This is a genomic window from Saccharicrinis carchari (genome assembly GCF_900182605.1).
In the GTDB taxonomy this organism is placed as follows: domain Bacteria; phylum Bacteroidota; class Bacteroidia; order Bacteroidales; family Marinilabiliaceae; genus Saccharicrinis; species Saccharicrinis carchari.
In genome coordinates, this window is the sequence record NZ_FXTB01000009.1 from 115,344 (window position 1) to 160,822 (window position 45,479).

Sequence of the window (45,479 nt, forward strand, 5' to 3'; positions counted from 1 at the left end):
GGATTTCATTTTTTTGGGCAGCCATTTGTGCTTCTTTTAAAGCTTGTTGCATGAAGTACTGGTCGGAGAAATTGATTTTGGTCATCTTTTTACTTTATATGGGTCAATAACTGTACTTTTATTTATTTTCTTTCTATTTTCGCAGGTCAATACATTAAGCTATGCAACTAACTGTGTTAAATATTGTTTTAAAACCTATTTAACAGCTTTAAATGGTAACGAAAATAGTAAAATATCAGTACAGCACATAAAACCTTTGGTTATTTAATTTATCAGACAATGTACAGATCACATACTTGTGGTGAGCTACGGCTTGCAGATACAGACAAAAATGTAAAATTGAGCGGATGGGTGCAAAAAATCCGCAATTTGGGGGGGATGACTTTTATCGACCTGCGCGATCGTTATGGGATTACCCAATTGGTTCTCGACGTGGAATCGAGGAAGGATTTGAGTGCACAAGCACGCCAGCTGGGTCGCGAATATGTGATTCAGGTAAGGGGTAATGTGGCCGAAAGGAGCAACAAAAATGCAAAGATGCCTACCGGCGACGTGGAAATACTGGTAGATGAAATTGTGTTGCTGAACCCCTCGGAGCTGCCCCCCTTTACCATTGAGGACGAAACCGACGGTGGCGACGAGCTGAGAATGAAATACCGTTACCTGGACTTGCGTCGCAACCCGGTACGCCGTAACCTGGAGCTACGCCACAAGCTGGGTTTTGAAGTGCGTAACTACCTGAATCAGCAAAATTTTATTGAAACTGAAACACCGGTACTGATAAAGTCGACACCAGAGGGCGCACGTGATTTTATAGTGCCCTCACGTATGAATGTGGGCGAGTTTTATGCGCTTCCTCAATCGCCACAGGTGTTTAAACAATTACTGATGGTAGCCGGTTTCGACAGGTATTTTCAAATTGTAAAATGTTTTCGCGACGAGGATTTGCGCGCCGATCGTCAGCCTGAGTTTACACAGATAGACTGCGAGATGGCTTTTGTAGAGCAGCAGGATGTCCTCTCCACTTTTGAGGGTATGACCAAGCACTTGTTTAAGGTGATTAAAAACGTTGAATTTGATTTCGACTTTCCGCAGATGCCCTTTGATGAGGCATTAAAATATTATGGTTCGGACAAGCCGGACATCCGTTTCGATATGAAGTTTGTTGAGATGAAAGAGATGTTGGGCGATACAGGATTTGTGGTGTTTGACAATGCCGAATATGTAGCCGGAATATGTGCCGATGGTTGTGCAGGATATACGCGCAAGCAACTGGATAAATTAACTGACTTTGTTCGGCGTCCGCAGATTGGTGCACAAGGTTTGGTGTACGTGAAATACAATTCCGACGGTACATTTAAATCTTCGGTTGATAAATTTTTTGATACGGCAACATTGGCGCAATGGGCCGAGAAATTTAAAGCTAAGCCGGGCGACCTGTTGTTGATATTGGCAGGCCCCCAGGCCAAAACGCAGAGTGCACTTTGCCAACTTCGCCTGGAAATGGGCGAGCGGCTGGGGTATAGAGATAAAAACAAGTTTGCACCCTTATGGGTAGTTGATTTTCCGTTATTGGAATGGGATGAGGAAACGGGACGTTACCACGCCATGCATCATCCTTTTACCTCACCCAAAAAAGAAGATGTGGCTTTGCTAAAAACCGACCCTGCCAAAGTAAGGGCCAACGCCTATGACCTGGTGATAAACGGTGTAGAAATAGGCGGTGGCTCCATCAGGATACACAACGACGAGTTACAAAATAAAATGTTTAAGTTGTTGGGCTTTACCGAACAGGAAGCAGAAAGCCAGTTTGGCTTTTTAATGAATGCTTTTAAGTATGGTGCTCCTCCGCATGGTGGGGTGGCATTAGGTTTTGACAGACTTACTTCACTGTTTGCCGGTATCGACTCCATACGCGATGTAATCGCATTTCCGAAAAACAATGCCGGCCGCGATGTAATGATTGATTCGCCATCGCCCGTAGCCGAAGAGCAACTGGACGAACTTTATTTAAAGTTAAAAAACAATAATAAATAATCTGCTTATCTGTTGGAAGGGCCCGTGTTGTGCGCGAAGATAGAATAGTACGGATGTTGAAATCCGAGTCAACAGGAATAAAAAAAGAGCTGTCTAATATAACCGGACAGCTCTTTTTATTTAATTAATATGAAGAGATTCCAAAAAGTGGAATGGTAGACTATTCATCGTAAACCAGGTGGAATACCGTAATTTACTCCTTGTAAAAATTCTTTACCGGGTTGGCGTACATCTTCATTAATATCGAAGTAAGAAGTGTTTTATCGGCATCCACGCGTGCAATGTGATCATTTATGTATTTATTAAACTGATTTACATCTGCATCGGTGTATTTATGGGCAAATTTGGTGTTCTGGTTTACATTATCGGCGGCAATAAAGTTACCCGGCCAGAGCTTATAATTATTGTGAATTTGCTCATCTATTATTTCGGCCAGCTTGGTCAATTGCTCGTTTCTATCCAAGTCCTTTAGTTCATCTAATTGCGCGTTGATCGGACTCCCTGCGCTAAAATGAACCCTGCCCTTGCGCCCTTTAATTCCTAATGCCATGTGCTTAAGGTCGTCGGCAGGTGTTTTTTTATATTCAGGATTTTCCTTTTTCAATAAGGACTCATGCGCTTTCAGGTAATCACAGGGATCGTACTCGTACGAAATAGAAAGCGGTACGATGCACATCTCTTTAAAACTATCCACAAAATTGCCATTGCCGCTCATATTAATCATTTTTAAAAGGCTGGTTTGTGTTCTGTCGTCGCCATCCTTGGAGCGTCCTTCGCGCTGTGCTATCCAAACACTTTGTTTTCGCTCGGTAATATTGTGCCGCATATATTTCGACATCAACATGGAGCTTTGCAGCAATTGGCGCGCCGGCAGGTTTCGTCGTACTACAAACGACTTATTTAGCTTTACCAACTGGGTTATCCAAGGATATATTAACAAGTTATCGCCAATAGCAATTTCGGAGGTGTCGTGACCGTTCTCGTGCAGCAAAATATTTAAAAAGGCCGAGTCCAATACAATATCCCTATGGTTGGAAATAAAAAGATAGCTCTTGGCAGGATCTAACTTGTCGAGCCCTTCGCAGCTGACTCCCTGCGTTGTATTTTTAATTATATCCTTTATGTAAGGATAAATTAAACCAATCTGAAATTCTTTTACCGAGCGGATAGAAAGCAACTTTTGAGCATATTCGTTGACGGGGGTATGTGGAAAAAGAAATTGAAGCAACTCGATAAATGATTCCTCTTTTATCAGCTTTTTAATTACTTCATGTATCTCATTATCTCGATACGGTCGTATTTCATTATATTCTTGATCAGTAGGCATATTGATATTATATAGATTTTGTGCAAAAGTACCACAATCCATTTATAAACGAAATACTTTATTTCATTTTGGATAAAATCATCTAAAATCACTTCCAAAATATGGAACAGATTCCATTTTTTGGCATTTTTTGTTTTGTTGTAATCTGTAATGCTCACACAATCAGCAGTAATCGATTTTTGGCATGTCAATTGGATTGCGGTAAACGAATACAAACACAAACACACAAGTTATGATTAAAATTAAAACACTCCGTAATATCGTTTTGATTTCCTTCACCAAAAACGATCGCTGTAGCAGCGAAGATATATCTAATTTTAAAAACGAACTCATTTACAAACTGACCACACCCTTCACAAATGTATTAATAGACCTGGAGGGGGTAGATATGATTAATAAGGAAATTGTGGATGCTCTTGTAGCAACGCAACGATTGTCGGAGATGAATGAATGCCAGATAAGTTTATTCAATCTTCACGTACAAGTATATAAAGCATTAAGGCTCGCAAAGGCAGACCACATGTTCTTCTTTTGTGATGAGCCCAAGCCATTTTCGCAAGATATTTTAATGGCTTCATGATAGTGTTGTGTTGATTCAATACCGGAAGTTGCTAATTCTTGTCCCCACTTGAACAACTTTCGGTATTTTTTTCAACAACATCGTTTTGTGTATTGCTATTTTTGCAATAAACATTACCTTAGCAACCAGTAATTACGTGTTGTGTTGATTGATGCCGGGGGTTGTATATTTTGTCCCCAAAATTATAACTCTCGGTGTTATTCAGGTTAGATATATGCTTGGTGCAACTAGTAAAGTTGCATATGACCCAAGCTAAAGATGTGTTGTGTTGATTGATACCGAGATTGTTTTTTGTCAAATTTTTGACTGGAGCAATTCTCGGTATTTTTTTGCGCCGGATCACAATGCGACACACCATCTACCACGGATTGCTTATTCAGAAGGCGAGGCGGTTAATTAAAACCGCTTTATGCCAATGATTTCTCTTATATCACGAATGGTTTTTTCGGCACTTGCCTGGGCTTTCTCACGCCCCATGTTAACTACTTTATTCAAGTAATTGGCATTGGCCTTTATATCCTCAATTTTTTCTCTTATCGGTGTATTAAACAAGATGATGTCTTCGGCCAATTGTTTTTTTAAGTCGCCATATCGAATTTCGCAACTGGCATATTTGTCCTTAAAATACTGGAGCGTATCGGGTGAAGAGACCACTTCCATCAGGGTAAATAAGTTTTGCACCGGCTCCGATACGGGGGAGTTGGGTTCGCTTGGACCGCTATCGGTAACAGCGCTCATTACTTTTTTACGTAAAGCCTTTGGCTCATCTGCTAAATAAATACCGTTTCCTTCCGATTTCCCCATCTTACCTGAACCATCCAGGCCGGGTATTTTTATTAACGCATCACCGTAATTAAACGGCTGAGGTATTTTAAAATATTCCTGCTTATACATGTGGTTAAAGCGGTTGGCAAACTTACGTGTCATCTCCAGATTTTGCTCCTGATCTTTACCTACAGGCACTTTATCGGCATCATGAATTAATATATCACATGCCATCAGTACCGGGTAGTTGAGTAGTCCTGCATTTACGTTGTCGGGCTGTTGTCGGGCTTTGTCCTTGAACGAAGTGGTGCGTTCCAACTCGCCCAGGTATGCATTCATGCTCAACAATAGAGTCATCTCGGCAACGGCAGGCACATCGCTTTGTATGTAGAGTGTTGCCTGTTCGGGATCCAGTCCGCAGGCTAAGTATTCGGCCAACACTTGTTTAACATTATTGTGCAGGTTTTCGGGTGTTGGATGGGTGGTCAATGAATGGTAATCGGCAATAAAAAAATAGCAATTGTATTCATTCTGCATACGCAAAAAGTTTTTTACCGCTCCAAAATAATTTCCCAAATGTAAGTTTCCGGTGGGCCGGATACCGCTCACTACCGTTTGCATTTTATCGTGTTTTAATTAATTCTTGTTTTACTAATTGAACGGACAAAAATCGCATTTTTTTCTTAAAACGTGGCTAACAAAGTTGAATATTTATTTCTTGAGCTCAAGAAATAAGGTGAGCTCTTGCATTATGCATTAGGGTGCCGGCTGGAGATTGTAAGGAATTTGAACATTCCTAATTAAAAGGTCGCGCTATAAATGGATAATTTTATATTTGCTATAAATTATTTTATTCATTTAAAGTAGAAATATGTTAGCACAAAAAGTTTATCCGGGTATTGGGCAGAGTTGGGGTATAATGGGAGTAGCCATTGTGTCCATGCTGGTTTTTTCGCCCTTGCAATTAGTTCTACAAGATATTATTGGAAAAGAACCTGCCTTGTTACTGTACTATCTGCTATCTATGGGTGCTGCCTTTGCCTTTGCCCATTTTATGCGTAAAAAAGAGATGGGCACCAGTGCCTACAGTATTCCAGGGAGTACGCCTAAAGTTATTATACTGGTATCCGTTGGAGCACTTGGTTTGCAACTGGGTGCCCTGTCGCCATTGACAAGCTTAATTCCCATGCCCGACATTTTTAAGCAGATGTTTCTGGAGATAGGAAGCATGACCGGTGTGTTTGGTTTTATGACCCTGGTAATTGCTGCCCCTATATTCGAGGAACTTATATTTAGGGGGGTAATACTCGATGGGCTGTTAAAACGATACTCCCCGGCAAAATCAATATTTATATCCAGTCTTTTATTTGGTATCGTACACTTAAATCCATGGCAATTTATTACAGCTATGGGGGTGGGTAGCTTTATGGGTTGGGTTTATTACAAAACCCATAACCTTTCTCTTTGCATCCTCATTCACTTTGTAAACAACCTGTTTGCGTTTATTACCATGCAATTTGTTAATTTGGAAGAAGAACTTGAAAAATCATTTGTGGAATCGTATGGAGGGACGTTGAATGCTGTATTGATCATAATGGGCGGAACAACAGTCTTTATATTTTGCATGTACTTGCTCCAAAGGTATTTTTCTAAAACAGTAGTGACAGAAATGAGGGAATAATTGATACGTATAAACAAAGGCGCGTTAACTATGCCCCATAGCATAAAAAGAATTTGGTTTGCACGTATGTTTATTAGGTGGAGGATATGTATATTTGCCCTTATTCTTATTCAAACTAAATAAGAATCACAATTCGGTTTTCACACATAAGGTAGGTGTAATTACATGGTCTTAAAAAAATATTTGTTGTTTAATTAAAACTTTAGGCAGTGAAAAAATATTTCTTGATTGTATTATGCGTTTCCATTTCATCTATTTTGATGGCGCAAGAAACGCAAAAGCAAAAAGAAGTTGGACTTATTTTTAGTAATCTCGATAACTTTGGGTTGACGTACAAAACAGGCAACAACAAAGCTTTATGGCGATTTACCACCCTGTTTTTGAATGGGGAAAACGATGAGAGTAAAAAGGATGCATTCAAAAGAACGCAGAATTATTTTGGTTTTGGCGTTAAGGTGGGCAGAGAATACCGAATACCCCTTGCAGAAAATATGGAATTAAAGTACGGAACTGATTTGTCATTCCAATATTCCCGATCAAAGTATGAACTTGATTATACTGACCCCGACCATTCTGACCAACTGGATGAACGAACAATCTATCAACCGGGACTGAATTTGGTATTCGGCTTTAACTATTGGTTAAGTGATAACATTGTATTGGGAGTAGAGTTGCTCCCGGAATTTAGTTATAAAACAGGAGAAATCATTGAAAAAGGCAATTATTATGGTAATGGCGATAACGATTTAAAAAGTGATGTTTCCGGATTCAACTACGGATTATCCAATAATTCTGCCTTGTTATCCGTAGCCTATAAATTTTAATAAAAAAAACAGCAACATGAGTTATTATCCCCAACTTGTATTAGATGCCTTAAAGCACGTGCGCCATCCCGGAAAGGGAAAGGATATTGTTTCGCTCGAAATGGTGGCCGACGACATTAAAATCGACGGAAAAAAAATTAGTTTCAGCCTTTTGTTCGATAGGCCCAACGATCCCATGATTCCGGCTTTGAAAAAAGCATGCGTTCAGGCTATCGAAACCTACGTAGGCGAAGATGCTGAAATTAGAGGTAATATATATGTAAAAATAAAGCCCCGCCCCAAAGCCGAGCCCCAAAAGCTACTTCCCGAAGTAAAAAATATTGTGGCCGTAGCCTCAGGTAAAGGAGGCGTGGGAAAATCTACCGTCACCTCAAACCTGGCCGTGGCATTGGCTAAGGCAGGGTATTCGGTGGGTTTGTTGGATGCAGATATTTTTGGCCCCTCGGTGCCTAAAATGTTTAAAACAGAAGAGGATCGTCCCCTGTTAGATAAAATAGATGGACGGGATCGTATCATTCCCGTTGAAAAATACGGAGTAAAAATGTTGTCCATAGGCTATTTTGTAAACCCTAAAGATGCTACTATTTGGCGCGGCGCCATGGCCACTAATGCCATTAAGCAATTGATTACTGAAGGTAACTGGGGTGCTTTGGACTACTTGTTAATTGATCTGCCGCCGGGTACGAGCGATATACACCTCACCATGGTTCAAACTCTGGCCATAAGCGGAGCCATTATCGTTACCACACCGCAGGATGTGGCTTTGGCCGATGCAATAAAAGGGGTGAGTATGTTTAAAAGTAAAAACATCAATGTGCCTATTTTGGGCTTGGTGGAAAATATGGCTTGGTTTACTCCTGCCGAACTACCGGACAACAAATACTATATTTTTGGTAAGGATGGTGGTAAAAATTTGGCCGAAGAGCTGGAGGTACCATTGTTGGGACAAATACCTATTGTGCAAAGCATCAGGGAAGGAGGCGACCACGGTGAGCCAGCTGCTCTGAATCAGGATAGTGTTACGGGCAATGCTTTTGCGGATATGGCCACCAGGGTAGTAGCGGCCATAGAGGAGAGGAACAGCCATCTCCCGCCCACCCAAATTGTTGAAATAAAAACTTGATAATCATGCAAAAAAATAGTCACATTCAAACGATAGAGGCCGCACTGGAGGAAATTAGACCTTACCTTAAGGCGGATGGGGGAGATATAGCGTTAATTGACGTGTCCGATGATTTAGTGGTGAAGGTGGAATTTATGGGGGCGTGCGTAGATTGTCCAATGAACTATCAGACCTTGAGGAACGGTGTTGAAAAAGTGATAAAGACAGCTCTTCCCCAAGTTAAAAAAGTAGTGGCCATAAAAGAATGATTGCAATGCAATATGTTATATAGTTTTTAATAATTTTAGCTAAAGCCGATATTTATGTCGGCTTTGGTTTTTATCATATGTTGGTTCCCGGCAGCTAAAAAAGGCTCATATAAATACGTTATGAATAAAAAATATAAATGGATTGGCTTTGATGCCGACGACACAATTTGGGAAAACGAAACTTTTTTTAGGGAAACGGAATATCAATTTGCAAAACTGTTATCGGAGTTTTGCGATGAGCAAACAATAATGCAAGAACTTTATAAAACCGAGTTGGACAACCTTAAAGATTACGGATTTGGTATTAAGGGTTTTATGCTTAGTATGATAGAAACGGCCATTCGCTTAAGCAAGGGCAAGGTAGGCATTGATAAAATAAGTTGTATGATAGAGCTGGGTAAGTGCATGCTAAACAAACCGGTGAAATTTATCGACGGCAGCAAAGAAGTGATAGAAAGTTTAAGCAAAAAAGGGTATAAGCTGGTGGTGCTGACCAAAGGAGATTTGTTAGATCAGGAGCGGAAGCTAAGCAAGGCCAATATCAAGCAATATTTTCACCACATCGAAATAATGAGCGATAAACAAGAGGCCAACTACAATAAAATACTGGAGCATTTAAACATAGAAGCCAGGGATTTTTTGATGATAGGGAATTCTTTAAAATCGGATATTCTGCCCGTACTCAATCTGGGAGGTTCTGCTGTGCATATCCCGTTTCACACCACCTGGGTGCATGAGGAAGTGGAGAACAACAAAAAGCTGGAAAACTTTTGGGAGTTGGAACAAATGGCACAGCTCGAAGAGGTACTTGGTTTGTAAGCTTACAAAACTACACTGGACATTCTCGTTTAAAACAGCTAACTTGCCTTGCGTTCAATTGCTTAAGAGTAGCTGTATATTGTAAAAATAAAACATTATGAAAGCAAATAATCCAGTAGTTTGGTTCGAGATTTATGTGGATGACCTAAAAAGGGCACAGCAGTTTTATGAAAAGGTATTTAAAATTGAAATAAGCGAACTCCCCATGCCTGAAACCGAAAGTGGTGATATGAAAATGTTATTCTTCCCCATGGAAATGAACGGAGAAGGGGCAGCCGGTGCATTGGTAAAAATGGAAGGCGTGAAGGCAGGCGGGAATTCTACCCTGGTTTATTTTGGTAGCCAGGACTGTGCCATAGAGGAAAGTAGGGTGGTAGACGCTGGAGGCACGATTGTGCAATCGAAGCATTCGATCGGCGAATATGGTTTTATGGTTTTAGCTCATGATACTGAAGGGAATAAGTTTGGAATACATTCTCAGGCATGAGGCAGTATTTTATGGGATAGTTTTGTCAACTCAACCAGGAGTTGAGCCTTGTTTTGCATCAACATGATCATTCAAATTCCAATGTAAACTCCAGAATCTCCGGTCTGTTTCCCACCCTAACCGGAGGTCCCCATGTGCCAAACCCCGTGCTCACATAAAAATGACTGTCGCCTTTTTGTTTATAGCCACGGCTCACTTCAAAAATTCGTTGGGTAATATAGCCAAAAGGCCAAAGCTGCCCATGGTGGGTGTGGCCACTAATCTGAAAATCTACACCTGCTTTCTGCGCCACATGGAGATTATAGGGTTGGTGATCCAGCATCACTATGGGTTTTTGTTTATCCAGCGATGCGATTAATTTATGAACAGTTTTGCGTGGTTTTTGTGTAAAGGCGGTTCTTTGCTTGTCTTCACGGCCTACAAGGTAAAAGCTGTTGTCAATAAGCAGGGAGGTGTCTCTTAAAACACGTATGCCGTGATTTTCGAGGTACGCAACGGCATCTTCGGCACCACCTATATACTCATGGTTTCCTGTGGAAGCATATACACCTAAAGGGGCTTTGAGTTTTAAAAGATCTTTACCCAGATTTTGGTCGATAACGGGTTTCAGGTCTTCGTCTACTACATCTCCCGCCAGCAATATGATATCAGGATGCAAACCGTTGATGGCATTTACCAGTTTGTTCGTTTTCCGTGGTCCTATGATGGTGCCCAAATGTATATCCGAAGCAGCCACTATTTTTACCGACTTTCTATCTCCACCGGGTTTGTTTATTTTAATGTTTTGTTTAACAATTTTGGGAGTCCATGCATTGATGTGTCCTGCTATAACGGTGAGCACAACTATTGCAGTAAGGGTATAGGTGGTTATTAATTTTATCTGGGCATAATTTCCGCTTAGTTTGTTGGGTAAAAAATGAAACAGCATATTGCTCCATCTAATTATATCTACTGCAAATAGTAGCAATACGAAATACAGCATGCCCGCAAACCAAAACGCGCCAGCCCAATGAATAAATGACGAAAAGGGCGAATACCAAATCTTCTCTAAAAAACGTGCTGCAGGATAGGATACGACCAAAAATAACATAAGTCCCCGAAACCACGGAATCAAATGGGGCATAGATTCCAGCCCCTGTACCCCACGTTTGTAAATGTAAAAATTAACCAGAAAATGAATGCTCAAAACGATTGAGACAAAAAAGAAGATACGCATATATTTCATTATGGATTAGTAAGTTGTTGATGTGTAAGGTGAGCCTTACAACGATAGTTGTCGTTCCTAAACAGCAGAGAAAAACAAATGTTTTGTGTGTTCCGTATTTTATTTCGTCGTATTTGGGCTCATTATAATGCGTCTATTGCTTCAGGTGCTCGTCTAACCATCTAAAAAATTCCCTATGCCAAAGTATCCCATTCTGGGGTGATAGCACCCAATGGTTTTCTTCCGGAAAAAACAGGAAGCGAGCCGGAATTCCTCTCATCTTGGCCGAGTTATACGCAGCCATTCCTTGTGTGTATGGAATTCTAAAGTCCTTTTGTCCGTGAATAACCAGTATAGGGGTGTCCCAATTGCCTACAAATTTATGGGGTGAGTTGGCATAACTGCGCTGGGCCAATGGATTGTCTTTTTCCCAATAGGCTCCTTTCAAGTCCCAGTTTACAAAAAACATTTCTTCGGTGGTGGAATACATTTGTTCAAAATTAAAGATGCCACAATGGGATACAAAAGCTTTAAAGCGCTTGTTGTGGTTTCCGGCCAGCCAGTACACGGAAAAGCCGCCGTAACTTGCGCCTATAGCACCCAATTTATCTTCGTCAACAAAAGGTTCTTTGGCCAGGGCATCTATGGCGCTCAAATAGTCTTTCATGTTTTGTCCACCGTAATCGCCGCTGATTTGCTCGTTCCATTCCTGGCCAAAACCGGGCAATCCCCTGCGGTTAGGGGCAACTACGATGTAACCGTTGGCCGCCATCAGCTGAAAATTCCAGCGCAGGCTCCAAAATTGGCTTACCGTGCTTTGTGGTCCACCCTGACAATACAAAAGGGTAGGGTATTTTTTATTCGGGTCGAAGTTGGGTGGATAAATCACCCAGGTTTGCATTTGTTTATTGTCGGTAGTAGCAATCCAGCGGCTCTCTACCTTACCCAATTTTAATTGTGCCAATATATCTTTGTTGGCAAACGAAAGTTCTTTGTCCTGACCTGTTTCAATGTCCACCGCAAAAATTTCAGCAGGATGGTTCATGGTGGTCTTGGTGGCTATAAGTTGCTCTCCGGCGGGATAAACAGACCTATAGTTTTGCTGGCCGGTGCTTATCTGATTAATAGTTCCGGAGGCAATACTCACATTATAAATTTGTTCTGGTCCCTGGTGGTTGCTGGTAAACCATATTTTATCGTTTTGAGTGCTCCAGGCCAATGCGCCCACATTTTGATCGAAACCGATAGATAGGTCTTTTTTTTCTCCGCTTGCTAAATCCATCAAAAACAGTCTGTTTTTGTCCGCTTCGTAGCCATCACGGGCCATGCTTTCCCAGGCCATGTATTTGCCATCAGACGAAAATAAAGGATTAATATCATATCCGGGCATACCCTCTGTTAAGTTTCTGGTGGTTTGGTCTGCTATGTTGTACAAATAAATATCGGAGTTGGTGGAAAAAGCGTAATCCTTGCCTGAGAGTTTTTTACACGTATAGGCAATATTTTTGGAGTCGGCAGTCCAATTTATTTGTTCCATCCCACCAAAAGGAGCCATGGGCGAATCAAATTTTTCGCCTTCCATTATATCGGTATAATTATCCCTGATTAAGTTAGTATTCGTTTCTGCAACAAAAATATGGCTGTAGTAGCCGTCGGCCCAGCTGTCCCAATGCCGATACATCAGGTCATCTTCTATACGGGCGTTGGCATGTGGCAAGTCGGGGTATAAATCATGGATATCGTCATCCAGTTTAACTTTTGCTACAAATGCCAATTGTTGCATATTGGGCGAATAGGCATAGCCCTTGATGCCACCTTCAATAGCTGTAATTTGTTTTTTACCTGATCCATCTGTGTTCATTGTCCACAGTTGGGTCGATCCGGATTCTGCCGATAAAAAGGTGATTTTATTGCCATCGGGCGACCAATTCACACTTGTTTCGTTGAGTTTTGATGAGGTTATTTGATGCCTTTCTGCCGTCTCTATATCTATGGTGTAAATATCTGAGTAGGATTTATCCGCTTTAATATCGGTGTACGAAATGGTGTAAAGCACCGTTTTTTGGTTCGGTGATACGGATACGTTGCCTACCCTTCCAAGTTGCCAAATAATTTCAGGACTTAGTCTGTTATCCTGGAGTGTTATGTTTTTGTTGCTGAAGCCTTGTTCTGTATTTGTACTTAACGAGCACGAAACCAGCAGGAGCATAAATAAGGACACGTGATATAATTTCATGGGATGTGTTATTTGTTAAAACTAAAGACGGCAATTTATAATCCGTTTTGCACAGTTGCAAATTTTATTACTTATAAGCCAGGGTATATCTTGTTTCTAAATTTTCCAAGAAGTAAATGATTTATTATTGCTATTGTTGATAAAAAATTCTTTTCGGATAACTTTTAGTGTTTTGAAAAATGCTAAAATGCTAAAAATCAGACTTTGGTGCTTTTAAAATGGATAACTTTGTTAATTGTTAAAAACTATTTCTTGACTTAATTGTAAAGCTTACCTATCTTTACAAAACAAAATTGAAGTGTTTGAGGCATTAATTATTTGGTGCTACTCCAAACCGAATCTATTTACCTTAATTAATTAAAAACATCATGGAAGTCACGCAAATTGACCAAAAAGCGGAGAAATCAAAAAAGACCTACACCAACGACGAGGCTTACGAGTCGGCCTTGGCCTATTTTAAGGGTGACGAACTTGCAGCGCGGGTTTGGGTTAATAAATATGCACTAAAAGATTCGGAGGGGGTTATTTATGAGCTGAACCCCGATGAGATGCACCGTCGTCTGGCCCGAGAGGTTGCCCGTGTTGAAAAAAAATATCCCAACCCGATGAGCGAGGACGAACTGTATGCGCTTTTTAAGGATTTTAAATACATCGTACCCCAGGGAGGTCCCATGGCTGGCATCGGCAATCCATTTCAAATCGCCTCTTTGTCTAACTGTTTTGTAATAGGTAATGAGGGCAATTCTGACTCATATGGTGGCATAATGAAGATAGACCAGGAGCAGGTGCAGTTGATGAAACGACGCGGAGGTGTAGGCCACGACTTGTCCCACATAAGGCCCAAAGGCTCCCCTGTTAAAAACTCCGCACTAACTTCTACCGGCATTGTACCTTTTATGGAGCGTTATTCCAACTCTACACGCGAGGTAGCCCAGGATGGACGCAGAGGTGCTTTAATGTTAAGTGTTTCCATTCAACACCCCGATTCAGAATCGTTTATTGATGCCAAGTTGCAACAGGGCAAAATTACAGGCGCCAATGTTTCTGTTAAAATAGACGATGATTTTATGCGATCAATTGTGGATGGCAAACCATACAAACAGCAATATCCTATTAATTCCAATAATCCCTCGCATGTTAAGCAGATAGATGCTTCGGGGCTTTGGGGAAAGATAGTGCACAATGCATGGAAATCCGCTGAACCCGGGATACTTTTTTGGGATACCATTATACGCGAATCGGTACCCGATTCGTATGCCGACCAGGGCTATCGTACGGTTTCGACTAACCCTTGTGGCGAAATTCCTTTGTGCCCTTACGATAGCTGCCGACTGATTGCCATTAACTTATATTCGTACGTTGAGAATCCATTTACACCCGAGGCGAAGTTTAATTTCGACCTGTTTAAAAAGCATGTGGCGTATGCACAGCGTATAATGGACGATATCATTGACTTGGAGCTGGAGCAGATTGACGGTATCTTAAATAAAATTAAGGAAGATCCCGAAGCAGACGAAGTAAAAAGAGTTGAACGCAACCTTTGGACCAATATTCGTAATAAAGCAGTTGAAGGACGCAGAACAGGTGTAGGTATTACCGCCGAAGGTGATATGTTGGCCGCTTTAAATATACGTTACGGAACCGCTAACGCCACCGATTTTTCTATCGAGGTACACAAAGCGCTTGCATTGTCGGCATACCGTTCATCGGTTGATTTAGCCCGAGACAGGGGACCCTTCCCGATTTATGATTATAACAAAGAAGCAAAAAATCCTTTTATCAAGCGCTTGTTTAAGTCCGATCCTAAACTAGCTGAGGACATGAAAGCCTTTGGACGTAGAAATATAGCCTTGCTCACCATTGCGCCTACGGGAACCACCAGCTTGATGACCCAAACATCCTCCGGTATCGAACCGGTTTTTATGCCCGTGTACCGCCGCCGTCGTAAAGTAAACCCCAACGATCCTGAAATCCGAGTGGATTTTGTAGATGAGGTGGGCGACAGTTGGGAGGAGTATACTGTTTTTCATCATAAGTTTGTTACCTGGATGGAGGCCAATGGGCATCCTACTACAAAAAATTACAGTAAACAAGAACTTGACCAGCTTATAGAGGCATCGCCCTACTACAAAGCCACATCAAACGATGTAGATTGGCTTAACAAAGTACGAATGCAGGGGGGTGTGCAAAAATGGGTGGATCATTCCATCAGTGTGACCATAAACCTGCCTGCTGATGCCACTGAGGAGCTGGTTGCCGAACTGTATGTTGAGGCATGGAAAAGTGGTTGTAAAGGCGTAACTGTTTACCGGGATGGATCACGTGCCGGAGTTTTGATATCCGACGATAAGAAGAAGGAAGAGGAGCAGGAAAAGGCTACATTTTCGAAAAAGCGTCCCGAAGTACTGGAAGCGGATGTAGTACGTTTTCAGAACAACAAAGAAAAATGGATAGCCTTTGTGGGACTAATGGACGGGCGTCCTTACGAAATTTTTACCGGTTTGGCCGACGATGAAGACGGCATTCTTTTGCCCAAGTCGGTGCAAAAAGGACTCATTATTAAAAATCGCGACGATAAGGGCAACTCGCGTTACGATTTTTGCTTCGAGAATAAGCGGGGGTATAAAACCACCATCGAGGGTCTGAGTCATAAGTTTGATAAAGAATATTGGAACTATGCCAAACTCATTTCAGGTGTACTCCGTCACGGTATGGAGATTGGCGATGCCGTTCACCTGGTGGCCGGTCTGCAGCTCGACAGCGAATCTATTAATACATGGAAAAATGGCGTTGAAAGGGCACTTAAAAAGTACATTCCTAATGGCACCAAAGCCAACCGGGGTCGCTGCGAATCGTGTAATTCCGAAAATCTTACCTACCAGGAGGGCTGCTTAATCTGCACGGATTGTGGCTCTTCAAAATGCGGTTAAACATCTGCCAAAGTATAACTGTTTTTTTATAAAGCGAGATGGTCATTCGACTATCTCGCTTTTTAATTTTCTTTTGAGTAATTTTGTGCTTAAAACAATTGTAAAGGACTTTGGTTATCCTATTGGCATAACAAATAAATACAGTATGAACCTAACAAAATTGACCCTAACTATTCTATTGCCTATCCTTTACTTAGGATGCGCACAACCATACAAGGCAAAGAACTATGAGGTGAATAACATCAGTATTGATGATAACATCACGGCCGATAGTGCCATGCAATCCCACATAAAACCTTACCGTAAGGAAATAGATGCAAAAATGGACAAGGCAATTGGCAAAAGCGAAAAGCAAATGCTGGTTTACAAACCCGAAAGCCCGCTCTCTAATTTTATATCGGATATTATCCAAAACAGGGTAGATCAATACTTACGCGATACCCATGCCGACACCTTACAATTGCTGACCCTGATGAATATTAAAGGGATACGTTCGCCCATACCCCAAGGGGAGGTTACCGTGCGTAATATATTTGAGTTGATGCCTTTTGAAAATGAAATAGTGGTTTTAACACTTCCCGGCGACAGTATACTCTCGCTGTTCAGCTTTTTGGGCCGTACAAAAGGTGATGGCATAGCGGGTGCCACGGTTAAATTCCAAGACAGCACCGTAGTGGAGGTGTTTATTAACAACAAAGCGCTGGACGTTTCAAAAAAATACATGCTGGCTACTTCTGATTATCTGGCCGATGGTGGCGACCATTATCAAATGATAACCCGGCCTTTGCATAGAGAAAATACCAATTTAAAATTACGTGAGGTTATAATGCATAGTATCCAGGAAAAAAACCGAGCCGGTGAGGTGTTGAAAGCAGCTACAGACGGACGCATTGTTTTTAATTAAATTGGGAGATATGAACAAGGATAGAAGAAGATTTTTAAAAACCATGGCTTTAAGCTCGGTCGCCGGTTTACTGGGCTTACCCGCCTGTCGGGTGGGAAATGAAAAGCAGGCTGTGCTTACTGTGTTGCATACCAACGATTTGCATAGTCACATTGATCCCTTCCCTGATAATAAAGGTAAATATGCCGGAAAAGGAGGTTTTGCACGTAGGTTTGCACTAATCAAACAAGTGCGCCGAGCAAACCCTAACGTTCTTTTGTTAGATTCGGGGGATATCTTTCAGGGTACGCCCTACTTTAATTTTTATGGGGGCGAGCTGGAAATTAAGCTGATGAGCGACATGCAATACGATGCCTCTACCCTTGGAAATCACGAGTTTGACAATGGTAGCGCTCATCTGGCCGAACAAATTAAAAAAGCAAAATTCCCGTTTATCAACAGCAACTACAATTTTAAAAATTCACCCTTGAATGGGTTGATCAGTCCGTATAAGATATTTAAAAAAGGCCCCTTAAAAATAGGGGTAATAGGTTTGGGTATTGAGCTGGATGGTCTGGTTACCCCACAAAATTTTCTGGGAACGGAGTATTTAGATGCGATAAGCACGGGAGATAAAACAGCCGAGCTACTTAAAAAGGCCGAAAAATGTCACTTAATCATTGCTTTATCGCATTTGGGCTACCGGTACAAAAATGACAAAATAAGCGATGTTGTTGTTGCAAAAAACACAAAGTATATAGATGTTATTTTGGGAGGACACACCCATACCTTTATGGATGAGCCGGTGATTATTGCCAACAAAAAAAATAAAGAAGTAATCATTAACCAAACCGGTTGGGGGGGAATTAACCTGGGGCGTATGGATTTTGTTTTTGACCAACAAAAGCAAGATGCTAAACTGCTTTCACATGCCCTTTTGTAAGCCCTTAAACGATACAAAAACAGCTATTTATGAAAATTCCAATTGAACCATTAACGCTCGATACGCTCCGTAACCTGAAAGAACATAATGACTGGAACGATCATTTTAGGCTGGTGGTTTATCCCCGGATTTTGTTTTGGTTAGGCCTAAAAAAGCAGTTCGAGGAGTATGCATCGTTGGACTGGAAAATACACTTTACGCCTGATAACATGTTCAATAACTTTGTTTCGATGCACGTAAAGGATCCCCGGCATGTTTTTAATTTCCATTTTCAGATTCCTCTGGTCGAAAAGCTGTCCTTCAATTTATTTCTGGGCGACAGTACGTACAACTTTTTTGAGATTCACCCTTTATTAATTAAGATGGGCTTGATTCAAAAGGATGAATACCAGATTAAAGCCACTTCTGCAACTATACCCCGGCTTGTTTTATCTACTCAAAATAGTAAATACGATAAAAGTACCCTGTGGAAGATTGACGAAAAAAACTATGCAGATATAGTAAGGCACGACCCACTTATCAATCTCCTTACATCAAGCTTTAAAAAGTTTGTCCCTCCACTAGTAAAGATAATTGAAGGAGACTTGAAGCTATAAAAAACTCCGATTACCATAGGTAATCGGAGTTTTTTATAAGGGGGTGTAAAATTTATTCAATGGGCAATTGCCTTTTAAAAGTTTCTTCTAACGAAATTATTGTTTCTGTTGAAGAGATACCGGTGATAGATTGCAGATTGTCGTGCAACATGCTTTTAAGGTGTTCGTTGTTACGGGCATAAATCTTAATGAATATGGCATACTGGCCCGTTGTATAATGGCACTCTACAATCTGAGGTATTTCCTCCAGCATCTCAACTACCTTATTAAACAAACTGGCCTTTTTTAAAAAAATACCCATAAAAGCGCAGGTGTGGTAGCCTATTTTGCCCGGATTGATGATGAACTCTGATCCTTTTATCACCTCTAAGTTAATAAGCCGTTGAATACGTTGATGTATGGCAGCTCCGGAAACATTGCATTCGCGTGCTACTTCCAAAAACGGTATCCGTGCATTTTTAGTAATAAGTGATAAAATTTTTTTATCTAAACTATCAATTGGTGATTTATCCATGATATATAAGCAGTATGGTTGTGATTTGTTAAAATAATTGCGAAATAACTAACAATTTGCTATAAAAATAGCCAACTGTTCAATGATAACCAATAGTTTTTATCATGTTTATAAAAGTTATGACAATAATTTTTTTTGAAAAACCTCAGAATGCTGATTTTCAACTCTCCAGGTGACCTGCATCGGTGGAGAGTTCCGTAGGAAACTGAAATACTTTTAACCCAAACTCTGGCAACACCGCCAATATATGGTCAAAAATATCGGCTTGTATTCCCTCGTAAATAGCCCATCGCGTGTCGTCGCTAAATACATATATTTCGATAGGTATTCCTTTTTCGTTGGGTTGCAAATGTCTGATCAGGAAAGTCATATCCTTACTAATATGGGGATGATGTTTCAGATAGCTTTCCATATATTTTCTAAACACGCCTAAATTAGTCAGTCTGCGCCCATTGATAAGGGACGATTCGTCAATATCAAATTGCTGGTTGTACTCCTTTAGCTCTTCCAATTTCTCATCAATATAGCTCCGTAAAAACCTTACTTTCTTAAATTTATCAATCATCTCCGGGGTACAAAAATGCACGGATTTCATGTCGATACTGATCGAACGTTTTATGCGCCTTCCACCGGACTCCTTCATGCCCCGCCAGTTAATAAAGCTTTCACTGATGAGCGCATAGGTGGGTACAGTAGAAATAGTTTTATCAAAGTTTTGAATTTTTACGGTATTCAAGGTCATCTCAATCACGTCGCCATCCGCATTGTGCGATGGCATGGACACCCAATCGCCCAGTCTTACCATATCGTTTACCGACAGCTGAATACTAGCCACAAAACCCAAAATAGTGTCTTTAAAAACCAAAAGTAATACAGCCGCTATGGCACCCAAGCCCGTGAATACAGCAAGGAGTTCTACATTAGAGAGAATGGATATAGAAGTTAAAATACCTATTAAAATGAATACAAGATTAGCACCTTGCAAATAGCCTTTTATTGGGCGCTCCTTGGCATAAGGTTTTGTTGCATATATATCCTGAACAACCTTGAGTGTTGAGTCGATCATTAAAAGAATAATAACAATAAAATATACGGAGACCAAATTGTGTAAAAATAGGTTCAAATCCTCCATATCCTTAAATATCCAGTCAATAAACGGCTTGATAACCATGGCCGGAATCAGGTAGGATGTCCGGGAAAGTAGTTTTCGATTAACAATGTAATCGTCGTACTTTGATTTTGTACGTTTAACAGCACGTTCCGCAGTACGAACAAGAATTTTTTTGGCAACATGATGAGCAATTCGCGCTATAACAAAAGCAAGTACAGTGAGCGTTGATATTTTTAAAAACAGGATTATATTTTCGCTGAAACCCAGGTTAAGGAGCATTTCGTTTATCCATTTATCGATAAAATTAGAATCGATTTTAGTTTCATTGATGATTTCTGACATTGAACAGTTTTTTTTAGATGTAATATATTGTACATTGTTATTTTTACAAATGTACAAGTTAATTTATCTATCATGAAACGCTTTGCATCTATATTACTCTTTTCTACTTGCATACCCCTTCTGTGTTTTTCGCAATATGCATCCTTCTTTAGCGAAGGTAGTCTGCGTTTTGATCTTTTGTTAAGCGGTAATGCTACAGAAACACGTGCTGCTGTATTCGAGTTGAAAAAGGAATCTTATTATGGGGGGACCGTGCATAAAACAATAGACCCGTTTAATTATGGTGAGTTTAAAGTTACGGTTACGGATCCTGTCAGCAACAAAAGAATTTACACCCGCGGTTTTTGCACGCTGTTTGAGGAGTGGCAAACCACTGATGAGGCCTATGAAATGGAAAGGGGCTTTTTTCAAACGCTTACCATTCCCTTTCCTAAAAACGAAGTACGTGTATTGTTTGAACGTAGAAATAAAGGTGGTGAATTTTATACGCTCGTAGAGATGGATGTAAATCCAATGGAGTATGGTATTGTGCAATCGTCGATAAAAAATACAAAAACACACAAAATTATTGATAATGGCACAAAAGATGAGTGTGTTGATATTGTGATAATTGGAGATGGATATACGCAAGAAGAAATGGTTAAATTCCATGAGGATGTAAGGCGCATGAGCGACTATATGTTTAGCCAGGAGCCCTTCGCTACTTATAAAAGAAAGTTTAACATTTGGGCAGTGGATGCTATTTCGGAAGAATCCGGCGTAAGTGATCCCAGAAAAGGTATTTGGAAACACACCGCCTTAAAATCGAGTTTCAACACCCTAAACTCCGACAGGTACCTAACCAGCACCCATAATTTTTTAATACGCGATTATGCAGCATTGGTTCCTTACGACCAAATTTATGTTATTGCCAACACCGATAAGTATGGAGGTGGAGGAATATACAATCATTTTTCGCTCACCTCCATCGACAACCCACGTTCCTTACCGGTTTTTATACATGAGTTTGGGCATGCATTTGCCGGGTTGGGGGATGAGTACTACACTTCGGATGTAAGTTACAGTGATTTTTTTAACCTGGCCATAGAGCCCTGGCAACCCAACCTTACTACGCTAAAAGATTTTGACAGCAAATGGAAGGATATGTTGGCTAAATCCATTCCGGTACCCACCCCGGCCCAAGAAAAATATTTTAAGGAAGTAGGCGTATTTGAAGGAGGCGGTTATGTGTCCAAAGGTATTTACCGGCCTTGGTACGATTGCCGCATGAAATCGAATGAAGCCACCGCTTTTTGTCCGGTGTGCCAACGGGCAATTAAAAATATGATATTATTTTTAACAGATAATTAGTGTAATATTTTAAATAAGAGATAGCTTATCGCACAATCCTTGGCATGTAATTATATATGTTAATGTTATCTGCTTGTAGCTGGTGCATTAAATTGTACAAGCCAAAAAATGTACGGTTAACATAGATAAAATGCCGCGATCCACGGTTGCCGTTCATATTTCGCAGTTGGGTATTTTGGGAGTACTGTTCGCCTAAGTCACTCAGTTTTTCAAAAAAAGTGTGGTTCGAGAAGTCAAAGGTTTCATTTTGGAATGGCTCTGTGAAGAGCGAAAGCAAATCGTGAAACATGGCTACAAAAAACTCAATTTCCTGAGGACTATCATCAGCCCGTAAAATCTCTAATTGATACAGGTTGGTTGTAAACTTGTCTTTATCTTCCAGATTCTCTCTGCGTGCAAGTTCAAAATAGGGTATATAAAACTCATCGGGAATATTTTTTATACAACCAAAATCCAACACGGTTAACTTATTGTTTTGCGACACTAAAAAATTTCCGGGATGGGGGTCGGCATGAAATTTTTTAAGGTGATGAATCTGGAACATGTAAAAATCCCATAAAGCCTGCCCCAATTTATTAGCGATGGCTTTATCTTTATTTTTGAGTGCAAACTCTGACAGGTGCTGCCCTTCCATCCAATCCATGGTTATGATACGGTCAGTTGAAAGTGCTTCGTAATAATCAGGGAACTGTATATTTTCTATTTTGTTGCATGCTCTGGCCATTTCAATACTTTCGCGCACCTCTAAAATATAGTTCGTTTCGTCCAGCAATTTATCTTCCACTTCTTTAAAATAAATATCCGAGCCTTTCCCTTGTATGTTAAACATTTTTATTGCCAAAGGCTTAATCATGGTCAAATCGCTGCTTATACTCTCCGAAACACCGGGGTATTGAATCTTCACGGCCAGCTTTTTACCGTCTTTTTCGGCTAAATGCACCTGCCCAATGCTTGCCGCTGCTATGGATGTTGAATTAAATGAATCGAAAATTTGGCTGGGTGGCTTACCAAAATAGGTCTTAAAAGTTTTAATCACCAATGCAGGCGATAGCGGAGGTACAGAAAATTGCGACAACGAAAATTTATCGATATAGGCCTTGGGCAATATGTTTTTCTCCATACTTAGCATTTGTGCTACTTTAAGTGCACTGCCTTTCAGGTTTTTTAGTCCATCGTAAATATCACTTGCATTGGCCTTGTTTAGTTTCTCCCGTGCTTCTCCTTCCGCTGCTGAAAGCTTGGTACCATAATATTTGAGGTAATTAACACCTACTTTTGCACCCGTTTGAATTATTTTGGAGGCTCGTTGTATTTTGGATGTGGGAATACGATCTATTGTTTCCATTATTTGGTCATTATTTTTTCTTTGAAAAGGAACTTTCCCAGATCAATCACACTTTCAAGGGTAGATGCATCCAGAAATGCCATACCTGTTTTCATGGATTTTTCTATAAAAATATCGGTCGTACTAAATCCGGTAGAGTCATCATCGAGCCAAAAGCGAAGCGTAAAAAGGAGTTGCGCCCAAAAAATATTGGTCAACCCCTGATTTTTTGCTTTTTCCATTTTTGCTTCTTTAAAACGCATGGTATGTATATCAAGTTGACCCACAAACTCGATAAATGCTTTTTTTAGTTCAATTAGTGCAGGATGGAACATCAATTTATTTTTTTCCTTTTCGAGCGTAAGAACCACATAACTGCGGTTGGCCTTTAAAACTTCGAAAAAAGTAAAATAAAAACTGATTAATTTGTTTTGTGCATCAAACGAATGGAACGCACTGTCTTCTTCCAACAATGATATGGTATTATCAAAAAAAGCCTTAAAAATGGACTTCTCAATCTTATCGAACGATGCAAATTGATTGTAGAATTGTGTTTCATTTATACCTAAGTGCCGGGCAAATAGATATATGCTTTTGGGGCGAGTTCCATTTTCGAGCACATATTTCATATAGGCACTCAATATGTCGGTTGCTGAATTTACTGTTTCTTTCTCCATATGTAATAAACACGGAAAAAGAAATAATGTTTAACTAATTTTAAAAATAACTAAACAATTATTGGCAATGAATTAATGCATGAATCATTTAGGGAAAAACAGATGCATTATTTTAAATATTTGTTTTTTACAGTGCTGCTTCGTTTCACCATATCGGCCGATTGTAATAATTTAAGGCGCAAATCATCCGGATAATTTGGGTGCTTCTTTAAAAAGTGTTCTATTATTTTCATAGATTCTAAGGAGCCATAGCCTCTAAGTGAATTATTGAGCCAGCCGATAGGAAAAAATATATCACCGGTTTCTTTAATTGATTCAGATAAAGCCAATGCTTGGGGCAAATATTTCATCGATTGCTCTTGTAGAAAGGGATGGTGCAGGTAAGCGATGGCTGTCAGTACCCAATTTTCTTTGCGCCTGTTTTCTATTTTGCCAAGGTCGGCTACAAAACTGTCCTTAGCTGCTTGATCCTGCGAAAATACCCGACTCATAAAGTAGATTTTATCCCGTAACTCAGTATCCTTTAAAGTGTCGGCAAAGGAAATAAGGAAACTGCTGTTCAAGGTTGGATCCTTGAGTGCCAGATTGAATACTGCATCGCTCAAATCCGATTCCGACAAGGAGACTTCCTCTACTTTACCTTCGGTTATTATTTGGTGTAGTTTTTTAATACCTGGAGCGGATGTAACTACATTGGACCAGATTTCAAAAAGCATTTTTTTCGTTCCCGGCGATTCTTCCTTTCTTATGCGGCTTAGTAAGGCGTCTTCGAGTGTTTTACTGTGGTGCATGCGCAACCGGGCAGTGGTAAAACGCCAAAAAACCTGAGTTAACTGCCCACATGCCAATGCCAGTACCTGCTCATTATCCTCGTTTAAAACAAGGACTTGTAACATATCTAAATAGGTAGACGGATGAATTTTGGCGTACAAGAAATTTTCGTATAGCTGCACGAGTAGAGCTGCTCGCATCAATTCATCCGGCAGCAGATACAGCTTGTTAATGGCATATTTAAGGGATGCATCGTCCATCAAAAACAAACCGTATCCCGATTCGTCGATTGTAGGTAAAATAAAATCGGGTTTTTTGTTAATCTGATGTAAGCTTGTTTTTGCAGATAGGATTTCTACCTCTTCTGTAATCCGTTTGGCACCGGAGATATAGGCAAAATTGATTTGTTGTGCCCAAACCTTGCTCGAATCAAGGTATTCGGGTTGTTGATGTACTACCATATGGTCTTTTTCGAAACCATATTCAATAAGGGGTCTGCCTGCTTCGTTTACCCAGGTGTTGCTCCATAGCGCTAAATCGTATTCCGATAAATCATTTAAAATATCTATAAGGTCGGCCCAAGTGGCATTTGCGTAGGCATATTTTTTCAAATACATGCCTAAACCTTTGCGCAATGTTGCGGCACCCGACAGATTCTCCAATTGGTTCATCATGATAGGTGCTTTATGATAGATTATATTCCCGTACATAGAACCGGCATCGTTCAGGTTATCGAGGTTTTGCTGGATGGGATTGGCTCCAATTGTGCGATCTACTGCATAGGACGCAGGGAAATGGTTAGACAAAAAGGTGAGTTTATGGTTTAACTCAGGAAACTGCTCTTCCACAATCTTATCGGCCATAAAATTAGCGAACACTTCCTTTTGCCATACGCCACCAAACCATTTCATCGTTACCAAATCGCCAAACCATATGTGAGCTGTTTCGTGTGCCAGTAATTGCGCTCTGCGCAGTAGTTGTTTTTGCGTGGGCTTATCGCTTAAAAAAAGTAGCTCCGACCTGTAATAAATAGCACCCGGATGCTCCATGCCTGCAAACTGGAAGGATGGGATACAAAGCAAATCGTATTTGGCAAAAGGGAAATCAACTCCGGTATAATCCTCCATCCATTTAATGGAATGAAAAACCTGCTCAAAAATAGCGGGTATATTTGTCGCCACTTTTGCTGAATCCTGTTCTAAATGATAAATAGAAATCTCGCGCCCGTTCCGCTTTGCACTTGTCTTTTTAAATTCGCCCACGGCAAAAGCCCAAAGGTAGGTGCTAATGGGTTGGGTACTTTCAAAACGAACCCGTTTTCGATTGCTGCCTAAATCTTCGTAATAGTAGGGGAGGCCATTGGTTACCGCAGTTAGGCTTTTGGGCATGCTGATGGTATAGGAAACGGAAGCCTTTAGATCGGGTTGGTCAAAACAAGGGATAGCTGTGCGGGCACGTGCAGGAACAAATAGCGAATAAAAATAATTCGGGTTGCGGTTGAGTGCACTGTTTCCCAGTATAAAACTAATCTCAACTTTATTGGTATTGGGAGTAAAGAACCGGGACGGGATGATTAGGTGCTCATTCTCCAAGCTGAAAAATGCTTTTTTATTATTTACCAAAACCTCGCTTACCTTATCAAGCGTGCTCACAAAATCCAGTATTAGCGGTGTTTTGCTATTTTTTTTTACCAACGATATAGTAGCCTTGCCTAATATATCGTTTTGCAGGCTATCGGCTATAGTGAGTTTCAAGTGGTAGGTAAGCTCCGAAATATCTTTGAAACGTTCCTGTGCCAGTGTATGCGAAACGCCGGAATCAATTATTACCGGTTTGGGTTGTTTACACGATAAAAGCGTGATGAAAAGAGTGGAAATTAACAAGAAGGAGCTTTTCATTACCAAGGGATTAAAGTAAATAGTTCTTAAATGTAATGTAATAAAATATCTCTGCCTACTGTTGAGGGCAGCTTTTACGCTTCAACAACTACATACTACACTTTTTTTGCGAACCGCTGCCTTGGGGAGTCGGTACAGCATATTTTGTTTACCTGACCGGAGGGTGAGCTGCATAGCGCTAACCGATTAGTTCTTTTATTATTGTCTGTGTGGCGCCACGCATATTGTTTACATAATCAACAGAGGCTCTAGATGCGGTAGCTAATTGTTCGGTATTTTTTAAAAGATTGTCGGCTCTTTGGTTAAATTCGGAGCTGTTGTGTATGCAAAATCCACCACCGAGTTGTATGAGGTCGCATGCTTCCTGATATTTCTGGTAATTGGGGCCTATAATAACGGGCAGGCCGAAAGTAGCAGCTTCCAGGGTGTTGTGAATTCCGCTGCCAAAACCACCGCCAATATACGCCACATCTCCGTAACGGTACATCGATGACAGCATGCCCATGGTGTCTACAATCAAAACTCTAAGCTGCTCTGGGTCTACGTCTTGCAGTGCCGTGTAGCGGGCGCATCCAAATGGTTTCATCGCGGTTTCAATCTGTGCCATATGTTCTTCATGAATTTCGTGAGGTGCCAGCAGTAATTTGCAATCGGGATTGTGTTTTAAATAGGCAGATAATAGTTTCTCTCCTGTCGGCCAGGTGCTGCCACCTACAATAACTTTATGTCCCTTGGCAAAAAGAGCCAGTTGCGGGTATTCCCTGGCATTTTGAGCAATTTGATATACGCGGTCAAAACGGGTGTCGCCCGATACTTGACAGTTTGTGATGCCTATATTGGCAAGTAGTTGCGCAGATTCTTCGTCCTGAACATACAATTTGGTAAAGCAACGCAGCATTTTTTTGTACCATCCGCCATACCATCTAAAAAAAGCATGTTGTGGCCTAAAGATGGCAGAAACAATATAGGTGTCAATTCCGGAGCGATGAAGTTGGTTTAAATAATGAAACCAAAACTCGTACTTAACAAAAATAACTTGCTTGGGCTTGATGGCACGTATAAGTTTTTTGGCATTAGCGGGTCTGTCGGCGGGTAAGTAAAACACCTCGTCGGCCAGTGCATAGTTCTTTTGCACTTCGTACCCCGACGGAGAAAAAAAGGTGAGTACTATTTTTTGGGATGGTTTTTTTCTTTTGATGGCTTCTATAATGGGTCTGCCTTGTTCAAACTCGCCCAACGATGCACAGTGTATCCATATGGAAGAATGCTTAATGTGGAGCTCAGAAATTCGACGCATGGTATCGGCTCTTCCCCGGTGAAGTTTTTTCGCTTTGTGATTGAACGGGCTCAGCAGCCAAAGCAAAGCGCTGTATAAAAATATTCCGAGATTGTAAACTATCGACATGATGATGCTAAAAAATAAGTGATATGTTGGTTTTTTACCCGCTGCAAAAGTACGATTTAAAACAAAACGATAGAAATTTAAGCAAGCTTACATGCTGATAAAAATCACCTTGAAAAGCCTCACACGGTGTTTTTATAATTTTGGCATTATACTATCTTTAAAGCCACCTTACAAAACTTAGGTGTAAGCTTTTTATACCCCGTTAACGAGTAATAAAATATACGAATATGGCTACAGATAAATTTGTTGCACGACATATAGGTCCGCGCAAGCACGAGATTAACCAAATGTTAGATGCCATTGGAGCAGAATCGATGGAAGCCCTGATGAATGAGGCAGTTCCATCCAATATCCGATTAAAAGAACCATTACGTCTGGCTCGTGGAATTACCGAGCGGCAGTATTTCAGGAAGATAAAAGATATAGCCGCAAAAAACAAGGTATATAATACCTATATCGGGATGGGATATTACGATACAATAACCCCGGCCGTAATCCATCGTAACGTATTGGAAAACCCGGTTTGGTACACTTCTTACACGCCCTATCAGGCCGAAATATCCCAGGGGCGCCTGGAGGCCTTGCTTAACTTTCAAACGGTAGTGGTTGAGCTTACCGGTATGGAAATTACTAACGCTTCCTTGTTAGACGAGGCCACTGCTGCTGCCGAAGCCATGATGGTGATGTACGATTGCAGACCCCGTCAAATGGCTAAAGACGGAGCCAATATTGTTTTTGTAGATGAAAAGATATGGCCACAGACACGTGCCGTATTGGAAACTCGGGCCAGGCCGCTCGGTATAGAATTGCAGTTTGGTAACTGGCAAAATTATAAGCCGGCTGACAAACATTTTGGGGTGATAATTCAATACCCCAACTCCGATGGTAAGGTGGAGGATTACCGTGCTTTAGTTGAAAAAGCACATGAAAAAGAGTGTCAAGTAGCTGTGGGAGCCGATTTGCTTAGCCTCTCCATGCTTACCCCACCGGGTGAGTGGGGTGCCGATATTGTTTTTGGTTCTACGCAACGCTTTGGGGTGCCTATGGGTTATGGCGGTCCGCATGCCGCTTTTTTTGCAGCCCGTGAGTCGGCCAAGCGCTATATGCCTGGCAGAATCATTGGTATAACCAAAGATGCCAATGGCAAACGCGCCTTGCGCATGGCTTTGCAAACCCGCGAGCAGCATATCAAACGCGAAAAGGCCACATCCAATATATGTACGGCTCAGGCATTGCTTGCCACTATGGCAGGTTTTTATGCCGTATACCACGGCCCGGAGGGAATTACCACTATAGCCAAACAAATTCACGGTATTGCCTCACTACTCGCCGCTGAAATTGAGAAATTGGGCTATAAACAACTAAATGATAACTTTTTCGATACCATCCGTTTTTCTATGGCGCCCCATGCTTCCGTAGAACTTATAGAGCAGTATTCGTTGGAATTGGAGATGAACTTCCGTTATTTTGATAACGACGAGGTGGCCTTAAGTATTGACGAAACCACTAACCTGGAAGATGTAAACTGGATTCTTGAAGTGTTTGCCCGTGCTGCATGCACCAATGAACCTGAAATAAAAGAACTACCAATTACATGCACCATCGACAAGGCATATCTGCGGGTTGGTAAGTTTATGCAACAGGAGGTGTTCAGGCTGTATCGTTCCGAAACAGAGATGTTGCGTTACATCAAGAAGTTGGAACGCAGGGATATTTCGCTGACACATTCCATGATTTCGCTGGGATCCTGCACCATGAAGCTGAATGCTGCCACAGAGATGTTGCCGCTGAGCTGGATAGAGTTTGGTGGTATCCATCCTTTTGTGCCGGTGGATCAGGCTGCAGGTTACCATTTGCTTTTTGCCGAGCTTAAGCGCGATCTGGCTGAAATAACAGGCTTTGCTGATGTGAGCCTACAGCCCAACTCGGGTGCGGCCGGAGAATATGCCGGACTGATGGTTATCCGTGCCTACCACCATAGCCGCGGCGAGCAACAACGGAATGTGGCTATCATTCCATCCTCGGCACACGGAACGAATCCGGCCAGCGCAGTGATGGCGGGTATGCAGGTAGTAGTGGTAAAATGCGACGAGCGTGGTAATATAGACGTTGATGACCTCCGTGCCAAAGCTGAGAAATACAAAGATACGCTTGCCTGCCTTATGATTACCTATCCAAGTACACACGGCGTTTTTGAGGCATCGGTAGTAGAAATTTGTGCTATCATACACCAAAACGGTGGACAGGTTTATATGGACGGCGCTAATATGAATGCACAGGTAGGTCTTACCAACCCGGGGCTTATAGGTGCCGATGTGTGTCATCTTAATTTGCATAAAACATTCGCTATTCCGCATGGTGGGGGTGGGCCTGGTGTGGGTCCCATTGGTGTGGCCAGGCATTTAATTCCGTTTTTGCCTTCGCATCCCGTTGTACCCAACGGACGTAAAGGTATACCGGCCGTTGCCGCAGCTCCATGGGGTAGTGCCAGTGTACTGCCCATCACTTATGGCTACATTAAAATGTTGGGTAGCGATGGACTTACCAAATCTACTGAGGTAGCTATTCTCAATGCCAACTATCTGGCTCATCGCTTAAAAGATGATTATGGTATCCTTTATACGGGCGAAAAAGGCAGGGTAGCACACGAAATGATTCTGGAGTGTCGCCACTTTAAGGCGAAAACAGGTATCACGGAGCTCGATATTGCCAAGCGGCTGATGGATTTTGGATATCATGCCCCAACGCTTTCCTTCCCGGTACACGGCACTTTGATGGTGGAGCCCACCGAAAGCGAATCGCTGCACGAAATGGATAGGTTTGTTGAAGCCCTGAAAACCATTTATGCCGAAATAAAGGAGATAGAGGAGGGCAAAGCAGATAAACTGGATAACGTGCTGAAAAATGCTCCTCATCCGGATTATAAAGTGGTGGCCGATGAATGGCCTCATGCTTATGGACGTGAAAAAGCAGCCTTCCCCTTGGAATGGATTCGTGAAAATAAGTTTTGGATTGGTGTGGCAAGGGTGGATGATGCTTTTGGGGATAGAAACCTTATTTGTACCTGTGGCTCGCCTGAGGAGTATGCCATATGGCAACAGCAGGAAGAGACTGCTACAGCAAGCAGATAATAAAATAGCAAGTGATTATTTTAATAATCTATTGATAGGTGATTTGTTTAAAAAAAACGAAATCCGACTTAAGACCAATTAAAAAACATCTGAGCTTGTACATCTCCTCCAGCCGGAAGGGCTGGAGGAGATGATCCGAAACTTTTACATCGGATCTACATCGGCCTGAATCACTACCGCTTTAAAACCGGGGTGCGATACTACGGTATCTATGGCGCTGCGGAGCATGGTTTTTATTTTGGGCAGTGAAACCCCGCTTTCTAATTTTAGCATCACCTTACGTATATGCCAGTTTTGTATTTTACTGATGGGTGGTGCCTGCGGTCCAACCACCCTTTCGTTAAATATTCCGCGTAAATACTGGCCAAAATAATCGGCGGCCTGGTTAGCTATATTGGCATTTTTGTGTTTTATGGTGAGGTATATTAAACGGTAAAAAGGCGGATACTTATATGTTTCGCGTTCGGCCAATTCATTTTGGTAATGATTTTTAAAGTTGTTGTTTACCACATCTAAAATAACCGGGTTATCCGGGTTGGCGGTTTGTATAATCACGGTTCCCTGTTTGTTCTTACGGCCTGCTCTGCCACCTACCTGTGCCATCATCTGGAAACTACGTTCAAAAGCCCTGAAGTCGGGGTAGTTGAGCATGCTATCTGCATTGAGTATTCCCACTACGCTCACCTTGTCAAAGTCGAGCCCCTTAGATATCATTTGGGTACCAATCAATATATCTACTTCGCTACGCTCGAAACTGCGTATGATATTTTCGTGTGATTTTCGTGTACGTGATGTATCCAAATCCATACGTACCACCTTGGCTTCGGGGAAAATGATGCGGATGTCCTCCTCAATTTTCTCGGTGCCAAAACCTTTGGTGTGCAAGGCAGGAGATTCGCAAGCACTACAGGTACGCGGCAAGTAGTTTGAATGGCCGCAATAATGGCAAACCAGTTGGTTGATGTGTTTATGGTAGGTGAGGCTCACATCGCAGTATTTGCACTTGGGCACCCACGAACATTGGGCACACTCTAAGTAAGGCGAAAAACCCCTTCGGTTCTGAAACAAGATAGCTTGTTCGCCATTTTCCAAGGCTCTACCCACCTCTTCCACCAGTAAAGGCGAAAAATCCGAACTCATCTTTTTTTTACGTTTTTCTTCTCTTACATTAACGGTTTGTATCCGCGGCATTTTTATACCTTCAAAACGTTCAAATAGTTCTACTAAACCATACTTGCCTACTTGTGTATTGCGATAGGTTTCTATGGATGGCGTGGCTGTTCCCAGCAATACTTTGGCCTTGTGCATATGAGCCAGTACCAGGGCGGCATCGCGGGCATGGTATCGCGGTGCAGGGTCAAATTGCTTATAGGTATTTTCATGCTCTTCATCTATTATTATCAGCCCCAGGTTGTCGAAAGGCAAAAATATCGACGAGCGAACGCCTATTACCACCTTGTAGTTTTCCTTGTTTAGTATGTCGTTCCACACTTCTACCCGTTCTGCATCGCTGTACTTAGAGTGATAAATACCTATCTGATTGCCAAATACCAGTTTCAGGCGCGAGGTAATTTGCGTAGTCAAGGCAATTTCAGGCAAGAGGTAAAGCACCTGTTTTCCTTGTTTTATTTGCTCCTGGATAAGCTGGATGTATATTTCGGTTTTTCCGCTCGATGTTACACCGTGCAGCAGTACCGCATCTTTAAGAGCAAACTGCTGCTGGATTTGCTGCCTGGCTTTTTGCTGTATAGGGTTAAGGTTGTGCATGCCTTTGGTTGACGTTGCATCAGTATCCAATCGGGATATGGTAGTTTCTATCTCTATAAACAAACCTTTACTTATTAACTCGTTGAGCACAGTTGTAGAGGCACCGCTTTTTTTCTTTAATTCATTTTTATCGATGGTTTTGGCATAGTTGTTTTTATGCGCGCCACCTATCATAGTAAAAAAAACCATGAGCGCATTCAGCTGTTTTTTGGCTCGGCTCAATTCTGTAAAGGCATTCTGCAATTTTTGCTCATGGCTGTATTCAGGGGCCAGTTGCAGCACCTTTTTAGTCTTTGGTTTGTAGCTGTCTTTCAGGCGTTCGCTAACAAATACGGCTTGTTTGTCGAGTAAGGACTTTATAACAGGAAGTGAGTTTTTCATTTCCGTTATGTTATTTAAATCCTGTATGCTGGCTGTTTTTTTTTCGGCCAGGTAATCCAATACGATGGTTTCTTTGGCATTGAGCTTCGCCCCGGAAAGCCAATCTGCATTATAATGTACTTTGGTTTGGCTTTCTAACTTTAATCCCGATGGCAAGGCCGCTTTATATACTTCACCCAAGGTGCACATGTAATAATCGGCTATCCAGCGCCAAAAATTCAGTTGCACTTCGTTTACTACAGGTTGTTTGTCCAGTATCGAGATAATCTCTTTGGTCTCGTATGCTTCGGGCTTTTGATCGTGCAGGGAATAAACCACACCCGAATAGTATTTTTTATTTCCAAAGGGCACCACTACGCGCATACCGGGTACTATTGCGCTTGTCCACTCTTCCGGAATTTGGTAGGTGAAAAGGCGCGGCAAAGGAACCGGCAAAATAATATCTGCATAAAATGTGCTGTCCATTACAATTAAATAACACTTGCCACGACGGCATTTTTGTACCTATCGCTGTAAGATAAGACATTATTCAGAAATGAATAACAAAGACTACTATGGGATTAAAACGGCATGTCTCTATCGGCAGGATTTTGCGGAAATTCGGAAATATCTGAACTGTAGCCACCCGGTACTCCGCTAAAGCCATCATTTCCGGTAGGTTCGTTCATTTTAGAACCGTAGGTTACCGACTGGCCACCGGCATCAACGCCCAAATCACTCCCGAACACACCTGTGTCTGGGTTCTCGAAACGGGCCAGCTCACCCCTAAAGCGCAACCTAACATCTCCTGTAGCCCCGTTACGGTGTTTGGCCACGATGATTTCGCCCATGCCTATCAATGAGTTGCCCTGCTCATCCTCCGTAATACGATAGTATTCCGGACGATGTATAAAGCACACCATATCGGCATCCTGCTCAATGGCTCCGGACTCCCTAAGGTCGGAAAGCTGGGGGCGTTTCCCCTCCGCTCCGGCACGTCCCTCTACACCCCGGTTGAGCTGCGAAAGGGCAATGATAGGTATGTTCAGTTCCTTGGCCAGCCCCTTTAGTGAGCGCGATATCATACTTACTTCTTCCTGTCTCGAACCGGCATTCATGCCATTGGCATTCATCAGCTGAAGGTAGTCGATAATAATCACTTGTATGTCATGTTCTTTTTTTAGCCTGCGGGCTTTGGCTCTCAACTCAAATATGGAAAGACCGGGAGAGTCGTCCACATAAATGGGAGCATCAATAAGGTTTTGTATTTTATGGTCGAGTTGTTCCCACTCGTAGCTGGCCAGGTTGCCTTTTTTTATCTTTTCGGCAGGTAGTTCCGTTTCTGAAACGATCAATCGGTTTACCAGCTGCACGTTGCCCATCTCCAACGAAAATACTGCCACGGCCTGGTTAAAGTCCAGTGCCATGTTACGTGCCATGCTTAAAACAAAGGCTGTTTTTCCCATAGCGGGACGCGCCGCGATAACTATCATATCCGTTTTTTGCCAACCTGAGGTTATCCTGTCCAGCTCATGGAAGCCGGAAGGTACCCCACTCATCCCGTCTTCGCGTTGCGAGGCTATCTTAATCATCTCGATGGCTTCATCGATGACAGGATTAATTTGGGTAACCCCCTTTTTCATGTTACCCTGGCTCAGCTTAAAAAAGGAGCTTTCCGATTCGTCCAGCAGGTCGTCCACGTCTATGGCATCATCATAGGCTTTGGTCTGAAGCTCCGAGCTGATGCGAATTACCTCGCGCTGCAAGTATTTTTGCCAGATGATGCGGGCATGATATTCAATGTTCGCCGCCGAAGCAATTCTGCCCGTTAGTTGGGTGATAAAAAAGGCACCACCCACCTCCTCCAACATGCTCATGCTGCGCAGCTCTTCAGTTACCGTGAGCATGTCAACGGGGCGATCCTTGGCGTTGAGGGTTTGGATGGCTGAATATATTTTTTGGTGCGTATCCTTGTAAAAACACTCGGGTTTCAGTATCTCGCCTACAGCAGTAAAAGCATCCTTTTCTAACATCAGCGCACCCAATACCGCCTCTTCTATTTCCAAGGCCTGAGGCGGCATTTTACCTACTTCTAAATCTACTTTAGGTGATGTTTTTTTATTGGGGTAAGTTCTTTTTTCTGCCATAATATCCTACTATTTTTTGCAAACGGGATACAAAGTTAATCAACTAAAATTAGTCGTCAAGTATACCAGTCAATTAGTTTTCGCTAAATGTGTAATAGGTTCTTATTTCGAATGCATTGTTATTTATAAAAAAACATTACAATGATAACCCTTACAAGCCGGAACCTTTTAATGTTTTAGTAAAGGAGCTTTTAAAATCATGTAATTTGTGAACTAATGGATTTCAACGAATAAATTGCGTCGCCACTAACCAATGAATCATATGAAATTGTTTTATCAATAACTGCATTGTGTTAATGGACAAAATAAAAGGATTGAAAAGACATTTGTAACTTGTAACTTATTGTTGTCGTATCATTATAATCGAGTCAGCTACCGGTGCTTTCTCTAAAAATCAACGGGTTTGTTAAATGCGCTATACAGAGCTAAATAAATGGATTGGAAGACTTAAAATATATAAAATGTGGAGGCTGGAAACCACTATAAAAAACAGGGCGGAACCGAAAAGCTTTACGAGTAGGATTTTTATAATTAATGTAATATGAATTGGTATTTAACTGTATTAAAAAATTACGCCGACTTTAGTGGCCGTGCACGACGAAAAGAGTACTGGATGTTCGTGCTGTTCAACATTATTTTTGCCATTGTGGCAATAGTTGTGGACAATATCCTGGGAATAACTTTTGGTGTAATACCCTATGGACCAGTCTACCTACTATATGGCTTAGCGGTTATAATTCCGAGTGTAGCTGTTGGGGTGCGACGCTTACACGATATTGGTAAAAGTGGTTGGATGATTTTAATTTCTCTTATCCCTATAATCGGCGGTATTTGGTTATTGGTACTGATGGTTACTGATAGTGTGCCCGGAGATAATCAGTATGGTCCAAACCCTAAAGCTATAACGTTTTAAGATATAATTTTATACTATGCAAAAGGTGCGTTGATAGTTAAACAACTGTTAGCGCGCCTTTTGTGTTATATAGCAATCTGTTCAATGGTTTATTAATTTTTATTGCCTACGAAAATGCAATACTTAGCTTTGCAGGATGTCCTGCAGGCACCGTGCTTATGCTGGCGGCCATCCCTTTTCATTTTTAGCTGGATTAAAATATTTATCTTAGCACATCCATTCTCAATACCACAAACATGATTTATTTTCCTAACGCAAAAATAAATATTGGCCTGTACGTTACCGAAAAACGACCGGATGGCTATCATAATATCGAAACCTTATTTTATCCTACACGCCTGTGCGATGCCCTGGAGATACTTGAAAATACGGAAAGTGAGGCTCCACTTCAATGGAGCAGCAGCGGGATAGCGCTGGATGGCAAGGCCGCGGACAACCTCTGCGTAAAAGCTTTGAATTTGTTAAAGCAGGATTACGCTATCCCACCCGTAAAAATGCATCTGCATAAGGTGATACCTTTTGGAGCGGGTTTGGGCGGAGGGTCGGCAGATGCGGCATTTACTTTAAAAGGATTAAACGATATGTTTAAGTTGGGTATCGCTACAGATAAACTGATGGCTTATGCTGCCAGCCTGGGTGCCGATTGTGCCTTTTTTATCCATAACATCCCACAAATGGCCACGGGTATAGGCGATATTTTAAGTCCATGTAATATTAATTTAAAAGGATATTATTTATTATTGGTCAAGCCCGATATACATGTGTCTACGCCCGAGGCCTACAAGGGCATCCGGCCCAAACCTCTTGCTGTACCTTTTACAGCGCAATTGAACTTGCCTCCCGACCAATGGAAAGGGGTAATAAAAAATGATTTTGAGGAATCGGTATTTCCCAATCATCCGGGAATAAAAGCCATTAAAGATAAAATGTATGCAACAGGGGCGCTGTATGCTTCTATGACAGGTAGTGGAGCAGCCGTATTTGGGCTGTTTAAAAATAAACCCGAAAAGGATTATCCGGGCTGCTTTGTTTGGTATGAAGAAATCGGATAGCGATGCAGAAGCAGCATCGACGATCTTTGATTTACAGATATATGCAAAGTTTTGCTTCAAATATAATTACTCCGTCATCCCCGAACCGCTCAATGAGCGGTTTTTAAGCCTCCCCCCATTCGGGGGGAACGAGGGGGGCTTTTTTATACCTATTCTTCGATAACAATCATCAAATGGTTCTTAGGAACTTTATCACCTTCGCTAACGCAAATTTCTTTTATCTTACCATCAAAAGGCATAGCTATTTGGTTTAGCATTTTCATGGCTTCCAGCACCAGTAGCGATTCACCTTCTTTTACCTTATCACCCACCTTAACGTTTATTTTCACAATTGTTCCGGGTATATACGATTTTATCTCGCAGAAATCCGGAGCTTGCCAAGGCTTCCTGTTCAGGTATTTTTTTGTGGTCTTGGTTTTGTAAATCATGCTCAGCACTTGAAAACCGACCAATTCGTCTTTTTTGCTCATTATAAGTCGATTTAAAATGGAGGAATACCGTGTTTTTTCTTAGGATGGTGCACTTCCTTACCTTTAGATACCTCTATAGCGTGCAGTAATATGTTGCGCGTATCATTGGGTTCAATTACCGAGTCGATATAACCCTTGGCTGCGGCCACATAGGGGTTGGCAAACTTTTCCTTGTATTCTTTAACTTTGATTGCACGCATTTTATTGGGGTCTTCGGCTTCTTCAATCTCCTTTTTAAAGATGATGTTGGCCGCCCCTTCGGGTCCCATAACAGCAATCTCGGCAGTAGGCCAGGCAAACATAAAGTCGGCTCCCAGATGGCGCGAGTTCATGGCAATGTAACCACCGCCGTAAGCCTTACGCAAAATAACGGTTACCTTAGGCACAGTAGCCTCTGAGTATGCATAAAGCACTTTGGCACCATGGCGTATAACACCGGCATGTTCCTGATCCACACCGGGCAGATATCCGGGCATGTCTTCCAGGGTAACAATTGGGATGTTAAACGAATCGCAATAGCGGATAAAACGGGCTGCTTTATCGGAGCTATCACAATCCAATACACCTGCCAGTACCAATGGCTGGTTGGCTACAAAACCAATGGTTTGTCCTTTTAGTCGGCCAAAGCCAATAACAATGTTAGCGGCAAAAAGCTCTTGAATCTCAAAAAAGTCACCTTCGTCAACTATGCCTCTTATCACATCTCTAACATCGTAGGGATTACGCGGATCGGAAGGTATAATATCTTCTAAATTACCTTTAAAAACAGGTTCCTTGGGCGGAAATTCCTTGGCTTTGGTGCTGTTGTTCCACGGGATAAAAGTAATCAGCTTTTTTATCTGTTCGAAACATTCTTTCTCGCTTTCGGCAAAAAAGTGCGCATTACCGGTTGTTTCGGCATGTACGCGTGCACCACCGAGCTCTTCCATCGAAATCTCTTCGCCCAATACTGATTTGATAACGCCTGGTCCTGTAATAAACATCTTAGAAATGTTATCTACCACAAACACAAAATCAGTTAATGCCGGAGAATAAACCGCACCACCGGCACAAGGTCCCAGAATAACTGAAATTTGCGGAATTACTCCCGAGGCAATGGTATTGCGGTAAAAAATTTCGCCATATCCAGCCAGGGAGTTAACTCCCTCTTGTATCCGAGCACCACCCGAATCGTTAATACCAATTAAAGGAACGCGCATTTTTAGCGCATGGTCCATGATTTTAGTAATTTTACGGGCATGCATTAGCCCCAGGGAACCACCGGCTACGGTAAAATCCTGTGCAAAGATACAGATAGGGGCGCCGTATACGGTACCCGTTCCAATAATCACACCATCACCATGAAGCTGCTTTTTGTCCATCCCGAAGTCTTTGGCCTCGTGCTCAACAAAAAGATCGTACTCAGTAAAAGAATCTTGATCAAGAATGGCGAGAATACGCTCACGGGCAGTCATTTTGCCCATAGCCGTTTGCTTTTCAATGGCTTTTTCGCCACCCCCCATTTCAATCTTTTCCTTTCTCTTACGAAGATCAAGGATGTGTTTTTTCAATGACATAGTTAAACAATTTTAATTAACCTAATGTAAATCAGTGTTTAAAAAATACTAACCTGTTCACAATTTCAAGGTGCATAATTACAAAAATTTTTTGTTACTCAGGCAAACGTAAAAATCAATTCATGGTAATCTTACGATATAGCTGCTATTATTTCAATTGTAGTTTAGGTTTTTAGGTTATTTTGGTGCTTTGATGTAAAGGTAAACACCTATAAGTGCAAATACAAGATTGGGCAGCCATACTGCAAATATAGGGTTCATATTTCCGTTTATTGCAAAGGTGGTAGATATGGTCATAAATAAAATGTAACCAAAGCTAAGTCCCAATCCAATGCCAATATGTAAACCTATTCCACCCCTAACTTTGCGCGATGCCAGAGAAACGCCTATCAAGGTAAGAATAAAAGCTGAAAAAGGATTGGCCCAGCGCTTATAATATTCAATTATATATGGTTTTATCGAGCCTACTCCCTTTTTTGTTTGTGCTTCTATGTATTCGCTCAACTCGGTATTGGTCATGGTTTCGTACCATCGGTGTTCCGATTTAAAATCTGCCGGCGTCATATTAAAAGCCATTTCCAGGGAATCTCCCTCAGATATTTCAATATGCATTTTATCGATAAAATCGCGTTTTATATAATTAGTCAGAAGCCAGGTGCCTGCATCTTCCTGATAAATAATTTCCTGTGCCGAAAGTTTAGAGGTCATTTCTTTATCTTCAAATCGTTCGGCCGAAAAATACTTCCCTTTGTTACGATAGCTGTAAAATTGACCCATATAAACAAAGAGACCCGGCTCCAATTGTAAATGAATGTCATTCAGCCCTGTGTCCTTTTTATTTTTAACATATACCGATTCAAATTCGAGCCTGGTTTTGTTGGAAGGAGGTATAACGTACGCACCCAGGTAAAACGAAAAGGTAGCCACAATTAAGGCGCTAATAAAATAAGGAAACATCAATCGTTTAAAGCTTACCCCACCCGATAGGATAGCAATTATTTCGGTGTCGCCGGCCATTTTTGAGGTGAAAAATATGACCGCTATAAAAACAAAAAGAGGGGTGAACAGGTTGGCAAAATAAGGGATAAAATTAAAGTAGTAATCAAAAACAATAGCATTCAACGGGGCTTCTTTCTCCAAAAAGTTATCAATCTTTTCGGTGATATCAAAAACTACCGCTATACTTATGATAAGCAGTATGGCAAAAAAATAGGTGCCCAAAAATTTACGGATAATATATCTATCGAGTTTTTGTAGAACGCCTCTCATAAAAAGCAATGTAAGTTAATGGTTTACAAATGAACAAAAAAATACGGACATAAGGATGTGCGCTTCAGCTCATGTTGATTATTGTAATAAAAGCTTATAACGTACCCAAAAAACAAGCTAACTTGCATGCCTTGTTATAAACGTACCGACAGTTGTTTTACCATTTGGTTTTTCCATGGGATAAAATCGCCGGCTTGGATGTGGCTGCGAGCCTCCTTTACTAACCACAAATAAAAGGCCAGATTGTGCAAGCTTCCTATTTGTGCGGCCAGCAGCTCCTTGGATACAAAAAGATGACGGAGATAAGCTTTGGTATAATGGTGATCCACAAAAGAAGTCCCCTCCGGATCTACGGGCGAAAAATCGTCTTTCCATTTCTGGTTTTTCATGTTCATTATACCTCGCGATGTAAAAAGCATCCCATTCCGACCGTTGCGTGTGGGCATCACACAGTCAAACATATCTACTCCTAAGGCAATGGATTCTAAAATGTTAACCGGAGTTCCTACGCCCATTAAATACCGCGGTTTGTCTTTGGGTAAAATGCCGGTTACCACTTCTGTCATTTCGTACATCACTTCGGCGGGTTCGCCTACCGAAAGCCCCCCAATAGCGTTTCCCTCGCGGCCAAAAGAGGCGATGTACTCTGCCGATTGTGTTCGTAGATCCTTGAACCCTGCCCCTTGTACTATCGGAAAAAAAGTTTGACTGTACCCATATTTCGCCCGGGTGCTGTCAAATTGTGTAATACCACGTTGTAACCATCGGTGGGTTAATTCCATCGATTTTTTTGCATAATCGTGAGGCGCATCACCGGGGGCACATTCGTCAAAAGCCATCATAATATCAGCACCAATTATGCGTTGCGTATCCACAACGTTTTCTGGCGTAAACAAGTGCTTGCTACCGTCAATGTGCGATCTGAAAACAGCACCATCTTCTTTTATCTTACGGTTGGCGCTCAACGAAAACACCTGGTATCCTCCACTGTCGGTCAGTATAGGGCGATCCCACCCGTTAAATTTGTGTAAGCCGCCCGCTTTTTCAATGATATCTAATCCCGGGCGAAGATATAAATGGTAAGTGTTGCCTAATATTATTTGCGCCTCAATATCGTTTCTTAAATCATTAAAATGCACACCTTTTACACTGCCCACTGTACCAACAGGCATAAAAATAGGCGTTTCTATAACACCATGATCGGTAGTTATTTTACCGGTTCTCGCCCTGCTTTGAGGATCCGTTATCTGTAATTCAAATTCCATTTGCGCAAATTTTTGAGCCGCAAATATAAATATTCGTGCTGTACTTCGCCTCAATATTATCCTGAACTATTCTTAATTTGTTGATAATAGAAATAAAGATCAGAGCTTATGGCGTTTTTTACAGGGTAAAACTCTTGCCGGTAACAGGCAAGCGACAGCGCTAAACGTTAATTGTATTTTAAATAGCTCGGTTTTTTAGCACACTTGTTTGATTCTTAAAAAATGCAGATATTTGGCGCGTGAAAATATTATCCTTTATACCCCAGAATGGCCTTTGGTTGTATGCGTTGATAAGCTTATTGGTTCTGCTTCTGATACAATTATTTTATTATTTGTTTTTTTATACTCGCTTAGGCGGATACATCAAAAAAACAACAAATACCCCGGCTAAGGACTTTGCTTATCCACCCTTTTCTATTATTATTTGTGCACGAAACGAATCGCAAAATCTGCTCAGGAACCTTCCTGCAGTGTTGCAGCAAGATTATCCGGCATCCTTTGAGGTGGTTGTGGTAAACGATGCTTCAGTTGACGATTCGGCGGAGGTGCTTACACGGCTTAAAACGAAATACAACCATCTTTATTCTACCCATATTCCCTACGACGAAAAGTTCAGGCACGGGAAAAAGCTGGCCCTAACTATTGGCGTTCGAGCAGCCAAGCATGAGCATCTGTTATTTACGGATGCCGATTGTGAGCCGGCCGGCAAATACTGGCTGAAAACAATGGCACAGGGTTTTTCCGATGGTAAAGAGCTGGTGTTGGGTGTCGGCGCACACAAAAAAGAAAAAGGGTTTATTAATTTATGGCAACGCTATGATACTTTTCAAATAGCAGTGCAATACTTATCCTTTGCCCTACGTGGAGTGCCCTACATGGGTGTAGGTAGAAATATAGCGTATAAGAAATCGCTATTCCTAAAAAACGGAGGCTTCCGAAAGCACCAGCATATGCTCTCGGGCGATGACGACCTGTTTGTACGCGATACGGCTACCAGGCATAATGTGGCTATTGTATGCGATCCGCAAAGTTTTACTTTTTCTGAATCGGTAAAAAATTTTACGGAGTGGAAACATCAAAAAAGAAGACATTTAACCACATCGCCTTTTTATAAGTCGGGCATTAAGTTTTTATTAGGCCTAGAAGCCATAGCGCGACAATTATTTTGGGGCATCGCCTTATTCTCTGTATTTTTTTCTAATTTTGCCCTGATTTTTATTGGAGTGATAATAACTAAACTAGCCATACAATTTCTGACGCAACGGCGGTTGGCAAAGCATTTCGGACATGGAGATTTGCTTATAGGCGGTTTTTTATTAGATTTAACCTTACCCTTTGTAACAGGAATGTTGCTTTTGGGAATAAAAAGACAAGCAAAAAATATTAAATGGACATAAACCCTAATTTATCGGAGAAGGCGAAGCACGATTATACGCTCGTTCTGTTGGCTGTAGAAGGCGATCAAAAGGCATATGCCGAATTGATGGGAAGATACCGTGATGCCATTTACTTTATGTTGTTGAAAATGGTCAATAATAAAAGTGATGCCGAAGATCTGACTATCGAAGCTTTCGGAAAAGCCTTTAAAAACATTCATCAGTATTCCCCTAATTATGCTTTTAGCACATGGTTATTTAAGATAGCCTCCAACAATTGCATCGATTATTTGCGAAAAAAACGCAATAACATCGTTTCTATTGACGGAACACATATGAACGAGGAAAAAGAAAACGACCAGCCCATTCACCTCAAGGATGAGGCGCCGGATCCGGAAGAAGGCTTGATAAAACAGCAAAAAGCAGTTTTGATGCGTACTGTGGTTAAGAAATTAAAACCCAGATATCGTACACTTATTGAGCTGCGGTACTTTAATGAGTTTTCCTACGAAGAAATTGCCCAGGAGTTGGACTTGCCGCTGGGAACAGTTAAAGCACAATTGTTCCGTGCACGTGAACTCTTGTTTAATACCCTGAAAAATTCCGACGTAAAATTAGGTTAAGTGTTTAACGCGCTGCGAATCGATATGTAATGATAAATGTGATTCAAAAGTATTTTCCGGAGCTCACTGAAAAGCAGTTGGCATTGTTTGATCAAGTGGAAAAGTTATACCCTCAGTGGAACGAGAAAATCAATGTGGTGTCGCGTAAAGATATCGACGAATTAAATGTTCGTCATGTACTGCATAGTTTGGCTATCGCCCAATACGTAAAGTTTGTTCAAGGAACTACGGTTGTAGATGTTGGAACGGGGGGGGGCTTCCCCGGAATCCCCTTGGCTATATATTACCCACAGTGCCGGTTTCATCTTATTGATTCAATAGGCAAAAAAATTAAAGTGGTTCAAACCATAATCACCGAGTTAGGACTAAAAAATGTAACAGCAGAACAAGTTCGCTCCGAAAAACACACAAATAAATATGATTTTGTAGTTAGCAGGGCGGTTACCGCGTTTCCTAAGTTTGTTACTTTAACCCGGCATTTAGTTAGTAGTAAAAATAAAAATGCCGTACCAAATGGAATATTATATCTAAAAGGAGGTGATTTTGAAGAGGAAATAAAACCATTTAAAAATAAAACTTCGGTCGTTAAGCTGAGCGATTACTACAAGGAAGCGTTTTTCGACACAAAAAAATTGATTCATCTTACCCGCTAACAAGTGCTTAGCTATTGGGCAACTTCCAAATAAAACTATAAATAAAACGATTGTTTTTTTGGAAGAAGAAAATAAAGATGTATTTTTGCACACCAAAATTAAAAATAACGAACTGACGAAAGATATAAAAATATAGAATCATGAAAAGGACATTTCAACCTTCAAACAGAAAAAGAAGAAATAAGCACGGCTTCAGAGCACGCATGGCCAGCGCAAACGGACGCAAGGTATTAGCCGCACGAAGAGCCAAAGGACGCAAAAAACTTAGTGTTTCATGCGAGAAAAGACATAAATTATAAGCATTTTGCTTGATTAAATTTTTAAAAGGATTCCAATGGGATCCTTTTTTTGTTGGCATGCACTACCTGCAAACAATTGCTGCAGATGATATTTATTCGCTGGGCGTTCCCCTCCGTGCAATATTTCTTTTAAAATTGCGGTTTGTGCTGTCGGGTCGGGCTTTCCGCTATAATCTTTTTGCTCGTACCACACAAAAAGGATTTCCGCTGCAATCCCTAACGCAATGAGGTTCCGGTCTGCTAACCCTACCTTACGCTGTCGGGTGTATTCATATTTGCAAAAGTCAAAGCTCCAACCTCTAATCCCCTAAATTCTAACTTCTAACTTCCAACTTCTTACTTCCAACTTCTAACTTCCAACCTCTAATCCCTAATGTCTAATCCCTAATGTCTCGTCGCTCAATTCGGGTGGGTTAATATTTTTTTCTTAGGCTAACCATTTGGTCGTTTAGCTTTTAAGTGTTATCTTGCTTGTCTGCTTAAAAAAAACTTGCGATTAATATTTGGAGGTTAAAAAATAAAG

General features: G+C 41.4%; 37 protein-coding genes (1 of these 37 only partly in view). 20 read left to right on the forward strand and 17 right to left on the reverse strand.

What is annotated here, in order from left to right:
- Positions 1–85: the start of a nucleoside deaminase gene (locus tag FN809_RS14675; protein WP_142534290.1), read on the reverse strand. 362 nt of this gene lie to the left of the window's left edge; the window shows 85 of its 447 coding nt (coding positions 1–85); the start codon lies at positions 83–85; its stop codon lies off the left edge, out of view.
- 194 nt (positions 86–279) lie between these two features.
- Here FN809_RS14675 and aspS point away from each other — a divergent pair, with 194 nt between their 5' ends.
- Positions 280–2,037, forward strand: coding sequence for an aspartate--tRNA ligase (gene aspS / locus FN809_RS14680; RefSeq protein WP_142534291.1), 1,758 nt, complete (start codon positions 280–282; stop codon positions 2,035–2,037).
- 193 nt (positions 2,038–2,230) lie between these two features.
- Here the strand turns inward: aspS and FN809_RS14685 are convergent, their stop codons facing one another.
- Positions 2,231–3,364 (reverse strand): 1-acyl-sn-glycerol-3-phosphate acyltransferase, encoded by a 1,134-nt coding sequence (locus FN809_RS14685; RefSeq protein WP_142534292.1) that lies wholly within the window; start codon positions 3,362–3,364, stop codon positions 2,231–2,233.
- A 232-nt stretch (positions 3,365–3,596) separates the two neighbouring features.
- Between FN809_RS14685 and FN809_RS14690 the strand changes: the two genes are divergently transcribed.
- Complete coding sequence (locus FN809_RS14690; protein WP_142534293.1) at positions 3,597–3,944, forward strand: STAS domain-containing protein; 348 nt, start codon at positions 3,597–3,599, stop codon at positions 3,942–3,944.
- Positions 3,945–4,340: 396 nt separating this feature from the next.
- Here the strand turns inward: FN809_RS14690 and trpS are convergent, their stop codons facing one another.
- Positions 4,341–5,330: a tryptophan--tRNA ligase gene (gene trpS, locus FN809_RS14695; protein ID WP_142534294.1), complete on the reverse strand. Its 990-nt coding sequence runs from the start codon at positions 5,328–5,330 to the stop codon at positions 4,341–4,343.
- 250 nt (positions 5,331–5,580) lie between these two features.
- Here trpS and FN809_RS14700 point away from each other — a divergent pair, with 250 nt between their 5' ends.
- From FN809_RS14700 to FN809_RS14725, 6 genes are all read left to right on the forward strand, one after another.
- Positions 5,581–6,390 carry a CPBP family intramembrane glutamic endopeptidase gene (locus FN809_RS14700; protein ID WP_142534295.1) on the forward strand — a complete coding sequence of 270 codons (810 nt, stop codon included), beginning with the start codon at positions 5,581–5,583 and terminating at the stop codon, positions 6,388–6,390.
- Positions 6,391–6,599: 209 nt separating this feature from the next.
- Positions 6,600–7,214 (forward strand): hypothetical protein, encoded by a 615-nt coding sequence (locus FN809_RS14705; RefSeq protein ID WP_142534296.1) that lies wholly within the window; start codon positions 6,600–6,602, stop codon positions 7,212–7,214.
- A 16-nt stretch (positions 7,215–7,230) separates the two neighbouring features.
- A complete protein-coding gene (locus FN809_RS14710) occupies positions 7,231–8,337 on the forward strand; it encodes an Mrp/NBP35 family ATP-binding protein (RefSeq protein ID WP_142534297.1) in 1,107 nt (368 codons plus the stop codon).
- Positions 8,338–8,342: 5 nt separating this feature from the next.
- Positions 8,343–8,585 (forward strand): NifU family protein, encoded by a 243-nt coding sequence (locus tag FN809_RS14715; protein ID WP_142534298.1) that lies wholly within the window; start codon positions 8,343–8,345, stop codon positions 8,583–8,585.
- Between the two features lie 120 nt (positions 8,586–8,705).
- Entirely contained in the window at positions 8,706–9,404 is a 699-nt protein-coding gene (locus tag FN809_RS14720) for an HAD family hydrolase (RefSeq protein ID WP_142534299.1), read from the forward strand.
- Positions 9,405–9,501: 97 nt separating this feature from the next.
- Entirely contained in the window at positions 9,502–9,891 is a 390-nt protein-coding gene (locus FN809_RS14725) for a VOC family protein (RefSeq protein ID WP_142534300.1), read from the forward strand.
- A 67-nt stretch (positions 9,892–9,958) separates the two neighbouring features.
- On the opposite strand, the gene FN809_RS14730 is transcribed toward FN809_RS14725, so the two are convergent.
- Together FN809_RS14730 and FN809_RS14735 are read right to left on the reverse strand one after the other, a co-directional pair.
- Positions 9,959–11,116, reverse strand: a complete 1,158-nt coding sequence (locus FN809_RS14730; RefSeq protein ID WP_142534301.1) for a metallophosphoesterase — start codon at positions 11,114–11,116, stop codon at positions 9,959–9,961.
- Between the two features lie 133 nt (positions 11,117–11,249).
- Positions 11,250–13,331 carry a S9 family peptidase gene (locus FN809_RS14735; protein WP_142534302.1) on the reverse strand — a complete coding sequence of 694 codons (2,082 nt, stop codon included), beginning with the start codon at positions 13,329–13,331 and terminating at the stop codon, positions 11,250–11,252.
- 368 nt (positions 13,332–13,699) lie between these two features.
- Here FN809_RS14735 and FN809_RS14740 point away from each other — a divergent pair, with 368 nt between their 5' ends.
- From FN809_RS14740 to FN809_RS14755, 4 genes are all read left to right on the forward strand, one after another.
- Positions 13,700–16,261 (forward strand): adenosylcobalamin-dependent ribonucleoside-diphosphate reductase, encoded by a 2,562-nt coding sequence (locus FN809_RS14740; protein ID WP_142534303.1) that lies wholly within the window; start codon positions 13,700–13,702, stop codon positions 16,259–16,261.
- A gap of 145 nt (positions 16,262–16,406) precedes the next feature.
- Complete coding sequence (locus FN809_RS14745; protein WP_142534304.1) at positions 16,407–17,165, forward strand: 5'-nucleotidase C-terminal domain-containing protein; 759 nt, start codon at positions 16,407–16,409, stop codon at positions 17,163–17,165.
- A 10-nt stretch (positions 17,166–17,175) separates the two neighbouring features.
- Positions 17,176–18,087 (forward strand): bifunctional metallophosphatase/5'-nucleotidase, encoded by a 912-nt coding sequence (locus FN809_RS14750; RefSeq protein WP_142534305.1) that lies wholly within the window; start codon positions 17,176–17,178, stop codon positions 18,085–18,087.
- 29 nt (positions 18,088–18,116) lie between these two features.
- Entirely contained in the window at positions 18,117–18,683 is a 567-nt protein-coding gene (locus tag FN809_RS14755; protein WP_142534306.1) for a hypothetical protein, read from the forward strand.
- A 52-nt stretch (positions 18,684–18,735) separates the two neighbouring features.
- Here FN809_RS14755 and FN809_RS14760 read toward each other — a convergent pair whose 3' ends face one another.
- Together FN809_RS14760 and FN809_RS14765 are read right to left on the reverse strand one after the other, a co-directional pair.
- Positions 18,736–19,197, reverse strand: a complete 462-nt coding sequence (locus FN809_RS14760; protein ID WP_142534307.1) for an Lrp/AsnC ligand binding domain-containing protein — start codon at positions 19,195–19,197, stop codon at positions 18,736–18,738.
- A gap of 160 nt (positions 19,198–19,357) precedes the next feature.
- The gene (locus FN809_RS14765; RefSeq protein ID WP_185957574.1) at positions 19,358–20,650 is read right to left on the reverse strand and encodes a mechanosensitive ion channel family protein; all 1,293 of its coding nucleotides are present in this window, start codon (positions 20,648–20,650) and stop codon (positions 19,358–19,360) included.
- A 72-nt stretch (positions 20,651–20,722) separates the two neighbouring features.
- Here FN809_RS14765 and FN809_RS14770 point away from each other — a divergent pair, with 72 nt between their 5' ends.
- A complete protein-coding gene (locus tag FN809_RS14770; protein ID WP_142534308.1) occupies positions 20,723–22,000 on the forward strand; it encodes a M64 family metallopeptidase in 1,278 nt (425 codons plus the stop codon).
- Between the two features lie 25 nt (positions 22,001–22,025).
- Here the strand turns inward: FN809_RS14770 and FN809_RS14775 are convergent, their stop codons facing one another.
- From FN809_RS14775 to FN809_RS14790, 4 genes are all read right to left on the reverse strand, one after another.
- Entirely contained in the window at positions 22,026–23,345 is a 1,320-nt protein-coding gene (locus tag FN809_RS14775) for an ABC1 kinase family protein (RefSeq protein WP_142534309.1), read from the reverse strand.
- Positions 23,345–24,001, reverse strand: a complete 657-nt coding sequence (locus FN809_RS14780; RefSeq protein ID WP_142534310.1) for a TetR/AcrR family transcriptional regulator — start codon at positions 23,999–24,001, stop codon at positions 23,345–23,347. Before FN809_RS14780 ends, FN809_RS14775 begins: the two co-directional genes overlap by 1 nt.
- Before the next feature lie 107 nt (positions 24,002–24,108).
- Positions 24,109–26,670: a M1 family metallopeptidase gene (locus FN809_RS14785; protein WP_142534311.1), complete on the reverse strand. Its 2,562-nt coding sequence runs from the start codon at positions 26,668–26,670 to the stop codon at positions 24,109–24,111.
- A 178-nt stretch (positions 26,671–26,848) separates the two neighbouring features.
- On the reverse strand, positions 26,849–28,075 hold the full coding sequence (locus FN809_RS14790) for a 3-deoxy-D-manno-octulosonic acid transferase (protein ID WP_142534312.1): 1,227 nt from the start codon (positions 28,073–28,075) through the stop codon (positions 26,849–26,851).
- A gap of 227 nt (positions 28,076–28,302) precedes the next feature.
- Between FN809_RS14790 and gcvP the strand changes: the two genes are divergently transcribed.
- Entirely contained in the window at positions 28,303–31,206 is a 2,904-nt protein-coding gene (gcvP, locus tag FN809_RS14795) for an aminomethyl-transferring glycine dehydrogenase (protein WP_142534313.1), read from the forward strand.
- A 144-nt stretch (positions 31,207–31,350) separates the two neighbouring features.
- Here the strand turns inward: gcvP and priA are convergent, their stop codons facing one another.
- Positions 31,351–33,819 carry a replication restart helicase PriA gene (priA, locus tag FN809_RS14800; RefSeq protein WP_142534314.1) on the reverse strand — a complete coding sequence of 823 codons (2,469 nt, stop codon included), beginning with the start codon at positions 33,817–33,819 and terminating at the stop codon, positions 31,351–31,353.
- 95 nt (positions 33,820–33,914) lie between these two features.
- Complete coding sequence (gene dnaB, locus FN809_RS14805) at positions 33,915–35,480, reverse strand: replicative DNA helicase (RefSeq protein ID WP_142534315.1); 1,566 nt, start codon at positions 35,478–35,480, stop codon at positions 33,915–33,917.
- Positions 35,481–36,021: 541 nt separating this feature from the next.
- Here dnaB and FN809_RS14810 point away from each other — a divergent pair.
- The gene (locus FN809_RS14810) at positions 36,022–36,393 is read left to right on the forward strand and encodes a DUF805 domain-containing protein (protein WP_142534316.1); all 372 of its coding nucleotides are present in this window, start codon (positions 36,022–36,024) and stop codon (positions 36,391–36,393) included.
- 236 nt (positions 36,394–36,629) lie between these two features.
- Entirely contained in the window at positions 36,630–37,445 is an 816-nt protein-coding gene (gene ispE / locus FN809_RS14815) for a 4-(cytidine 5'-diphospho)-2-C-methyl-D-erythritol kinase (RefSeq protein ID WP_142534317.1), read from the forward strand.
- Positions 37,446–37,594: 149 nt separating this feature from the next.
- Here the strand turns inward: ispE and FN809_RS14820 are convergent, their stop codons facing one another.
- From FN809_RS14820 to tgt, 4 genes are all read right to left on the reverse strand, one after another.
- Positions 37,595–37,915 carry an acetyl-CoA carboxylase biotin carboxyl carrier protein subunit gene (locus FN809_RS14820; protein ID WP_142534318.1) on the reverse strand — a complete coding sequence of 107 codons (321 nt, stop codon included), beginning with the start codon at positions 37,913–37,915 and terminating at the stop codon, positions 37,595–37,597.
- An 11-nt stretch (positions 37,916–37,926) separates the two neighbouring features.
- Positions 37,927–39,471, reverse strand: coding sequence for an acyl-CoA carboxylase subunit beta (locus FN809_RS14825; protein ID WP_142534319.1), 1,545 nt, complete (start codon positions 39,469–39,471; stop codon positions 37,927–37,929).
- A gap of 177 nt (positions 39,472–39,648) precedes the next feature.
- The gene (locus tag FN809_RS14830; protein WP_142534320.1) at positions 39,649–40,740 is read right to left on the reverse strand and encodes an LptF/LptG family permease; all 1,092 of its coding nucleotides are present in this window, start codon (positions 40,738–40,740) and stop codon (positions 39,649–39,651) included.
- A 134-nt stretch (positions 40,741–40,874) separates the two neighbouring features.
- On the reverse strand, positions 40,875–42,005 hold the full coding sequence (gene tgt, locus FN809_RS14835; RefSeq protein WP_142534321.1) for a tRNA guanosine(34) transglycosylase Tgt: 1,131 nt from the start codon (positions 42,003–42,005) through the stop codon (positions 40,875–40,877).
- A gap of 239 nt (positions 42,006–42,244) precedes the next feature.
- On the opposite strand from tgt, the gene FN809_RS14840 reads away from it, so the two are divergent.
- From FN809_RS14840 to rpmH, 4 genes are all read left to right on the forward strand, one after another.
- The gene (locus FN809_RS14840) at positions 42,245–43,402 is read left to right on the forward strand and encodes a glycosyltransferase (RefSeq protein ID WP_185957575.1); all 1,158 of its coding nucleotides are present in this window, start codon (positions 42,245–42,247) and stop codon (positions 43,400–43,402) included.
- Positions 43,393–44,004 (forward strand): RNA polymerase sigma factor, encoded by a 612-nt coding sequence (locus FN809_RS14845; protein ID WP_142534323.1) that lies wholly within the window; start codon positions 43,393–43,395, stop codon positions 44,002–44,004. The genes FN809_RS14840 and FN809_RS14845 overlap by 10 nt, the downstream gene beginning before the upstream one ends.
- A gap of 29 nt (positions 44,005–44,033) precedes the next feature.
- A complete protein-coding gene (gene rsmG / locus FN809_RS14850) occupies positions 44,034–44,657 on the forward strand; it encodes a 16S rRNA (guanine(527)-N(7))-methyltransferase RsmG (protein ID WP_246095611.1) in 624 nt (207 codons plus the stop codon).
- 140 nt (positions 44,658–44,797) lie between these two features.
- A complete protein-coding gene (gene rpmH / locus FN809_RS14855; RefSeq protein WP_142534324.1) occupies positions 44,798–44,956 on the forward strand; it encodes a 50S ribosomal protein L34 in 159 nt (52 codons plus the stop codon).
- The last annotated feature ends 523 nt before the right edge of the window (positions 44,957–45,479 follow it).

What these genes read in the sequence shown, in the direction of transcription:
- aspS (WP_142534291.1), top strand. Translation starts at nt 280, where the DNA reads ATGTACAGATCACATACTTGTGGTGAGCTACGGCTTGCAGATACAGAC.
- FN809_RS14685 (WP_142534292.1), bottom strand. Translation starts at nt 3,364, where the DNA reads ATGCCTACTGATCAAGAATATAATGAAATACGACCGTATCGAGATAAT.
- FN809_RS14690 (WP_142534293.1), top strand. Translation starts at nt 3,597, where the DNA reads ATGATTAAAATTAAAACACTCCGTAATATCGTTTTGATTTCCTTCACC.
- trpS (WP_142534294.1), bottom strand. Translation starts at nt 5,330, where the DNA reads ATGCAAACGGTAGTGAGCGGTATCCGGCCCACCGGAAACTTACATTTG.
- FN809_RS14700 (WP_142534295.1), top strand. Translation starts at nt 5,581, where the DNA reads ATGTTAGCACAAAAAGTTTATCCGGGTATTGGGCAGAGTTGGGGTATA.
- FN809_RS14710 (WP_142534297.1), top strand. Translation starts at nt 7,231, where the DNA reads ATGAGTTATTATCCCCAACTTGTATTAGATGCCTTAAAGCACGTGCGC.
- FN809_RS14715 (WP_142534298.1), top strand. Translation starts at nt 8,343, where the DNA reads ATGCAAAAAAATAGTCACATTCAAACGATAGAGGCCGCACTGGAGGAA.
- FN809_RS14720 (WP_142534299.1), top strand. Translation starts at nt 8,706, where the DNA reads ATGAATAAAAAATATAAATGGATTGGCTTTGATGCCGACGACACAATT.
- FN809_RS14725 (WP_142534300.1), top strand. Translation starts at nt 9,502, where the DNA reads ATGAAAGCAAATAATCCAGTAGTTTGGTTCGAGATTTATGTGGATGAC.
- FN809_RS14730 (WP_142534301.1), bottom strand. Translation starts at nt 11,116, where the DNA reads ATGAAATATATGCGTATCTTCTTTTTTGTCTCAATCGTTTTGAGCATT.
- FN809_RS14735 (WP_142534302.1), bottom strand. Translation starts at nt 13,331, where the DNA reads ATGAAATTATATCACGTGTCCTTATTTATGCTCCTGCTGGTTTCGTGC.
- FN809_RS14740 (WP_142534303.1), top strand. Translation starts at nt 13,700, where the DNA reads ATGGAAGTCACGCAAATTGACCAAAAAGCGGAGAAATCAAAAAAGACC.
- FN809_RS14745 (WP_142534304.1), top strand. Translation starts at nt 16,407, where the DNA reads ATGAACCTAACAAAATTGACCCTAACTATTCTATTGCCTATCCTTTAC.
- FN809_RS14750 (WP_142534305.1), top strand. Translation starts at nt 17,176, where the DNA reads ATGAACAAGGATAGAAGAAGATTTTTAAAAACCATGGCTTTAAGCTCG.
- FN809_RS14755 (WP_142534306.1), top strand. Translation starts at nt 18,117, where the DNA reads ATGAAAATTCCAATTGAACCATTAACGCTCGATACGCTCCGTAACCTG.
- FN809_RS14760 (WP_142534307.1), bottom strand. Translation starts at nt 19,197, where the DNA reads ATGGATAAATCACCAATTGATAGTTTAGATAAAAAAATTTTATCACTT.
- FN809_RS14765 (WP_185957574.1), bottom strand. Translation starts at nt 20,650, where the DNA reads ATGTCAGAAATCATCAATGAAACTAAAATCGATTCTAATTTTATCGAT.
- FN809_RS14770 (WP_142534308.1), top strand. Translation starts at nt 20,723, where the DNA reads ATGAAACGCTTTGCATCTATATTACTCTTTTCTACTTGCATACCCCTT.
- FN809_RS14775 (WP_142534309.1), bottom strand. Translation starts at nt 23,345, where the DNA reads ATGGAAACAATAGATCGTATTCCCACATCCAAAATACAACGAGCCTCC.
- FN809_RS14780 (WP_142534310.1), bottom strand. Translation starts at nt 24,001, where the DNA reads ATGGAGAAAGAAACAGTAAATTCAGCAACCGACATATTGAGTGCCTAT.
- FN809_RS14785 (WP_142534311.1), bottom strand. Translation starts at nt 26,670, where the DNA reads ATGAAAAGCTCCTTCTTGTTAATTTCCACTCTTTTCATCACGCTTTTA.
- FN809_RS14790 (WP_142534312.1), bottom strand. Translation starts at nt 28,075, where the DNA reads ATGTCGATAGTTTACAATCTCGGAATATTTTTATACAGCGCTTTGCTT.
- gcvP (WP_142534313.1), top strand. Translation starts at nt 28,303, where the DNA reads ATGGCTACAGATAAATTTGTTGCACGACATATAGGTCCGCGCAAGCAC.
- priA (WP_142534314.1), bottom strand. Translation starts at nt 33,819, where the DNA reads ATGGACAGCACATTTTATGCAGATATTATTTTGCCGGTTCCTTTGCCG.
- dnaB (WP_142534315.1), bottom strand. Translation starts at nt 35,480, where the DNA reads ATGGCAGAAAAAAGAACTTACCCCAATAAAAAAACATCACCTAAAGTA.
- FN809_RS14810 (WP_142534316.1), top strand. Translation starts at nt 36,022, where the DNA reads ATGAATTGGTATTTAACTGTATTAAAAAATTACGCCGACTTTAGTGGC.
- ispE (WP_142534317.1), top strand. Translation starts at nt 36,630, where the DNA reads ATGATTTATTTTCCTAACGCAAAAATAAATATTGGCCTGTACGTTACC.
- FN809_RS14820 (WP_142534318.1), bottom strand. Translation starts at nt 37,915, where the DNA reads ATGAGCAAAAAAGACGAATTGGTCGGTTTTCAAGTGCTGAGCATGATT.
- FN809_RS14825 (WP_142534319.1), bottom strand. Translation starts at nt 39,471, where the DNA reads ATGTCATTGAAAAAACACATCCTTGATCTTCGTAAGAGAAAGGAAAAG.
- FN809_RS14830 (WP_142534320.1), bottom strand. Translation starts at nt 40,740, where the DNA reads ATGAGAGGCGTTCTACAAAAACTCGATAGATATATTATCCGTAAATTT.
- tgt (WP_142534321.1), bottom strand. Translation starts at nt 42,005, where the DNA reads ATGGAATTTGAATTACAGATAACGGATCCTCAAAGCAGGGCGAGAACC.
- FN809_RS14845 (WP_142534323.1), top strand. Translation starts at nt 43,393, where the DNA reads ATGGACATAAACCCTAATTTATCGGAGAAGGCGAAGCACGATTATACG.
- rsmG (WP_246095611.1), top strand. Translation starts at nt 44,034, where the DNA reads ATGATAAATGTGATTCAAAAGTATTTTCCGGAGCTCACTGAAAAGCAG.
- rpmH (WP_142534324.1), top strand. Translation starts at nt 44,798, where the DNA reads ATGAAAAGGACATTTCAACCTTCAAACAGAAAAAGAAGAAATAAGCAC.